Origin of the sequence: Mesorhizobium sp. M2D.F.Ca.ET.226.01.1.1 (genome assembly GCF_004022705.2) — a bacterium.
Lineage (GTDB): Bacteria > Pseudomonadota > Alphaproteobacteria > Rhizobiales > Rhizobiaceae > Mesorhizobium.
This window is the reverse complement of record NZ_RZOY02000001.1, coordinates 532,967-589,246: the sequence shown is the minus strand read 5'-3', so window position 1 is coordinate 589,246 and position 56,280 is coordinate 532,967. Positions and strand designations below refer to the sequence as shown.

The following is a 56,280-nucleotide window of genomic DNA, read 5'->3' as shown; positions in this document are numbered from 1 at the left end:
GCGGTCGAACCGCCGACCAGAACCGGATTGCTTGCGATCATCTGGCCGACGGCAACGGCGCCCTCGGCAAGAACGCCGCGCTCGGGTTCGACGACCTTAGGCCGTTTTGCGGAGCGAGCCATTTCTCTCCCCATCTCTATCCCCCTTCGGCTTCACCGCCGGCATGGCCAGCACGCCCGAAGGCACACCGGAATGCCGCTTCGGCCCGTTCACCGGCAGGCCGATCGTCACCGTGGTGCCCTCGCCCGGCGCGCTCTCGATCGACATCGTGCCGTCGTGCAACGCCACCAAGCCCTTGACCAGCGACAGGCCGAGCCCGGTTCCCTCGAAGCGGCGCGTGTAGTCGTTCTGGATCTGCATGAACGGCTTGCCGAGATTGGCCATATCCTCCTCGGCAATGCCGATGCCGGTGTCGCTGACCCAGAAATGCAGGCGAGAGCCGACACGCTTGGCGCCGATCACCACACTGCCGCCATCGGGCGTGAACTTGACGGCGTTCGACGCCAGGTTGATCAGGATCTGCTGCACCGCGCGGCGGTCGGCATTGATCTCGCCCGCGTCCGGCGCGATCTGCGTGGCAAGAACTATGCTCTTGGCGTCGGCCAGCGGCCGCATCATCGAGCGGCACATGTCGACGGCCTCGACGAAGCGGAACGGCTCCAGCTCGGTCGCGTAGGCGCCCGCCTCGATGCGCGACACATCGAGGATCGAGGTGACGACGGACAGAAGGTGCTGGCCGGACTCCCTGATCAGGCCGACATATTCCTTCTGGCGCGGATCCTTGAAGGCGCCGAACATCTCATGCAGCAGCATGTCGGAAAAACCGATGATGGCGTTGAGCGGCGTGCGCAGCTCGTGGCTTACCACCGCCAGGAAGCGCCCCTTGGCCACCTCGGCGGCAGCAGTGGCTTCCCTCGCTTCCGCAAGCTCCTCGCGCAGCGCCGCGACGGCGTCGTTCTCGCGCAGGATCAGGGTGAAGAGGTCGCGGTCGGCTTCGCCGCGCATCAGCTCGAGGCTGAACGGACGGAAGTTGTCGGCAGCGCCGGAACCCTCGCGCGGCAGGCGGATGCGCAGCTCGAGCCCGCGCTTCGGCGCGTCCTCGCGCATGTCAGCCAAAGCGGTGAGATAGGCGACGCGATCGGAAAGATGGACGCGGTCGAACAAGCCCGTGCCGAGCAGGAGCTCCGGCGCCAATTTCAGGATCGAACGCGCCTTGGCGGACGCATCGACGACTTCGCCCTGGCGCCCGACGCGCAGCACGACGGCATCGATGACGTCTTCGAGACGATCGCCGGCGGGTTCCGCCGGCCGCAAACTGGCGGGGTTGGCGAAGGCGGCGGCGCGTGGCAACAGCGTCAGCGCCCAGGCGAGCGGCAGCAGCCAATGCCAGGTGGCGATTTCGCCAACCGGCAGGACATGGCCAGCAAAGGGCTGCAGCACGATGGCGGCAAGTGCCGCCAGCGCGCTCGACAACGCAGCGCGCCGCGATCCTGAGACCCACCAGGTTTCGACCGGCAAGGCGAGAGCAAGCAGCGCGACCGGCGAGGCCAGACCGCCCGCCGCGGCAATAGCGCCGGCAAGAGCAAGGCCGCCCAACACGACCGCCATGCGGCCGGCCGGAACCATACGGCCGGTGGCCGCGACCAGAAGCGCCGCAAACCAGCACAGGCCGAAAACGGCGAAGATCGCGGCGACAGTGACGGCCGCGCCGAGGCTTGAGGTGACCAGCGTGACCGCGGCGCCGGCAGCGAGGAAGGGCGCAGCGAGCATCACGCCGATGAAGCGGCGCTGGCGCAAGCGTTCGGCCTCACCCGTCACGGTCGGATGAACCATGCGTTCGCAGCCGGCGGCCACCGCGCCAGGCAATTGAACGTATCTGGCTGAAATAGAACTCAACGCACGCGTACCCGGTGGTAAAAAACGCCCTGCCTGGCAGGTGACTCAATCAATGACTTGAAACTCGCATCCAGCGTTTAAGGAATGGATAAGGCTGACGGAGCCGGCGGCCCGCCCCAGGGCAAATATTGTGATGCCGGCGCCGCAAAGCACGCCGAGTTGCCGCCATGGTAAACGGCGGGTTAGCCACGAGGCCTGTGCCAAAACGGGCCAGAACCTGATCCGGCTAATCGCCATAGAATGAAAAAACGTTCAATGACAATAGGATATATGGTTATCATAAAGTTAATGCAGTCGATGAGATTCGACACAAGTCGGCATCAAAACCAATCCTTTCGAATTTGCCTAAAATTTGAGGAAAATTCGCGGCTTCGCTGCAAGCCGTCTTTTGCGTGAGCATGCCATTATGGCGCCCATAAAAGAGGATGCATGATCCGTCACGGATGGATACACGATCCCTCCCGGATGAGAGGCAAGTAAGATGGGCTTTCTGATCAGAATGGCTTTCTGGTTTTCGCTGGTGCTGCTGGCGCTGCCGTTCGGCGTCGGCCCGGGCGAAGACGGCCAGCAGAGCGTCGGACCGATCCAGGCGTTGTTTGCGGCGCGCGAAGCGGTCGGCGACATCGCGGGGCTCTGCGAGCGCAAGCCTGACGTCTGCGAAACCGGCAAATCGGCCATGTACACCATCACCGTTCGCGCCAAGGAAACGGCCAAGATCGCCGCTGCCATGATAGACGACCAGCAGTCCGGGCAGGCAGCCGCGCCCGAGACGAAGGTCGCGGATGGCTCCGTCACGACCACCGGCAGCGTCGCCGAGGACATCGTGCTGCCCGCCAAGGTCAACATTCCGGTGATGCTGACCGTCAAGAACTGAGAGCTTTCCAGCCGTTCGCTCTGTCTTTTTGGCGCAATTCCGGAAGAAGGCTACGGCGAAGCCGCCGAGCCTAACCGCGTCACACTTTCCTGGAATTGGTCTTTCTTTGGTTTCTCGCGCAATTCCGGACGGAAAACCGCTTCGCACTTTTCCTGGAATTGCTCTAACGCCGCGGGCCGGTCCGACCTCTCGACGCCCGCGGCGACTTTCTTTTTCCGTGACGCGGCCGAGCCGGGTCACTATATGCGGACCATGACTACCCCGATCCAGACGATCCGCGACGACTTTTCCCTGCTCGACGAGTGGGAGGACCGCTATCGCTACGTGATCGAGCTCGGCGAAGGCCTGCCGCCTTTTCCTGAGGCGGAGCGCACGGCTGCCAACAAGGTGCCTGGATGCGTGAGCCAGGTTTGGCTCACCACAGAGCAGGGAGCGGGTGCCGATCCGGTGATCAGCTTCCAGGGCGATTCGGACGCCCATATCGTGCGCGGCCTCGTCGCCATCATGCTGGCGCTGTTTTCAGGCCGGCATGCAAGCGAAATCCAGAATACGGATGCCGAAGCGACGCTGAAGGAGCTCGGCCTGGACGAGCATCTGTCGCCGCAGCGCGCCAATGGCCTGCGCTCGATGGTCAAGCGCATCAAGCGCGACGCCGAAGCGGCGCTGAAACAGCCGGCCTAATCCGAGAGCCTTGCTGAAAGCAAAACGGCGCCCCACAGGGCGCCGTCGAACTGCTTGCCTAGTACGTTTCACCATTTCACGGAAACGGTGAAAACGCCCTATCTCCTTGTTTTACGCAATTCCGGACGGAAGACCGCTCACACTTTTCCTGGAATTGCTCTAGCTGAAGTCGATCAGCGGCCCTTGCGCTTGCGGCCCAGACCCATCTTCTTGGCGAGTTGCGAGCGGGCGGCCGCGTAATTGGGCGCGACCATCGGGTAGTTGGCGTCCAGGCCCCACTTCTCGCGGTATTCTTCCGGCGTGAGATTGTAGTGGGTCATCAGGTGACGCTTCAGCGACTTGAACTTCTTTCCGTCCTCGAGACAGACGATATAGTCGTCATGGACGGAGCGCTTCGGGTTGACGGCCGGCTTCTGCTTCTCGGCCGACGGCTGCTCCGGCGAGCCGCCGACCCGGCCCAGCGCGGCATGGACGTCGGCGATAAGGTTCGGCAGTTCCCCAACGGGCACCGGGTTGTTGCTGACATAAGCGGCGACGACATCGGCGGTCAGCTCGATCAGCGCATCACCGTTTTTGGAAGGTGTTTCGACGATTTCCATAGTTCTAAGGCCCCAACGAGAGTTGTTTCTAAAACTGCGCCCTTTTTCTAGGATCGGGCATCGCGCGAATTCCATGCAGGAAAGCCTGTGATTCGCGTCGCGTTATCTTAATGGCGCTGCATCGCAAGTAAGTCAATTCGCCTATTCACTTATATTCGCCGATATTCATCAAATATTGCCGATTCAGCTTCAAAAATTCGTGCGCCGTGTAACTTCGCGAGATTTTTCTGGCCAGACCAGCATGCCATGACGTGACGTCATGCATGTGTTAGACATCCGATCGCCGGCCGACACGGTGTCCAATTCTTGGCCAATGCTTGGAGGCCTGTTCCACCAGCGCGATGAATCCTGCGGCACAACGCAGCGCCAGGACACCGCCTCGCTGGCCGACCCGGCAAGGCGGATGACGGATCCCTCAGTAGGGCGCGATGTACTTGCCGTAGACCCAGCCGGTGACGAAATGGCCATTCCGCGCCGGGTCGTGCCAAACCTCGCACCAGCGATAACGGATCGCCCGGCGCTGCTTCCGGCTCGGTTGCCCGGCGATATCGAGCAGGTTTACGCCACCGGTGCAGCGGCCGGTCATCTGCAGCACGGTGCCGTTCGAATAGGCGGCCTCTTTCTGCGATGCGTTGGAAGGATATTTTCGCGCATTGAGCGTATCGCCGAACGGCACCCCGGCCACTTGCCAGGCGGCAAAGACGGTTGCATGAGACTGGCTGGAAAAAGCCGGAACCGACGCGGCGACGGCAACTGCCATGGCCATAAGAACACAGGATTTCATCTTTCCCCCTTCAGCCTGGCTTTTGAAGACCAACCTGGACCGCGCCCCTTGAACCGCCGCTAAGCGGTGTGTTCATTCGGTATTCAAGCAGATTCCGCAGCGAGACATAATGACCAGAGCCTCCACCTTGACTTCCGCCTTCCCGACCGCCAACCCGCCGACGCCTGAGAAACGTCCGGTGTCCGACACCCATCACGGCATTACCCGCAGCGACGACTATGCCTGGATGCGGGCCGACAACTGGCAGGCCGTGTTCCGAGACCCTTCCCTGCTCGACGGCCGGATCCGTGCCCATCTCGAGGCTGAAAACGCCTATCAGGCCGCGCTGATGGCCGGCACGGCCGACTTGCGCGGCAAGCTCTTTGCCGAAATGAAGGGCCGTATCAAGGAAGACGACTCGAGCGTGCCGATGAAGGACGGGCCCTACGCCTATGGCTCGTCCTTCCGGCTGGGCGGCCAGCAGCCGCGCTATTTCCGCACGCCGCGCGACGGCGGCGCCGACGAAATCCTGCTCGACGGCGACGCGGAGGCCGACGGCAAGGCCTATTTCCGGCTGGGCGGCGTCGACCATTCGGCCGACCACAGGAAGCTGCTCTGGGCCTTCGACGACAAGGGCTCGGAATTCTTCACGCTGCGCGTGCGCGATCTTGCGAGCGGCCTGGAGCTTGCCGACCAGATCCCGGACACGGGCGGCGGCGGGGTGTGGAACGCCGGCGATGACGGCTTTTTCTACACCCGTCTCGACGACAATCATCGCCCGTCGAAAGTGTTCTTCCACGCGCTCGGCGACAAGCAGGAGAATGACCGGCTGATCTATGAGGAGACCGATCCGGGCTTCTTCATGGATGTGAGCGGCACGCGCGCCAATGACTGGATCATGATCGGCATCAACGACCATGAGACATCGGAGTATCGGCTTCTGCCGGCCAGCGATCCTTCCGCGGAGCCCAAGCTGGTGGCGGTGCGCGAGACCGGGCTGCAATATGACCTGGAAGAAGGCGGCGACGTCTTCTTCATCCTGACCAATGCCGATGGCGCCAAGGATTTCAAGATCATGACCGCGCCGGTCGGCAATCCGGTGCGCGCCAACTGGCAGGAACTGGTGCCGCACGAGCCTGGACGGCTGATCCTCTCGGTGCTCGGTTTCAAGCATCACATGGTCAGGCTCGAGCGCAAGGAGGGGCTGCCGCGCATCGTGGTGCGCGAGCGCGCCAGCGGCGAGGAGCATTTCATTTCCTTCGACGAGGAGGCTTTCTCGCTCGGCCTCTCCGGCTCTTACGAATACGACACCGAAGTGATGCGCTTCACTTACTCGTCGATGACGACGCCAGCGCAGGTGTTCGACTACAACATGCGCACTCGCGAGCGCGCGTTGCTGAAAACGCAGGAAGTGCCATCCGGCCACGATCCGGACAATTATGTCACGCGCCGCCTGATGGCGCCCGCCGCCGATGGCGAACTGGTGCCGATCTCGCTGCTGTACCACCGCGACACGCCACTGGACGGCTCGGCGCCTTGCCTGCTCTACGGCTACGGCTCCTACGGCATCACGGTGCCTTCGGCCTTCAACACGAACTGCCTGTCGCTGGTCGATCGCGGCTTCGTCTATGCCATCGCGCATGTGCGCGGCGGCAAGGATAAGGGCTATGGCTGGTACGATGACGGCAAGCGGGCGAAGAAGATGAACACCTTCACCGATTTCATCGCCTGCGCGCGCCATCTCGTGGCCGAGCGCTACACAAAGCACGACCGCATCGTCGCGCAAGGCGGCTCGGCCGGCGGCATGCTGATGGGAGCAATCGCCAACATGGCGCCCGAAAGCTTCGGCGGCATCGTCGCCGAGGTGCCGTTCGTCGACGTGCTCACCACCATGCTCGACGCCAGCCTGCCGCTGACGCCGCCGGAATGGCCCGAATGGGGCAACCCGATCGCGTCGGCCGACGACTATGCAACGATCGCGGCCTATTCGCCCTACGACAATGTCGCGGCGCTCGACTACCCGCCCATCCTGGCGCTGGCGGGCCTGACCGATCCGCGCGTCACCTATTGGGAGCCGGCGAAATGGGTGGCGCGGCTGCGCGAACGCAAAACGGGCGACAATCCCGTGCTGTTCAAGATCAACATGGATTCCGGCCATGCCGGTGCGTCGGGTCGCTTCTCGCGGCTGGAGGAGATCGCCTACATTTACGCCTATGCCCTGAAAGTGACCGGCAAGACTTGATTTTCCACTCGCAATTACCAAGCCTGCGCGTTACGCAATGCTCTGTTCTTGGACGTGGTCCTTGGACCGCGCCGGCTGTTCATTCACAAGGTTCGTCATGCTGCTCGTCGACGTCTATCTCGACAAATCACCCATACAGGGCATCGGCGTCTTCGCCAAACACCGCATTCCAAAGGGCACGCTGATCTGGAAGCTCGACCCAAGGTTCGACCGACGCATTCCCGTCGACACCTATGAGGGCGAAAGCGGCCCGGTGAAATCCTATCTCGACCGCTATTCCTATCCGGACCGGCGCGACCCCAATTACATCGTCTTCGAGGCGGATGACGCGCGCTACATGAACCATGCGGACGAGCCGAACTGCGACGTCTCCTCGCCCGAGGAAACCTACGCGCTTCGCGATATCAAGCCCGGCGAGGAACTGACCTGCGACTACAACCACTTTTTCGAGAACGGCTTCGACTTCCTGGGCGACCGCCACCCATAAAATATGGTGGCCGCCAGTGTGAGCCGGGCTAGCTCGCCGGCTTGCGCGCCGGATAGCCGTTCGGATGCGGCGGGACGGCCTTGAGATAGGCGGCAATCGCTGCGCGGTCGTCCGCGCTCAGCTGCGCCATGTTTTTCTGGACCTCGACCATGGCGCCGCCGACGGAATCGAAATCGGGCGTGAAGCCGGTTTCGAGGTAGTTGGCGATGTCGGCTTCCGACCAGCTCTTGATGCTCTTCCCATCGGGGGTGATGTTGGGCACGACGCCCGCGCCTTCGGCGGCCACGGCGCCCGCCAGCCACTCGCCCTTTTTGGCGCCGCCGGCGAAATCGCGCGGCGTGTGGCATTCGCCGCAATGGCCTGGCCCCTCGGCCAGATAGCGGCCGGCCAGAACCTTGCCCGGCGTGCCGTCGGGCAAGGCGATCACCGGCTCAGGGCTGAGATAGAGGCGCTTCCACAGGCCGATGCCGCGGCGAATGTTGAAGGGGAAGGAAAGCTTGTGATCCGGCGCCTTGCCGGCAACCGCCGGCAGCGTCTTCATGAAGGCGTAGAGGTCGGCGATGTCGGCCGGCTTCATGCGCGCGTAGGACGCATAGGGAAAGGCCGGATAGAAATGCTCGCCGGACGGCGAAACGCCCTTCAGCATCGCATTGGCGAAATCCTCCTCGCTCCAGGCGCCGATGCCATCCCTCTGGTCCTGCGAGATGTTGGGCGGAACGAAGGTGCCGAACGGCGTCTTCAGCTCGAGGCCACCGGTCAGTTGCAGGCGACCATCGCCCTGCGATCCCGGCTTGGCGTGGCAGGAGGTGCAGCCCCCGGCATAGAAAATGCGCTTGCCCTTGGCGGCGTCGCCAGGGCCGAGCTGCGCGACGGTCACAGCGTCCAGCCTGACCGGCGCCGAGAGGACCCAGCCGGCGGCAGCCGCGGCGCCGCCAAGCACGATAACGGCGCCGACGAGTTTCTTCAGCCAGGCCATTATCAGGCGATCAGCCCTTCTTGACCCTGTAGCTCTGATGGCAGGCACCGCAATCGCCGCCAAGCGTGTTGAGCTGCGCCTTCAAACCGTCGACATCACCCGGCGGCGAGGCGACCGCTTCCTTGGTATTGGCCAGGAACTTGTCCTCGGCGGCCTTGAAGCCGGCCATGTCTTCCCAGATCTTGGGCGCGGCCGTGGTATCGCCCTTGTCGCTGCCGGCCGGGAACAGCTTCTCGGTATCGAACTTCTCGGCATTGGCCTGCAAGGCCTTCAGGGTCGTCAGCACGGCAGCCGCGTCGAAATCCTCCTCGCCCTTCACCACCTTGGACAACTGGCCGGCGAGCTTGCCGCGCTCCTTCATCAGCGCCTGGCGCTCCTGGATCGGATCGGCAAAGGCGACCGAACCGGCAAAGGCGAGCATAGAGATGGCAAGGACAAGCTTTCTCATTCAATTTGGCTCCGTGGATGATGAGGGGACTGAACGTTAACGGGCGTCACAGACAGATTATTCCCCTTCGCCGTGACGATTTTGCTGACTGCCTTGGTTTCTTCCCGCCCGGAAAAGAAAAGCCCCGGCTTGCCGGGGCTTTTCAGTAAGATCGATCAGCCTTTAGCCTTCTCGTACATCTCCAGGACGTGGTCCCAGTTGATCAGGCTGTCGACGAAGGCTTCGAGATATTTCGGCCGCGCGTTGCGGTAGTCGATGTAATAGGAATGCTCCCAGACGTCGACGCCGAGGATCGGCGAGCCGCCATGCACCAGCGGGTTCTCGCCGTTCGGGGTCTTGGAGATTTCGAGCTTGCCGTTCTTGACCGAAACCCAGGCCCAGCCGGAGCCGAACTGGGTGGTGCCGGCGGCGATGAAATCCGCCCTGAACTTGTCATAGCCGCCGAGATCGCTGTCAACGGCCTTCTGCAGGGCGCCCGGCAGCTTGTTGCCGCCACCGCCCTTCTTCATCCACTTCCAGAAATGGATATGGTTGTAGTGCTGGGCCGCGTTGTTGAAGAGCCCGGCATTCTTGCCGAAAGACTGCTTCACGACCTCTTCGACCGACAGGTCGCCCATCCCGGCCTCGGCGGCGAGCTTGTTGCCGTTGTCGACATAGGCCTTATGGTGCTTGTCGTGGTGATACTCCAGCGTCTCCTTCGACATGTAAGGCTGAAGCGCCTCGTAGTCGTAAGGCAAGGCGGGCAACTCAAAAGCCATGGATGGTACTCCCTCGAGGAAAAAATCCGGTGAAACCACCGAACTAGATAGGTCTGGAATGGGTTGGGGCAACTCCAGAATGAAGCGCCGAGCGACTTTAGAGCAATTCGCGGAAAAGTGTGAAAGGGTTTTCCGTCCGGAATTGCCCCAAACAAGAGAAAGAGTGGATCGCCGTTTCGTGAAACGCTGAAACTCCAGCGGCTCATGCGGCGGACGTCGAATGCGCCCATTCCCAATAGAGCTCGCGCGCCTTCTTGGCCACGGGTCCGGGTTGCAGGTCGCGGCTTTCGATGCGCGTGACCGGCACGACCTTGGAATGGTTGCCGGTCGAGAAGATTTCGTCCGCCTCGAGAAAATCGCGAACCGACAGCGTCTTCTCGATGGTCCTGAAGCCATAGTCGCCGAGCAGGTTGATGGTGCGCGAGCGGGTAATGCCGGACAGGAACGTGCCGTTCGCGGCCGGCGTCATCACATGGCCGTCCTTGACCAGGAAGATGTTGGACGTGCCGGTCTCGGCGACATTGCCCAGCATGTCGAGCACCAGCGCATTGTCGAAGCCGCGGTTCTTGGCCTCCAGGATGGCGCGGCCATTGTTGGGGTAGAGGCAGCCGGCCTTGGCGTTGGTCGGCATGGTCTCGATGGTCGGGCGCCGGAACGGCGAGACGCCGATCGAGAAACCCGACGGCGGGATCATCGGCGATTCGTACAGGCAGAGGCAGAAGCGGGTCGAATCCGGATCGGCCGGCACGCCCATATAGCCGCCATGCTCGGCCCAATACATCGGCCTGACATAGACTGCCGTCTTGCCGTCAAATTTCTTCAGGCCGTCCCAGGTCAGGCCGACGATCTCTTCCGTGGTCATCGACGGCTTCAGGCCAAGCGCCGTCGCCGATGCGTTGACGCGGGCGGAGTGAAGCTCAAGGTCGGGCGCGACGCCTTCGAACCAGCGGCAGCCGTCGAAGACGCTGGTGCCGAGCCACATGGCATGGCTGCGCGGACCCAGTATCGCGACATTGCCCTCGTACCAGTCGCCGTCCACATAGGTCCAAGTCGCGGTTTGCGCCGCTGCCGCCAGTGTCATGTTCGCCGTCCAAACGAGTAATTTCAGACGGCCATAGGACGATGCTTTGACGGCCGGCGTCAACCGACATGGGCAAAAATCGTTGAGGCCAGCGGGACTTAAGTGCAATCAGCGCTTGCGCGACGCTCCTCCGCGCCGCAAAACTTAAGCCATGCATCATGCGGCCTATGTCTTCGACGCCTATGGCACGTTGTTCGACGTGCACGCCGCCGTGCGCCGCCATGCCGGCGAGATCGGCCCGGACGGCCAGCTGCTGTCGGAAATCTGGCGCGCCAAGCAGCTCGAATATTCCTGGGTCCGAACGCTGATGGGCTCATACGCCGACTTCTGGCAATTGACCGAGCAGTCGCTGGATTTCGCGCTGCGCAAGGTGCCCTCGGCCGATCCGGCGCTCAAGGCCAAGCTGCTGGAAGCCTATTGGCGGCTCGACTGCTACCCGGAAGTGCCCGCCGTGCTGAAAGCACTGAAAGGGTCGGGCGCGAAGCTCGCGATCCTTTCCAACGGGTCGCCGGAAATGCTCAACGCCGCGGTCAAATCCGCGGCACTCGACCAGATCCTCGACGACGTTTTTTCGGTCGATGCGGTGCGCAAGTTCAAGACCGACCCGTCGGTCTACGACATGGTAGTCACCAGCTGGCGGCTCTATCCGGGCGCGGTGTCGTTCCAGTCGTCCAACCGTTGGGACGTGGCGGGCGCCACGAAGTTCGGGTTCCGCACGGTCTGGATCAACCGCGCCGACCAGCCGGACGAGTACCGCGACTTTCCCCCGGGGCTGATCCTGCCCTCGCTCGAAGGCCTGCTGGCCGGCGCATGAACGTGATGTTGCTGCAGCGCAACAGCTGCAGGGCGATCACAGCTTCGCCTTTTTCTGTCCACCCTCAGGCCAGAATTGGAACCGCCTATCGCCGCTGACTGTTATGGATGGCGCCGGCGACGGACCCTCGCTTTCATGCTTTCTTGCGAATTAAGACCTAGAAAAGGCAACCATGTCAGACGCTTCCCTCCGCATCAGCCGTCGCGGCTTCCTCAATTTGACGGCCCTTGGCGCCGCTTCGGCCGCCGTTTCCGCCTGCACCACCACCAGCGATCAAGGCCCGGCCCCCATCCAGACGCCGCCGCCTCAGGCCCCTGTCGAGCCGCCGCTCGGCGATTACGAGACGATGTATGGCGCGATGTCCGACAATGGCTTCGACCTGCCGGCGATTCCGGTGAACAAGATCGATCACAAATTCCTACGCCAGATTGTTCCCGATCCGACCGGGCAGCGGCCGGGCACCATCGTCGTGGATACAACCAACCATTTCCTCTATCTGGTGCGCGAGGGCGGCCAGGCGATCCGCTACGGCGTCGGTCTCGGCCGCGCCGGCTTCGAATGGTCGGGCGACGCGGTCGTGCAGTGGAAGCAGAAGTGGCCGAAATGGACGCCACCGGACGAAATGGTCGCGCGCCAGCCGGAACTGACGCAATTCAGCGCCAAGAATGGCGGCATGCCGGGCGGCCTGAAGAACCCGCTGGGCGCGCGTGCGCTCTATCTCTTCCAGGGCAACCAAGACACGCTCTATCGCCTGCATGGCTCGCCCGAATGGTGGTCGATCGGCAAGTCGGTGTCGTCGGGCTGCGTGCGCCTGATCAACCAGGACATCATCGACCTCTACGACCGCGTGCCCACCAAGACCCCGGTCGTCGTGACGGCCAATGTCGGCGCGCCGGAAGAGGACATGCCGGAGCGCAAGGCGATCCCGATCGACAATGGCGTGCCGACGGGCTCGATCCTGCTCGGTCCGGTGAAGCGGCTGAGCAACGAGATTTTCTGACGACGCGGATCGGTTAGCGGTGCTCGGTCAAAATCGTGGCCAGCACCGCAACGCCGCGCCGCAAAGCATCCGCGTCGAGCCCGGCATAGCCAAGAATGAAGCCGGCCGTTTTCGGTCGAGGCCCGCCCGGATCGTAAAGCGGCGAGACCGGATAGAGGCCGATCCCCGCAGCGCGCGCGGCCGCGATGAGCGTCGGCTCGCGCGCGGCGGCAATGCCATTCATCCAGGCAACGACATGAAGTCCCGTTTCGGCGCCTGCGATTGTGACCCTGTGGCCAAGGTGGTCGGTCAAGGCTTGCAGCAGGATGCCCCTGCGCTCGGCGCTCTTCCTGCGAATGCTGCGCACGTGGCGCTCATAGGCGCCGCTCGCCAGCAGGTCGGCCAGCACGTCCTGTTCCAGCATCGGCGCGTGCCGGTCGGTCAGGCGCTTTGCCTCGCTGAATGCCCGGCGCAGGCCGGCGGGGACGACGAGGTAGCCGAGCCGCAAGGTCGGCGAGAGCGTCTTGGACAGCGTGCCGACATAAATGACGCTGTCCGCGTCGAGCGCCTGCAGCGGCGGGATGGGACTGATGTCGTGCCGGTATTCGCCGTCATAGTCGTCCTCCACGACGTAGGCGCCCACGCCGGTGGCCCAAGCCAGCAGCGACCGCCGCCGCGTTGCTGAAAGCACGCCGCCGAGCGGAAACTGATGCGAAGGCGTCACATAGGCGAGACGGGCCGGCGGCAGCTGATCCGTCCGTAGCCCATCCGTGTCCACGGAAACGGGCAAGGCGATGCCGCCCACCGCCACGAAGGCGTGGCGTGCCAGCAGATAGCCCGGGTTCTCGATCACGAAGGGGTCGCCCGGGTCGAGCAGCAGCCGCGCGCAGAGGTCCAGCCCCTGCTGCGAGCCATTGACGATGACGATCTGGTCCGGCGCGCAACTGATGCCGCGCGCCCTCCACAGATAAGCCTGAAGCGCGTTGCGCAGGACGGAAGACCCCTGAGGATCGCCATAGCGCAGCCGTGCGGGGCGCCGCAGGATGGCCTTGTTCGACGCCCGCCGCCAGGCCAGCACCGGGAAATCTGCTCCGGACAGGTCGCCATAGCGGAAATCCGCAATCCTGGCCGGCTGCGCCAACGCCGTCGGAGGCAGGGTCAGCAACCGCTGTGCGAAGGCGGAGAGGTTGCGCGGCGAAATGGTCGCGACAGGCGCTTCTCCCGACTTCCTCTCCAACCCCGGGGCAACGACGGCGCGCGTGCCGTGCCGGATGATCAGATAGCCTTCGGCGTCGAGCTGATTGTAGGCGGCCGTGACCGTGGTCCGCGACGCCCCCCACTCGGCCGCAAAAGCCCGCGTCGACGGCAGGCGATCGCCGGGCCGATACGCCCCGCTGTGGATCTGCTCCTTGATCGCCGCGATGATCCGGCGCGCGACGCCGTCCTGTTCCAACTGGACCACCTGAAACTTTCAAAACTGGATATTCCAAGCAAGCCAGACATCCGGCATCTTTCCCTGCAACGCAAGGAGTTTCGCCATGTACACACCGCCCGCTTTTCGCGACGACGATCGTGAGAGCCTCACCGCCACCATCCGAGCCGTGCGCCTGGCAATCCTGGTCACCGCCACGGTAGAAGGACCGCTGGCGACGCCTCTGCCGCTTTTGCTCGACGAGAACGAGGGCGAGCATGGCGTGATCTACGGCCATGTCGCAAAGGCAAACCCGCAATGGCGCGTGCCGCCGCTGGGCGACGGACTGGCGATGTTCATGGGCCCGGATGCCTATGTGACACCGGCCTGGTATCAGACCAAGCAGGAGACCGGGAAGGTGGTGCCGACCTGGAACTATGTCGCCGTCCAAGCGCATGGGCCGATCGAATTCTTTGAGGACGCCGACAGGCTGCTCGAGGTGGTGACCCGCCTCACCAACCTGCATGAAGGCGGGCGCAGCATGCCCTGGGCGGTGTCGGACGCGCCGGCGGATTTCATCCAGTCGCAGTTGAAGGGCATTGTCGGCCTGCGCATGCGCATCACGAAGCTGGAAGGCAAGCGCAAGATGAGCCAGAACCGCAACGCGGCCGATCGCGCAGGCGTGGTCGCCGGCCTGGCGGCCAGCGAGCGGCCATCCGACCGCGAGGTCGCGCCGCTCATTCCCTTGTGACAGTCAACACCATCTCAATGCGAGTGAACCCATCATGCTGGACCTGACCCAGTTCACCTTGTACTTCGCCGCGGCTTTCCTGCTTGCCATCATGCCGGGGCCGGGCATCTTCTATGTCGCCGCTCGCACACTGGCGGGAGGACGCGTGGAAGGCATCGCCTCCAGTTTCGGAACGGGGCTGGGCGGCATGGCCCATGTGCTTGCCGGCAGCCTGGGCGTCTCGGCAATCGTGCTCGCCAGTGCTGAACTGTTCACCGCGCTGAAACTGATCGGCGCCGTCTATCTCGTCTGGCTAGGCTTCCGTACCATGCAGTCTGCCCGCCGCGAGGCGAGGACCTTGCTGGAGGGCGGAACACCGGCGCCGGCCGTCGGCCCGGACCGAGCATTTCGCGAAGGCGTGCTGGTCGAGGCGCTGAACCCGAAGACGGCCGCCTTCTTCCTGGCCTTCATCCCGCAATTCGTGAATCTGGCTGCCGGCCACGTCGCCCTGCAGTTCATGGTCCTCGGCTTCATATCGGTCTCGCTCAACACATTGGCCGATGTCCTGGTCGCCTTTGCGGCGAGCCGCATTCGGCAAGGCGCCGCTGGACGTTCGGGCGTGATACGCCGGCTGCGCGAGGCGTCGGGCGGTGCGATGATCGCGCTTGGGATCGGTCTCGCCATAGCCAAGCGCCCTGCCCTATAAGCGCCGGCCACGGTAAGGCGGCCTGCTGATTGCTCAGCTGCGCAATGCCTCGCCGACCGCTTCGCCGAGACGCTCGACGATCGCATCGATGGCCGCGACATCGCAGATGAAGGGCGGCGCAAGCAGCACGTGGTCACCACTGGCTCCGTCGATCGTGCCGCCCATCGGGTAGACGAGAAGGCCATTCGCCATGGCGGCCTTCTTGACGCGCGCATGCAGCTTGCGCTTCGGATCGAAGGGCTGCTTGGTCGAACGGTTTTCGACCAGCTCCACACCCATGAACAGGCCGCGCCCGCGAATGTCGCCGATATGAGGATGATTGCCGAAGCGCTCGCTGAGCCGGCGCACCAGATGCGCGCCCATGGCTTTCACATTGTCGAGCAACCGGTCGCGGGCAATGACCTCCTGGACAGCGAGCGCGGCGGCACAGGCCATCGGATGGCAGATATAGGTGTGGCCGTGCTGGAAGAGCCCTGAGCCGTTGGCGAAGGCGTCGAAGATTTTCTGGCTTAACAGCACCGCGCCAATCGGCTGATAGCCGCCGCCCAGCCCCTTGGCGATCGTCATCAGGTCGGGTGCGACGCCATCCTGCTCGCAGGCATGCAGCGTGCCGGTGCGGCCCATGCCGCACATCACTTCGTCGAGGATCAGGAGCACGCAATAGCGGTCGCAGATGTCGCGGACACGGCGCAAGTAATCCGCCACCGGCGGCACGGCGCCCGCCGTCGCGCCGACGACCGTTTCGGCAACGAAAGCCATGACCGTCTCAGGTCCGAGCTCGATGATCCTGTCCTCCAGCGCCTGCGCCGCGCGTGCGGCATAATCCTCGTCGCTCTCGCCGGCCTCCTGGAAGCGATAGGCGAAGCATGGGTCGATGTGATGCGTTTCGATCAACAGCGGCCGGAACTGGGCGCGGCGCCATTCGTTGCCGCCGGTCGCCAACGCGCCGAGCGTGTTGCCGTGATAGCTCTGCTTGCGCGCAACGATGTTGCGGCGCTGCGGTTGGCCGATCTCGACAAAATACTGCCGCGCCATCTTGAGCGCCGCCTCAACCGCCTCCGAGCCGCCGGAGACGAAATAGGCGTGGCTGATGCCGGCCGGCGCATCGGCGATCAGCCGGTCGGCCAGCGCTTCAGCGACATCGCTGGTGAAGAAGCTGGTGTGGGCGTAAGCCAGCGTGTCTGCCTGCCGGTGCATGGCGGCGATGACATCGGGATGGCCGTGGCCGAGGCAGGAAACAGCAGCTCCACCGGACGCGTCGATATAGGCGCGCCCGTTGCTGTCGAAGAGTTCGACGCCCTTGCCGCCGCTGGCGACGGGGAGCGTGGAGTTGATCTGGCGATGCAGGATATGGGTCATGATTTCCTCCGGCCGCGCGGCGGCAAGATGTGGATGTCGAGTTGAGAGAGTTGGTCCTCGGTGCGACGGATGGCGGCAAGCGCCTTGTCCCCGCCCTTGCCGGCGATCAGCGCCGCGAGGATCTCGCCGACGACGAAGGCCGGCGCCATGACATGGAAGAAGGACGGGCTTTCCGTCGGCACCAGCACCGACAGCGCGGCGAGGCCGACGAGCGGTGACACGGCGCTATCGGTCAGCGCGATCACCGGCACGCCACCCGCAGCGGCGCGACGGGCAAGATCGACGGTGAGCCTGGTGTAGGGAGCGACGCTGACCACGAACAGGACGTCTTGCGAAGTAGCGAGGCGAACGGCGTCGGTGCCTGCTCCCGATGCGCCGTCCAGCGTTACCGCCTTCTCGCCGAGGAAGGACATGACATAGGAAAAATGCGCGACGACCGGATGGCTGGAGCGCAGTCCGAGGCAGAATATCCGGCGCGCTGCGTGGAGCCGCTCGGCCGCCGCGGCAAGCGTGTCGAGCTGTTCGGGTTCGCCAAGCTTTGCGATCTGGCTGGATAGCGATTTTATCATTTCGAAGGCCAAGGCCCGATCGCCGACCTCGCTTTGCCGCGCCAGTTGCACGCCGGCCTTGCCGGCGAAACCGAGCTCGCCCTGCCGCATGGCGTTGGCGTAAAGCGAGCGCAACGGCTCGTAGCCGTCGAAGCCCAGCCGCTTGGCCAGGCGCACCATCGTCCATGGCTGCAGGCCGGCGCGGCGCGCCTGCTCGCGCATCGACAGCAACGCGACATCCTCGGGATTGTCGAGAAGATAGCGGGCAGCGTCCTGAAGCTGCGAAGGCAAGCTGTCGAAGACCTCGACGATGGCATCGGTGAGCGGCGCGCGGATCATGCCACGACCATAGACGCGAATGGATGATCGTGCAATATATGTTGCACAAATTGTCTACATGCAACAAATGGAGCAATCCATGCTGAACCAAAATCGAGTGGCGATCGCCGTGGCGCCAAATGGCGGCCGGCGCACCAAAGCCGATCACCCCGCCCTGCCGATCACCCCAGATGAGTTGGCTGATGTGGCCGCCGCCTCGCTCGATGCCGGCGCCGCCATGATCCATGTCCATGTCCGCGACCGCGACGGACGCCATTTGCTCGACGCCGAGGTCTACCGGGCCGCCACCGCAGCGATCAGGGCCAGCGTCGGCGACAGGCTTGTTCTCCAGATCACCAGCGAGGCGCTGGGCCTCTATCGGCCCGAAGAGCAGATGCGCGTGGTTCTGGAAACGCAGCCGGAGGCGGTTTCGCTTGCCTTGCGCGAGCTCGTGCCCGACCAAACGCATGAGGCGGCTTTCGCCTCGTTTCTCGAAACGCTGCGCGTGGAAAAAGTCACGCCGCAGATCATCCTCTATACACCTGAGGAGGCGAGCTATCTCGTGGCGCTCACGGGTCGCGGCCTGATCCCCTTCGACAATCTGCCGGTTCTCTACGTGCTCGGCCGCTACACTGTCGGGCAGACATCGCGCCCCGCCGACCTGCTGCCGTTCCTTGCGCCCGGCATCCCCGCCGCGAGGCACTGGATGGTCTGCGCCTTCGGCGGCCAAGAGACGGCATGCGTGACGACCGCCGCATTGCTTGGCGGGCATGCACGTGTCGGTTTCGAGAACAATCTTTTTCTCCCCGATGGGACGCTGGCTTCCGGAAATCAGGACCTTGTCGCGGCCACAAGGCGGGCAATCGAAGCCTGCGGGCTCACGCTCGCCGATGCGGACGCGTTGCGAAGCCCGAATGCCTAACGCGTCAGCATTTTGCAAATTTGCAGTGCATTTTACAATAGAATGCATTTTCAATTTGCGCTACCGGACCGACAGTGCTACGCTTCCGGGGTAATCCAACAAAAAGGGGAACCCAAAAAATGAAGTTCGCACTCGCAAGCCTCACCGCCGCCGCGGCCGTCGCGGCAACGCTCGCCTTCGGTCAGCCGGCCTTCGCCGACGACCTGATCGTGGCGACCGACACCGCCTTCGTTCCGTTTGAGTTCAAGGAAGGCGACAAATATGTCGGCTTCGACATCGACCTGTGGGCGGCAATCGCCAAGGATATCGGCGTGACCTACACGCTACAGCCGATGGACTTCAACGGCATCATCCCGGCGCTGCAGACCAAGCAGGTAGACGTCGGACTGGCCGGCATAACCATCAAGGACGAGCGCAAGAAGGTCATCGACTTCTCAGACGGATATTATGACAGCGGCTTCCTTTTGATGGTGCCGGTCGACAGCACGATCAAAGGTCCGGACGATCTCGTCGGCAAGACGCTGGCCGTGAAGACCGGCACGTCGGCGACCGACTACGCCAAGGAGCATTTCAAGGGTACGGAGCTGCGCCTGTTCCCGAACAGCGACAACGCCTATCTCGAGGTCGCGACCGGCCGCGCCGACGCCGCCATGCATGATACGCCGAACGTGCTCTATTACATCAAGACCAACGGCCAAGGGAAAGTGAAGACGGTCGGCCCGCAGATGATGGCGCAGCAATATGGCATCGCCTTCCCGAAGGGCAGTGAACTCGTCGCCAAGGTCAATGCTTCGATCGCCAAGCTGAAGGGCGACGGCACCTACGAGGCCATCTACAAGAAGTGGTTCGGCACCGAGCCGCCGAAGAGCTGATCCACCGGATTCCGCCTGGATCTTCCCCTTGGACCTTGGGGCGCGCCGGCATGGTCGGCGCGCCCCCCCTGAAGGATGGCTCTCATGGATTTCGACTGGTCCGTCATCTGGCAGGCACTGCCCGAGCTGCTGAAGGGTGCCCGCCTCACCGTCTTGATCGCGCTCGCCGGGCTTGCCGGCGGCCTTGTCATCGGCTTCGCCGCCGGGCTGGCGCGCGCTTATGGCAACATCGTGCTTAACGCCATCGCCATGATCTATGTCGAGATCATTCGCGGCACCCCTATCATCGTGCAGGTGATGTTCATCTATTTCGCGCTGCCAATCCTGGCGGATGTCCGCATCAACCCGCTGGCGGCCGCGATCATGGCGATCATCATCAATGCCGGCGCCTATATCGCGGAGATCGTGCGCGGCGCCTTCCTTTCCGTCCATCGCGGCTTGCGCGAGGCCGGCCTGGCGCTCGGCCTGCCGTTCTGGAAGGTGCTTTTCTACATCATCGGCCCGCTCGCCTTCCGCCGCATGATTCCGGCGCTGGGCAATCAGTTCATCGTCAGCCTGAAGGATACCTCGCTGTTCATCGTCATCGGCGTCGGCGAACTCACCCGGCAAGGCCAGGAAATCATGGCGGCCAACTTCCGCGCCGTTGAGATCTGGTCGGCCGTGGCAATGTTCTACCTGATCATGACCGGCACGCTTACGCTCATCCTCCGGCTGACCGAACAGAGGATGCGCATCCTGTGAGCATCGTGGCCTTCAACAAAGTCACCAAACGCTTCGGCCAGGTCACCATCCTCGACCAGGTGGATCTGTCGATCGAGCCCGGCGAAAAGGTCGTGCTGATCGGCCCGTCCGGCTCCGGCAAGTCGACGCTGCTGCGCTGCATCAACGCGCTGGAGGAAATCAATGGCGGCGACCTCGTCGTCGACGGCATCAGCGTCAAATCCGGCGGCCGCAAGGTCCGCCTGATCCGCCAGGAAGCCGGCATGGTCTTCCAGCAGTTCAACCTGTTTCCGCAGATGACGGCTCTGGAAAACGTCGCCTTCGGACCGCGCCGCGTGCGCGGCGAGACGCGACAGGAGGCACGCAAGCAGGCGCTGGAGATGCTCGCCAAGGTCGGTCTTGCCGAACGCGCGCATCACTATCCTAGCGAGCTTTCCGGTGGCCAGCAGCAGCGTGTCGCCATTGCGCGGGCGCTTGCCGTCAAGCCGAAGCTGATGCTGTTCGACGAGCCGACCTCGGCGCTCGACCCCGAACTGCGCCACGAGGTGCTGCGCGTGATGCAGGCGCTGGCCGAGGAAGGCATGACGATGATCGTCGTCACGCATGAGATGGCCTTTGCCCGCAAGGTCGGAACCAGGCTGATCTTCATGGAAGGCGGCAAGATCGCTGTCGACGGCGAGCCGCGGGAGCTGCTTGCAAACCCGCAAAACCCGCGCTTGAAAGAGTTTCTCCAGCATGTTGCATGATGCCGGCCGCCGGCTTTCCTTCATCGACGTCGCCGGGTCGCCCTATGATGTCGGAGCCGCCCTCGGGCGCTTCGGCAGAGCGGCGCTCAACGACCATTTCCAGACGTCCACCGCATGGCGCGAGCTCAACGCGCGCCGCGCCGATCCGCGCATCGGCACCATGGCGACGATTGTGCGGGAGCGGTTCCCCCGATACTGGGCCGAACTGCAGGGCCTCGCCGCCGGGCTTGAATTGGCTTTCGAGGACGTCTTCCTGTGGAACTGCCGCGGCGACATCTGGGCGATGGCTCCGGACGGCTGCACGACCGTGCAATTGTCAGGGCCCCCGCATGTGATCGGCCACAACGAGGACGGCGACCCCGACTTCGCCGGGCATTGCGCGCTGGCCCATGTGACGTCTGAAGGCGGCAATCAATTTACCGCCTTCGTCTATCCCGGCTCGCTGCCCGGCCACACATTCGCGGCCACGTCCTCGGGGCTGGTGCAAACTGTGAACAACACCAGGCCGCTTGCCGGCGGCGCCGGGGTGCCGCGCATGGTGCTCGCCCGCGCCGTGCTCGACGCAGCGGACCTCGACGCGGCGCTGGCCCTGCTCGAATCGGTGACACGCGCCGGCGCCTTTCATCTCACCCTGGCGCAGGCCGGCGATGCGCGGCTGCTCAGCGTCGAGTTCACCGCGCAGGCGCTGTCGGTCGATCGCGTCGACGCGGCGCGTATCCACTCGAACCACCTTATCCATGCCGACACCGGGCGCATGTCGCAGATCGTCACCGGCTCGTCCGGCGTGCGCCAGCGACGCGGCGAAGCGCTGCTGGATCAGACGCCTCAGTCCGAGCCGCAACGCCGCGCGCTCGCCATCTTGTGGGACGCGGCCGACCCGGAGCTGCCGATCTACCGCACCGACCCGGCCGACAGCGATGTCGAGAACACGCTTGCCAGCGCCATCTTCCGCGTCGGGGCTGACAAGGTCGAGTGGGCTGTCTACGATGCGGCACACGAAGCAGCGCGCTTCGACATGCGGGATAGGCTGGTCCCTGTCGCGGGGTGAACAGGAACGATGCCAGAGGAAGCCGTCGCGGAGCCGCCGCGCACCATCGAGGACCTGAGGGCGCTGGCGCTCTCGGTCGGCCGCGACGAAGCGGGCTTTTCCCTCGGCTCCAAGGCGCATGATGTCTTCGCCAAGCTTGTCGAGGCGCCCGAACAATCGGCGGTCCGCACGATATCGGAGCTCGCCGATCAATTCGGGATCAATCCGTCGACCCTGACGAGGCTGGCGAAGCGTCTCGGCTTCGAGGGTTTCAGCGATTTCCAGGCCGTCTTCCGCAAGGCGATCGCCGACGACCAACAATATTTCTACAGCCGCCAGGCCGGAAGGCTGATGACGACGCCGTCGGCAGGCGGCGCCGAAGTCGAGGTCTTCGGGCAGCTGGCGCGCGAAACGGCAGCGAATGTCGACGGCTTCCTCGGCCAGTTGGACGCCGCCTCGCTGAAGGGCGCGACCGCGCTGCTGGCCAGCGCGCGGCGCGTGCGCGTGCATGGCGTTCGCCAGTTCCATTCGCTGGCGAGCTTCCTCACCTACTGCCTGGGCATGGTGCGCTCGGACGTGGCACTTCTGGACGCGCCGCGCCTCGGCGTCGCCGAAGCGCTGTCGCAGCTCGAGCCGGGTGACGTCGTCATCGTAGCCAGCTGCGCGCCCTATACGCGCAGCGTCGCCGAGGTCGGCCGCATTGCTGCGGCGAACGGCCAGAGCGTGATCGCGATTACCGACTCCCGGTCCTCGCCGCTCGTCCCGCCAGCCGAGCATGCCTTCTTCATCCCGCATGCCAGCAGCTTCTATTCGAACAGCATGGGCGCCTATGTCGTGTTTTGCGAGGCGCTGCTCAACCTCGTCGCCCGCGAGCTGGGCGACAAGGCGCTGAACTCGCTGGCCGGACGCGAGCGGCTGATCGCCGAGATGAACATCGAGGTCGGCTGATCTCCTCAGCCACCCAAATTCCGTCGCGAAGTCAGGTGCAGACCCACTCGCGGATCTTGCACTCCTTCCCCTCCCCGCCGCATCGCGCCGTCGCCTTGTCCTGCGCATCCTTGCGGGTCGTGGCCGATGCCGCGCCCCAGAACGGGGTGGCCGCGCCACGGCTCTTGCCGACCGAGAGCGCCGCACAATGCTCATAGGGAAAGCCGGTGCCGTCGTCATCGTCCCAATGGCGTTGGATGCGGAACACCTCGACCACCCTGCAGCCCTTGCCATCCGCGTTCTCGCAATACTTGAGCGCGATGTCTTCGGCCTCCTGGCGCTTGTCGGCACCCCAGAAGAAGCCGTGCCGGCCGTCATCCGGCGAATAGGCGATGGCGCCCCAGATGCCCTTTTCCTCGCCCGTCTCGGCCGGCGGCGGCGCCACCAGGTCGGCGGCATGGCTGGCGATCGTAAGCCCGGCCAGTGCCGCCGCCAGCAGCGGGAGTGAGAGGCGACGGTTGATCAGCATTTTCGTTCTCCAGCTTGTGGCCATTCTTGAACCCTTGGCGATGCCGGCCTCTATCCGCCCATGCGCGCGACCGAGACGACGATGCAGGTGTTGCCGGTGGGGACCAGCAGCGCCTGGCCGCCATTGTTGGCCAGGTTGAAAAGGCTGGTGTTCGACAGATTGTCCGCCGGAACGCTGCCTTTCGGCAGGGTCTGCGCGACCTCCTGGCAGGATTTTTGGAAAGGAGCCACCCGCACGAGGCTCCCCTCGCAGCTCTGGCCGACAGGCGAAGCAATGACGACGCCGGCGGCTTGCGTCTTGTAGTCCGGCAGATCGTAACTCATCCCGGCGACGGCCTGCACCGCATGGGCATCCGGCGAGGTGCTGTCCCACTGTGTCTGGATCGCATAGGTCGATCCCGCGGTCAGCGCCTGCCCGAGCGCGACGAAGAGGTTGGCGCAGGTGTGGACGCCAGCCTGGCTCGCATGCGTCTGAAACGGAGTTCTGCCGGCCGAAGCATCTCCCGCGACGGGCTTGACATCGGTCGGCTTGGCAGCGACCGGCGCCTGCGATTGCGCCGAGGCGGTGCCCGCGACGAATTCGCCCAGCGCCGGAAAGAACCGGAGCGACGATATGACCGCCGCTGCGACCAGGACGGCGAAAGCGCCGAGCAGCGCGGTGTTTCGCACCAGCCGCCAGGCCGATGAGCGCGCCGGCGGCGGGCTTGCCGGCTGTTCCGGCAGCGGAACAGGCTGAGGGCGGTTCAGGATTCTGTCCTCGATGGATTGGCGGGTCATTTCGCGGATCTCTCTATTTGATGGTCGACAGCGCGGTCTTGAGCCCCTTGAATGGAGCATCGAGGCTGACGGTCGCTCCCGACGGCAGGGAATAGGAAACCTGGACGGTGGTCTCCTTGCCGATCTCCTCGCGAAGGACCGGGCCTACCGGCACATAGCCAACGCAGACCGACGCATCGCAGCCCTGCAGCTGAACGTCGACGGACTGCGTGCGGCCGGCAAGCTTGAGCGAAAGCCTGCTCCCCGCACCAGCCTGGCTGGGGGTCCGCAAGATCATGAAGGGCTTGCCTTTCTCGTCGGCCGCGAGCGACCAGCTGAAGACCAGGGCCTGGCTCCGGTCGACGAAGGACTGGCTGATGTTGCAGACCTTCTTCCTGGCCTGCAGGTTCTCGTCGCAGATCAGCGTCCAGTTCTCGAACGGGCGCGTGGTCCGTTGGTAGTCGCCGAGTTTTACGCCCGCAGGCACGGCGACGTCCGAAGGCTTTATCCGATAGGCAGGCGGGGCCGCCTCCTGTCCGACCGCGCGCGGGCCGGACAGGAGCAGGCAAGCCATGCACAATGCGACAGCAGAGATCGCTTGCCTTGCCATCTATGGCTCAGTTCAAGGTAAAGCTGAGGCCCGCGCCGACACCCCAGTGCCCGCCAGCCGTGGTGCCGGAGACATTTGCCCGGGCTCTTCCGTCCTCGCTGGTGTAGCCGGCGCCGAAGGCGACAGCCCCCTCGCCGCGCCAATAACCGCCGCCGGCCGCCACGCTCAGCTTGCCCGGACGGTCGTCATAGCGCAGCGACGCGGCCGCCAGGCCGATCGCGGCCGCTTGCCGCGCCTCGCCCTTGGCCTCGCCCATGTCCATGTTGAGCTGGCTGAGCTTGGCGTCGGTGTAGGCATTGGCTTGCTGGAGCGTCGTGGCTGCCACCTGATTGGTGTAGGTCTTGGAGTTGTCGAACGTCGTCGCCAGCCCGGTGTTGAGCTGCTGGACGTTGACCGCATCGGTGTTGGCGACGCCGGCGCCGACATTGTGGATGACAACGGGCGCATTCACGTCGCCGCCGACGAGCGTCAGCGAGTTGGACTTGGTGCTGTCCGGATTCTTGTCATACTGGACGGCGAACTCGTTCAGATTGCCGACGCTTCCCTTCACGGCTTCGACAGCCTGATTGGTCGCGTAAAGCTGGCTGCCGTTGATGGCGTCGGTCGATGCGCCGCTGATCCGGCCCGCCGCTACATTGGTGACGGTGCGCTCCTTGCCGACGTCGCCGACGCTCACCGTGCTCGTCGGAGCGGTTCCGGCGAAAGCGTAGGCGACGCCGTTGATCGTGGTGCCCGTGGTGGCGACCGCGGCCGCCGTCTTCGAGCCGGCGCCGAGCGCGACACTTCCCGGCTCGTTGGCGGTGGCGCCGGCGCCGAGCGCCGTCGACTGGGCGCCATTGGCGGTCGAGTTGGTGCCAAGCGCAATGCTGTCGGCTTGGTTGACGGTCGCCGTCTGGCCGATGGCGATGCCGCCCGGCGCAGTCTGCTGGACGATGGCGCCATTGCCCATGCCGATGCCGTTGTCGCCATTGACGGTCGTGCGCGGACCGATCGCCACCGAATCGGTGCCGACCGCGGCCGAATCCGAAGCAGTCGAATTGGCATGGAAGTACATGGTCGGCGTCACGGCGAAGGAACTCAGCGCGCCCTTCAGCTGGCGTAGCGTGACGGCGTCCTGGTCCTGCGTGCCGTCGGCCACGTTGATGATCTGGCGGTAGGAGGTGGATGTACCCACCGAGACGGCGCCGAGCAGGGTCTGGTCGGTGGTGTTGTAGGGGACGAGGCCGGTGCCGGCGAGGATCGATCCCGAAGCCGGCGCCACCGCGCGGTCGGAAACCGAGCCGGAGCCGAGCGCTACGCCGTCGGTGATGGAGACCGTGGTGCCGCGGCCAAGCGCCAGCGAATTGGCGGCGGACGCCGTCGCCTGGTAGCCGAGCGCGGAAGAACCTACGCCTTGCGCGAAGGCGTCGGTAACGGGAAGCGTCGTGTCGTTAGTGCGCACGTAGCGGATGCCGTCACCGTTGGCGTCGGTATAGGCCGTCGAAGTGTCGCCGGCGATGTTGGTGATCGCGTTGCCAAGAGTGGTGATGTCGGCGGTGTTTGCGGCGATGTCGGTGGTGTTCTGCGTCACCTGCTGGTTGGTTGCGAAGAGCTGCGAGCCATTGACGGCGTCTGTCGACGAACCGCTCAACTGTCCGGCCGCGACGTTCTGGATCTGGCGCTCGGCGCCGACCGAGCCGACCGAGAAGGCACCGGCCGGCGTGGTTCCGGCGAAGGTGTAGGCGACGCCGCCAATCGTCGTGCCGCCGACCGCCGTCGTGGTGCCGGATGCCGAATTCAGGCCGATCGCCACGTCGCCGGCATTGTTGGCCACGGCGTTCGGACCGACCGCAACCGAGTCGGTCCCCAGCGCCTGGGAATCCGACAGCGTCGAATTGGCGTGGAAATACTTGATGCCGCCGCCGGTGTTGATGTTGGTGACCGTGCTGGCGAGACTGTCGACGGCCTGATTGGTCGCGAAGAGCTGGGAACCATTGACCGCATCGGTCGAGGACCCGCTGATGCGCCCCGCCGCGAGATTGGTGAGCGTGCGTTCCGCACCGGGCGCGCCGATGCTGACAGTCGAGGTCGGCGTGGTGCCCTGGAAGGCATAGGTCGTGCCGTTGATCACGGCGCTGGCCGTGCCGACCGCCGCCGTGGTCACCGAACCGGAACCCAGCGCCACGTCGCCGGAGCTTGCCGCCGCCGTCGCGCCATTGCCCAACGCCACATTGCCGACGAAGCCAGCGGCCCCTGCGGTGGAGCCGTTGCCGAGCGCCACGGAGCCTTGCCCGATCGCCTTGTTGCTGTTGCCGATGGCGACGGCGCCGTTGGCCATATTGGCGGCGGTGGCGCTCGCCGTGCCGTCGCTGTTGGCGATGTTGTTGGCGCCGCCGGTGAAGGCGCCGGTGCCGCTGGCATAGCTCGGATCGCCAATGGCGACCGCGCCGTCACCATAGGCTGTGTTGCCGGCGCCGATCGCGACGGCCTTGCCGCCATCGGCGACCGCGCCCGTGCCCATCGCGACGGAGTCGGCGGAGAGCGCAGCGGACTGCAGACCGACCGCGATGGCGTTGGTTGCGGTCGCCTGGCTCTCGCGTCCCATCGCAAGGGCGTCGTCCGCAGATGCCGTCACGTCCGTGCCGATGCCAATGGCGTTGTCTCCGCTGGCGCTCGTTGCGAAGGTGCTCGAGCCGACATAGACGGAGTTTATCCCGGTCGCCCTCGTGCCTGCGCCGAGAGAGATGGAGTTCAGGGCGCTGCTTTGGGCGCCGCGGCCGAGCGCGGTGCTGTTGAGTCCGGTGGCGCGGGCTTCACGTCCGACGGCGGTGGAATTGTCGGCACTGGCAATGGTGCCGATGCCGAGAGCGGTACTGTCGAGTCCGCCGGCGCTGGAGCTGACGCCGGCAGCGAGAGAATTGTCTCCTGCCGCGGTTGCTCCGGACCCGAACGAGGAGGCGTTCGCGCCGCTGGCAACGGCGACGTTACCAACCGCCGTGCTGGCGGTGCCACTCGCCTTTGAGGTCGTGCCCATGGCGATGGCGTCTTGCGCGCTCGCATTGGCTTGCTTGCCGACCGCCGTGCCGTCTACCCCGCTCGCCGTGGCGCCCAGGCCCAGCGCGCTGGCATTAGCGGCGGTCGCCGACGCGTTGTTGCCGAGCGCGGTGGCGGACACGCCCGTGGCCTGGGCTCCCGAGCCCGCTGCCACCGAGCCCACTCCGCTCGACACTGCCTGGTTGCCCAACGCCAATGCGAAATCGGCCGAGGCGCTGGTGCTGGAGCCGAGCGCAGTCGTGTTCAACCCTGTCGCGCTGGCCGATTTGCCTAGGGCAACGGCACTGTCCTTGTTGGCGACAGATGCCCAGCCTCCGGCGTATGAAAAGTCGCCGCTGGCCAAGGAGCTTGTGCCGACGGCCGTAGAATTCGCTCCCGAAGCAACGGAGAAGGTGCCCAAGGCGTTGGCACCGCCGCCGGTGGCATTGGCCTGGACGCCGAGCGCCACGGAATTGATGCCGCTTGAGATCGTGCCTTGGCCCAGCGCCATCGCGCCGCCTGTGCCCGTGGCACTCGCATTCAGGCCGATCGCCACCGCATATTGCGCCGACGACACGCTTTGGCGTCCCATCGCGATGGCGTCGGCCTGAGATGCCGTCACATCCGTGCCGATGCCGATGGCGCTCTGCGCGAGAGCGCCCGATGTCGCGACGGTGCGCGAGCCGAGATAGACGGAGTTTATCGCGGTCGCCTTCGACTGGAAGCCGATCGCGACGGCATTCTGGTTGCTTGCTACCGTGTTCGTGCCCTGGGCGACGGAATCCAGCCCGCTTGAGGATGACCCAGATCCAATCGCTATTGCCCGCAGTCCGCTCGCGCTGCTGCCCGTATCGATCGCAACGCTATCCGTGCCGGTTGCTGAACCGCCACCCAAGGCAACAGATCCCGCACCAGCCGGCGTGGCGACTAAAAGCGTCAGGCCAGCCACCCCGATGGAGGCCAGGTTCGCACCGCCAAACCCCAGCGCGCCGAGCCCCAGCCCCCTCCGCCGCATGCCGAGCACCCGATGCGCGTTGCGCAGCGCGGCCATCAGGCGGCGGAGCAACGAGCGGCTTTCGATGGCGCCGGAAGGCCAGTTTCCAGTGAAGCGCCCGCGCCCGATAGTACGTCCTTGCCTGAAGTTCATTGCGAGAGGGCCTCCTTTGGCGCGTGGCGCTCGATGACGGCAGGTTCCGCCGACCCTGCCGCCGAAGCGTGTCTGCTCGAAAATGGAATGACGTCAGCGCCGCGCGCGAGCAGCGCGTGGCCCTGCTTCTCACCGATCGCCTCGACGCGATCGAGCGTGTTCTCAAGCCAGGAATCGCCCTCTTCGGGAACGGCCCGGAGCGCTGCCGCGACGCGCTCCTTGGGAATCAGCCGCTCCAGATAGGACTGCATCGCCGCCAGATGGACGGCAGGCTCATCGCCGGCGTGGACGACAGCGGTGAGACCGTAGAGATAGTGCGCAAGCAGGATATCTTGCTTGGCCTGTGGAACGCCATTGCCATAGCGCTTTTCGAGCGTCCTCGAAGCCGACTCCAGCCAATAACCGATCTCCTCGGAAAGGCTTCGGCGAACCGCCGTGTCGTCGCTCATGTCCCCTCAGCCAAATCGGAATCCGGGAAAGCCGGAACTGCCTCAAGAGGTCATGTTTTTGAACTCAGGTATTCCAATAAATTGCTGTTACATCCAAAAATATTCAGCGAGAAATCGGCAGTTAACAGTAAGTTACTCAAGCATTAGCGGGCATTCAACTTGTTGATTGCTAATTTAGAATGGTCTTATTTTTTGGACTTCGAGCGGCGCTGCCCCGTGCGCACCTGCTGAGGTGTCGCATGGCGATACTTCCTCATCATTGTGGTGAAGTGGCTCTGGCTCGAGAAGCCGCTCAAATCGGCAATGTCCGTGATCGACATGCGGCTGTCGGCCAGCAGCTTCTCGGCAAGATCGAGGCGAAGAGCCAGAACATATTGATACGGCGACACGCCGAACGTCTTCGAAAAAGCACGGGCGAAATGGTAAGGGGACAAGTCGCACACCGCCGCCATCTCGGGCAGCGACAGCTTGCGCGAGAAATTCTCCTTCAGGAATTGCTGGATCTGGTGGGTATGCCTTGCCGACAATCCGCCTTTTGCGTTCAGCAACGGAGCCCTGTCGGAAGCGATCTCCGACAATAGGGCTGGTAGATCATCGTCGCGCCGCAACACGGCCTCCTGATGCTCAGCCCCAGCCCGTCTTGGCCCAACCTCAACACGTGTTTTCGGTTCCCCAGGCAAAACAAATCGTGATCAAGCGCATGGTTGGTAAAACGCCATCGGATCTTCCGGCGGCAGCCTTGCAAGAGCCATGATTTGAGGCATCCGGTATTTCACGAAATTGCGGTTCGGCGTTGAAAAACTTCCCTCGCGAAAATTTTAGATGCCGCTGATGCTATGTGCTTGTTCGCAAGTAAGATTTTTTCGTCGTGAGGTAACAAAAGACAGCCTCTCACGGGTCAGGGCGCCATGCGCAATTCGCTTAGGGCGGCGAGCGTCAGACCAACGCGCCGGAATGCGGTTCCCGCCCAGCCCTAGCGCCCGCGCGCCAGGCTGCCCAGGATGCCGCGCACGATGGCGCGGCCGACGGACGAGCCGACCGAGCGCACCACCGATTTGATGGCGGCTTCAGCGACGGTCTGGCGGTTGGAAGACCGCCGGTTGCCGGTTCCCAGAACATCGTCGAAGCCCGGAATGGTCCAGCGCGAGCCGCTACTGTTTTGCTGCTGTGCCTGCGCCTCGGCGTCCTGCGCTTCCTTGGCTTTCTTCTGCAGGATCTCGAAGGCCGATTCGCGATCGACGACCCGGTCGTACTGACCGGCGACAGGGCTCTCGGCGATGATCTTGCGGCGCTCGTCCGGCGTGATCGGCCCGAGCCTAGACGATGGCGGCCGGATCAGCGTGCGTTGGACCATGGCCGGCACGCCCTTGTCCTCCAGCATCGAGACCAGCGCCTCGCCGGTGGCGAGCTGGGTGATCGCCGTGGCGCAGTCGAAATCGGGATTGGGCCGGAAGGTCTCGGCAGCCGTGCGCACCGCCTGCTGTTCGCGCGGCGTATAGGCGCGCAGCGCGTGTTGGACGCGGTTGCCGAGCTGAGCGAGCACCTTTTCCGGGATATCCAGCGGGTTCTGGGTGACGAAATAGACGCCGACACCCTTGGAACGGATCAGCCGCACCACCTGCTCGACGCGGTCGATCAGCACCTTCGGCGCGTCCTCGAACAGAAGATGCGCCTCGTCGAAGAAGAAGACCAGCTTCGGCTTGTCGAGATCGCCGACCTCGGGCAGTTCCTCGAACAGTTCCGACATCAGCCAGAGTAGGAAGGTGGCGTAAAGCCTGGGATTCATCATCAGCTTGTCGGCGGCCAGAACGCTGATCGCGCCGCGGCCGTCGCGGGTGGTGCGCATGACGTCGGCGATGCGCAGCGCCGGCTCGCCGAAGAAGTTCGCTGCACCCTGCTGCTCAAGCACCAGCAGCGTGCGCTGGATGGCGCCGACGGAGGGTTTGGTGACGTTGCCGTAGCGGGCGCTGAGCTCGTCGGCGCGCTCGGCGATGTTGGCCAGCAGCGCCTGCAGGTCCTTCAGATCAAGCAGCAGCAGGCCTTCCTCGTCGGCGATACGGAAGGCGATGTTCATGATACCTTCCTGCGCTTCGGTGAGGTTCATCAGCCGCGAGAGCAGCAGCGGCCCCATCTCGGAAATGGTGGCGCGGATCGGGTGGCCCTGCTCGCCGAACAGGTCCCAGAAGATCACCGGGAATTCCTGGAACTGGTAGGGATCGAGCTTCACCTCGCCGGCGCGCTTGACCAGGAAATCCTTGGCCTCACCCATCATGGATATGCCGGAAAGATCGCCCTTGATATCGGCGCAGAAGACCGGCACGCCGGCATTCGAGAAGCCCTCGGCCAGTATCTGCAGGCTGACTGTCTTGCCAGTGCCCGTTGCCCCCGTGACAAGGCCGTGGCGGTTGCCGTAGCGCAGCAACAGCTCTTCGGCGCGCTGATAGGAATCGTCGGGCTTGCGGCTGGCGCCGATGAAGATGCTGGTCTCGTCAGCCATATGTCCGATCTCCGCAATCTGTTCCGCTCAAAGGCCTCACGGAGGTATAGTAACGCAAGCCGCAGGCGGCAATGGCCAGCATCGCGTTTGGAGCAGGCGCCGAGTTTGGCCTTTCCCACTTGCGGATTTTGCGCATGTTTGGCAATCGGTTAGCTGGCCGCCAGGGAAGCCGGCCGCATGACGCATTGTGATCTCGGGTTCCCGACCCTAGATTGGTTGTACCGGCTGATGCGGCCGAGAAGGGAGGAGAGCGATGGGCGCCGGCGCCTTGACCCAGGATGTCGACCTTCCGAACGCGGACGCCAAGCGTTGGCGGGCGCTGGCGGAGAAGGCGCTTGCCGGCGGTTCCTTCGAGGAAAAGCTCGTCTCCCACACCGATGACGGCATCTGCATCGCGCCACTCAGCCAGCGTTCGACGACCGCCGAGCCGCAGCCGCGTACAAATCCGACTGCGCCCTGGATCGTCAGCCAGCGCGTCGACGATCCGGACATCGCCCGGGCAAGCGCGCAAGCCCTTGAAGACATCGCCCAGGGGGCTACCGGCCTGTCGCTGGTGTTCGAGGGCGCGCCGAATGCCTTCGGCTACGGCCTGCCGCGCACCGCGGAAGCGTTGGAAAGGGCGCTCGACGGCGTGCCGCTCAATCGCGTGCAGGTGCGTATCGACGCGCATCCCTGGAGCCGTGCCGTGGCCGACTGGCTGCTCGCTTTCCTAAGCCGCCGCCGCTCCGATCCGACCAAGCTCAACCTTTCCTTCGGCATCGACCCGGCGGCTATTTTCGCCGGTACCGGGCGGCTGCGTACCTCGATCGAGGCGCTGCAGGAATCGATGCCGCAGTCGCTGGCGCATTTCTTCTCGATGGGCGTGCCGGGTGTGCTGCTGGAGGCCGACGGCCGCGTCTTCCACAATGCCGGCGCCACCGAAGCGCAGGAACTCGGCACGATGACGGCCTCGGCCGTGTCCTATCTCAGGATGTTCGAGAAGGCGCGCCAGCCGCTGGTCTATGCGGCGCCGTATATCGGTTTCGCGCTCAGCGTCGATCAGGACCAGTTCCTGTCGATGGCCAAGGTGCGGGCATTGCGCAAGCTGTGGGCACGCATCCAGGAGGCCTGCTCGATCCCGGCCTCGACAGCCAGCATCCATGCCGAGACTTCCTATCGCATGATGACGATGGCGGATCCGGAGACCAACATCTTGCGCACCGCGATCGCAGCCTTCGCGGCGGCCACCGGCGGCGCCGATTCGATCTCGGTCCTGCCGCACACGATCGCGCATGGACTGCCTGCCGGCTTTGCCCGCCGCGTCGCCCGCAACGCGCAGTTGATCATGGCCGAGGAGAGCCATGTCGGCCATGTCGCCGATCCGGCCAGCGGCTCGGGCGCGGTCGAGGCGCTGACCAACGATCTCTGCACTGCTGCCTGGGAAGAATTCCAGCGCATCGAGGCCGAGGGCGGCGTGCTCGCCAGCCTGCAGCAGGGCTACATCCAGAACCGCGTGCAGACGGCCGCCGCAAAGCGCAACGCCGCTTATCGGTCGGGCGAACGCGGCATTGTCGGCACGACGCTTTACCGCGTCGGCACGGAGCGCCCTGTCGAGACGCTGCCGCAAGAGCGGCGGCCGGCGCTGACGGAAGGGGTGGCGACCTGCGAGCCGCTGTTTCCGCTGCGCATCGATCAGTCGATCGGAGCCGGATTATGATCCCGGATTTCAGCAAGATCGGCTGGTCGGCGCCGCGTCGCGCGCCGGTCGAGCTCAAGGGCCAGCGGATGACGGCGGAAGGCATCGCCGTCAAACATCTCTATACGCAAGGCGACCTCAGGGGGCTCGCCAATCTCGACACCTATCCGGGCCTGCCGCCCTTCGTGCGCGGCCCCTACCCCACCATGTATGTCCAGCAGCCCTGGACGATCCGGCAATATGCCGGCTTCTCCACGGCGGAAGAGTCCAACGCCTTCTACCGGCGCAACCTCGCGGCCGGCCAGAAAGGGCTATCGGTCGCTTTCGACCTCGCCACGCATCGCGGCTATGACAGCGACCATCCGCGCGTCGCCGGCGATGTCGGCATGGCCGGCGTGGCGATCGATTCCATCCTCGACATGCGCCAGCTTTTCGACGGCATTCCGCTCAACGAGATGACGGTGTCGATGACGATGAACGGCGCGGTGCTGCCGATCATGGCTCTCTTCATCGTCGCGGCGGAGGAACAGGGCGTCGCGCAGAAGGATCTGGCCGGGACCATTCAGAACGACATTCTGAAGGAGTTCATGGTCCGCAACACCTACATCTATCCGCCGAAGCCTTCGATGCGGATCGTGTCGGACATCTTTGCCTACACCTCCAAGCATATGCCGAAGTTCAACTCGATCTCGATCTCCGGCTACCACATGCAGGAGGCCGGCGCGACGGCCGACCTGGAGCTGGCCTACACCATTGCCGACGGCATCGAGTATGCGCGCGCCGGTGTCGCCGCCGGGCTCGACATCGACCGCTTCGGGCCACGACTGTCCTTCTTCTGGGCGATCGGCATGAACTTCTTCATGGAGGTCGCCAAGCTGCGCGCAGCGCGCCTGCTGTGGTCGAGCCTGATGCAGAAGAATTTCGCGCCGAAGGACGAGCGCTCGCTGTCGCTGCGCACCCACTGCCAGACGTCCGGATGGTCGCTGACGGCGCAGGATCCCTACAACAACATCACCCGCACGATGGTTGAGGCGATGGCGGCGACGCAGGGGCACACGCAGTCGCTGCACACTAATTCCTTCGATGAGGCGATGGCGCTGCCGACCGACCATTCGGCGCGGATCGCGCGCAACACGCAGCTCATCCTGCAGAAGGAATCCGGCACCACGCGCATGATCGATCCGTGGGGTGGCTCGGCCTATGTCGAACGGCTCACGCATGACCTGGCGGCGCGCGCGCTTGCCCATATCGAGGAGGTCGAAAGCCTCGGCGGCATGGCGGCGGCGATCGAGAAAGGCATCCCGAAGCTGCGCATTGAGGGAGCCGCCGCACGCACGCAGGCGCGCATCGATTCCGGCGAGCAAATTCTGGTCGGCGTCAACGCGCATCGGCCGCAGATGGACATCGAAGTCGACGTGCTGAAGATCGACAATGCCGAGGTGAAAGCCCGGCAATTGGCGAAGCTGCAGCGGCTCAAAGGCACGCGCGATGTCAAAGCACTTGAGGACGCGCTGGCGGCACTGACCCGTGCCGCCGAGGGCGACGAGAACCTGCTCGAATTCGCGATCCGCGCTGCGCGCGCCAACGCCACGGTCGGCGAGATTTCTCTCGCGCTGGAAAAAGTCTTCGGCCGCCACACGGCTGCGGTGCAGACGATCTCCGGCGTCTACCGGGACGCGCTCGGCGACAACCCTGCGCTCGACCCGCTGCAGGAGAAGATCAAAGCGTTCGAGAAGAAATCCGGCGGCAAGCCGCGCATCCTGGTCGCCAAGATGGGCCAGGACGGCCACGACCGCGGTCAGAAGGTGATCGCCAGCGCCTTTGCCGATCTGGGCTTCGACGTCACCGTCGGGCCGATGTTCCAGACGCCGGACGAGATCGCGAAGCTCGCCGTTCAGCACGACGTCGACATCATCGGCGCGTCCTCTTTGGCCGCCGGGCACCTGACGCTGATCCCCGAACTCAAGGCAGCGCTGAAAAAGCTTGGCCACGGCGACATGCTGATCGTCGCAGGCGGCGTCATCCCACCGCAGGATTATGACGCGGTGCTGGCGGCGGGCGCGGCGGAGATTTTTCCGCCGGGGACCGTCATACCCGAAGCGGCGAACCGGCTGATGGATCGGTTGCTGGCGGCTCAGTGAGGGCTTGCTGATTTGGCTGAAAGGTTGTTCTATGGAAATAGATACAACCATGGCGCGATAATATTCACGACAATCATCCACGGGCTTAAGGACGGATCTGGGGCCTTGCTGCTGCCACGCGAATTGCTTGACAGCTTGGACCTTCGGTTGGGGATGAGTTCCAGATCACCGAAACCGACGACGGCCTCATTCCAAGGCCGGTCCGCCACGACAATCATGAGCGGCAAATGAACGCCGCTCGGGTTGTCATGGACAAATACGAGGCTGAACTGCGAAGGCTTGCAAAGTAGGCCGACCGCTAATTCTCAGCCTTGTCGGAGAGCTTGACGATTTCCCATTCCTTGCCGTTTACGGCAGCCACATCGCCGACCTTCTTGCCGAACAGCGCGACAGCCATCGGCGAAACATGGGAAATGCTGCCCTTCGAGGGATCGGCCTCGTCCTCGCCGACGATGCGCCAATGCACCTTCTTGCCGTCGTCGCCTTCCAGCGTGACGCCCATGCCGAAGCGGACCACGTCGCTGCCCGGCTCCGGCACCGAAAGCTCGGCGCTCTCGCGCCGCGCGGTCCAGTAGCGCAGGTCGCGTGAAACCACGGCGATGCGCTCGCGGTCGCCCTTACGTTCCGCCTTGGCCAGGACGTCGCGCAGGTCGGCGAGATTGTCCTCGATCATGGCCAGGCCGCGCTCCGTCACCAAATTGCGATGGGAGCTCACTGGACGTTCGCCGACGCCGGCAATGGCGTTTTCGCTGTCTTCTTCTCGGGTAAAAGCTCTGCTCATGCGAATGAACTTAGGCTTGGCGAGGCGACTGCACAAGCGGTTTGCCGATGAGTTCACCCTGGCACGATTCCTGCGAAGGACAAGGCGAAACGCCAGGACCTGTGCCGATGTTGAACAGACGAACGCTGCTTGCCCGGACCGCCGGCTTCGCCGTCGCCGGCCTCTTCGCCGGCAAGGCAGCGGCGAAATCGCTGCCGGGTATCGAGATGGCCGCCATGCGCGGCTCGATCAATGCCACCGAGATCGGCGTGCAGCCGGGTGCGATCGACGACCAGAGCAAGGTTTTCGCCAAGATGCTGGCCGAGGCCAGCGACCGCGACCAGCCGGTGTTCCTACCGCCCGGGACCTATCTCGTCTCAAACCTCAAGCTGCCGGCCCGCGTGCGCCTGTCGGGCGTGCCGGGCGCGACGCGCATCGTCTATGGCGGCAACGGCCATCTGATGATGGCCGAACAGGCAGAGCATATCGAGCTCACCGGCCTCGTCTTCGACGGCAGCAATCGGTGGCTGGCCGACTACACACAAGGCCTGCTCGACCTGCGCCGCGTCGCCCATCTCGTCGTCGACAATTGCCAGGTGACCGGCAGCGGTAAGAACGGGCTGGCGCTCGAACATGCCGTCGGCCGCGTCGGCCGCTCCGACATTTCCGGTGCGGCGGATGCCGGTATCTATTCGGTCGAGGCCGGCGGGCTGGAGATTTCCGGCAATACCGTTTCCGATTGCGCCAATGGCGGCATCCTCGTGCATCGCTGGCAGGCAGCGGAGGACGGCACCATCGTCAGCGGCAACCGGGTCCAGCGGATCGGCGCACGCAGCGGCGGTACCGGCCAGAACGGCAACGGCATCAACGCCTTCCGCGCCGGCAACGTTATCATCTCGGGCAATGTCGTTTCCGACTGCGCCTTCACCGCGATCCGCGCCAACAGCGCGAGCAATCTGCAGATCACCGGCAACAGCTGCTCGCGCTCGGGCGAGACCGGGATCTATTCGGAGTTCTCTTTCGAAGGCGCGATCCTCAGCAACAATCTGGTCGACGGCGCCGCCAACGGCATCTCGATCGTCAACTTCAACGAGGGCGGCCGCATGGCGGTCTGCTCGAACAACATCGTGCGCAATCTCACGACGGTTGGCCCCTACACCGCCGACCCGCCCGGCTTCGGCGTCGGCATCAGCGCCGAGGCCGACACCACGGTTTCAGGCAGTGTGGTCGAGAATGCCCCGCTCTACGGTATGCAGCTCGGCTGGGGGCCGTATCTGCGCAATGTCGTAGCGAGCGGCAATATCATCCGTAAGGCGGGCACCGGCATCGTCGTTTCGGTCGTCGAAGGGTCCGGCACCGCCGTCATCTCGGATAATGTCATCGACGGCGCTCGCAACGGCGCCATCGTCGGTCAGCGCTGGGCCGATCCCGTGACCGGGGATCTGTCTCAGTCGACGGACACCGGCTACGCGCACCTCACCGTCGAGCGCAACAAGGTGAGCTAGGCCGAAGCCACGATAATATGCGCCTGGATCTTGGCGGCGACCGCGCCACCGCCATGTCTGTCGGCGATCGCGGATTCGGCGTAGTCGGTCGCGGATGCCAAGCTGCCGGCCTCCCTGGCCTCTATCTCGTTGCGAAGCAGCGTCCCCTGACAATAGGCGACCGCCGGAACGCGCGGCGAGGATGCGCGGCTCTGCTCGGCTATGGTATCGATCGAGACGTCGGAAAATCCCGCGGCGCGCAGGTCGCCGCGGATCAGGTCCTTGTCGTGATAGCCATGCGGCGTGCGCGCCAGGAAACGCGGCGGATCGTGCGGAAAAATCTGGGCGAGAGCGTTCGTCACGTCATCAGCGAATATGTTCTCCTCGATGCGATCCCAAACGCTGAACAGGAAATGTCCGCCGGGCTTCAGGACGCGCTTTGCCTCTCGGTAGGCAGCGACGCGATCGGGAAAGAACATGGCGCCGAACTGACAGCAGACGAGGTCGAAGGCCGCATTGTCGAACGGCAGCTTCAGCGCATCTGCCTGGCGCCATGTGATACGGCTGTCCGGGCCTTGGCGCGATGCCGCGTAGTCGAGCATCGGCTGGTTGAGGTCGGTTACGGTGTAGGTGGCATCGCGAGAAAGTTTCGGCGCAAGGGCGCGGGTAACGGCCCCGGTGCCCGCGGCGGTTTCCAAAACCGCGAGAGGTGAGAATGACGCTGCCCGCCGCGCGGTCTCCGCGGCATAGGCCTCGAAAATCAGCGGCACCATGAGGCGATCGTAATTCTTCGGGATCGACCCGGCGAAAACCTTGTCCGCTTCCAGCATGGTCAGCACCCACGGTCCCTTTGATGGGAGGAAGCTAGCACAAAATTTTTTGTATTGGGTTCACCCGCGCGGCAGATGCGCGTCGGAAAGTCCGCGCGCTAGTTGAGCGCCGGCGTCGGCCGCAGCAAGCCGACCTTGGCGCCGATGCGGCTTTCGACTGCGGGATGGGCGAGTTCGGTGAGCCTTGTCGCTACCACCTCATCGCTGCGCAGCAGCTTTGCCAGTACGGCGGCGATCATCACCTCGGCCCCTCTGGCGGCGCCGTCGTCGCATTTCAAGGCGATGCCAAGGCCGAGTTCCGGCAATGCCGCGCAATAGACGCCTTCGGCGCCGGTCTTGACGAAGATGCGGCCGGGTGCCGCCTGCATCAGCGCGACATCGGCCTTGCCGGTACCGGCGACCAGGAATGGCTCGGCCATGCAGGCCGAAAGCAGCCGCTTCGCCGCCTTGGCGCGCTCGGGTGAAAAGCCCCTACCCGTCGCCATGCGGGCAAAGCCCTGTGCAAGACCTTTCAGCGGCACGGCATAGGTCGGGATCGAGCAGCCGTCGATGGCGCTGTTGTCGGTGTTATGGGCAGCGCCGGTGACGGATTGCATGGCGTCGCGCACCATCTCCTGCTGCGCATGTCCCTCCTTGACGTAGCCCTGATGGGCGATGCCGGAGTGCACGCATGTGCAGAGGAAGCCGGCATGCTTGCCGGAGCAGTTGTTGTGTAACGCGCTCGGCACTTCGCCGGCGCGGGCGAGCGCAATGGTCGCTTCATGGTTGGGCCAATGGGCGCCGCATTCGAGCGCCGTCTTGTCGAGACCGGCCTTGGCGAGCATCGCCCGCGCCAGCTCGACATGGGCGGGTTCGCCAGAATGCGAGGCGCAGGCCAGCGCCAGTTCGCGGTCGCCGAAGCCATAGGCGTCGGCAGCCCCGGATTCGACCAGCGGCAGCGCCTGGATCGCCTTCACCGCGGAGCGCGGGAAAACCGGACGGTCCGTGTCGCCGATCTCCCAGACGGCCTTGCCGTCGGCGTCGAAGACCGAAACCGCGCCGCGATGCGTGCTTTCGACCACGGAACCGCGGGTGACTTCGACCAGAACCGGATTTGCCATGTTGCCTCCCGCATGCGCGCCCTGCGGCGCTTTTAATGCGGGCCGCTTCTACCTGATGCGGTCGAGAATGGAAACGTAATTGGCGACGGCAGCACCACCCATGTTGAAGATGCCGCCGAGCTTCGCGCCCGGCACCTGGATGCCGCCCGCCTCGCCGGTCAACTGCATGGCCGTGAGCACATGCATGGAGACCCCGGTGGCACCGATCGGATGGCCCTTGGCCTTCAGGCCGCCCGACGGATTGACCGGAAGGCGGCCGTCCTTCGCCGTCGTGCCATCCAGCGCTAGCTTGGCGCCCTCGCCGGGCTTGGCCAGACCCATGGCCTCGTATTCGATCAGCTCGGCGATGGTGAAGCAGTCATGCGTCTCGACGAAGGAAAGGTCGTCAAGCGTCACGCCTGCCTTCTTCAGCGCCTGCTCCCAGGCGCGCTCGCAGCCTTCGAACGCAAGGATGTCGCGCTTCGACATCGGCAGGAAATCCTGGACATGCTCATTGGCGCGGAAGGTAACGGCACGGCGCATCCTCAGCGCTGTCGCAGTGTCGGTAAGCACAAGAGCGGCCGCGCCATCCGAGACCAGCGAGCAATCGGTGCGCTTCAGTGGACCGGCGACGAAGGGGTTCTTCTCGCTTTCCTGGCGGCAGAATTCATAGCCGAAATCCTTGCGCATCTGGGCGTAGGGATTGTCGACGCCGTTTTTGTGGTTCTTGGCGGCGATCATGGCCAGCGCGTCCGACTGATCGCCATAGCGCTGGAAATAGGCCTGCGCGATCTTGCCGAAGACACCGGCAAAGCCCGCCGGCGTATCGCCATCTTCCGGCAGGTAGGACGCCTTGAGCAGGTTCTTGCCGATCTCGGGGCCGGGCGTGGTCGTCATCTGCTCGGCGCCGACAACCAGCACGATGCGGGCCGCGTTTGCGTCGATGGCGCGGATGCCTTGGCGAACCGCGGCAGAACCGGTGGCGCAGGCGTTCTCGACGCGCGTCGCCGGCTTGAAGCGCAGCCGGTCGTCGGCCTGCAGCACAAGGCTCGCGGTGAAATCCTGCGGCGAGAAGCCGGCGTTGAAATGGCCAAGCACGATCTCGTCGACATCGTCCGGGCCGATGCCGGCATGGTCCAGCGCTTCGACGGCAACCTTGGTGATCAGGCCCTCGAGCGTCTCGCCTTCAAGCTTGCCGAAACGCGAATGCGCCCAGCCTACGATGCATGCGGTCATGACAGCCTCCGTTTTCCGCCAGGCTAGCACGATCCCTGCGCGGCATGTGACTAATATTGTTCAACAATGAACCGTTTTCCAGTCTTTCGCGATGGGCCAGGGCCACACGATCGCTTGATCCGGACGTCGTTTTTTATTGATTGATCCGTCAATAAAAAATAATCTTGGCTCGAACCGGATCCCAACATGCCCAAAATCGGAATGGAGCCAGTGCGCCGCAAGGCGCTGATCGATGCGACGATCTCCGCGATCGGCGAGCGCGGATCGCTGGACGTGACGATGTCGGAGATCGCCGGACGCGCCGGCGTGTCGTCAGCGCTGGCGCATCACTATTTCGGCGCCAAGGACGAGCTTTTGTTCGCGACGATGCGGCACATCCTGACGGAGCTCAACATCGACACCAGGCGCGCGCTTCATACCGCCGGCACAGCGCGCCAACGCGTCTCAGCCGTTGTCGCCGTCAGTTTCTCCGACGACCAGTTCCAGGCTCAGATCATCGCCGCCTGGCTCGCCTTCTATGTCGAGGCGCAGAAATCGACCGAGCTGCGGCGGCTGCTGCGCATCTATGCGCGACGGCTGCATTCGAATCTGATGAGCGGGCTGACCGGCATTCTGCCGCGGACAGAGGCCGACCGTGTGGCGGAAGCGACCGCGGCGCTGATCGACGGGCTCTACATCCGCCGCGCGCTGAAGGACGGCGTGCCGGACGCACAGACAGCGATCGCGCTCGTCGAGGACTATCTCGAAACCAAGCTCAACGGACGGAGCCTGCCTTGACCTCCCGGCGACCCAATTTCCTGATCGTCATGGTCGATCAGCTCAACGGCACGTTCTTCGCCGACGGCCCGGCCGACTTTCTGCACGTGCCGCATCTGAAGGCGCTGGCCGCCCGCTCGGCGCGCTTCGCCAACAACTATACCGCCTCGCCGCTCTGCGCGCCTGGCCGTGCCTCGTTCATGAGCGGCCAGTTGCCCTCGCGAACGGGTGTCTACGACAACGCCGCCGAGTTCACGTCCTCGATCCCGACTTTTGCTCATCACCTGCGGTCCGCCGGCTACTACACCTGCCTGTCGGGCAAGATGCATTTTGTCGGACCGGACCAGCTGCACGGCTTCGAGGAACGGCTGACCACCGACATCTACCCGGCCGATTTCGGCTGGACGCCGGACTACCGCAAGCCGGGCGATCGCATCGACTGGTGGTACCACAATCTGGGTTCGGTGACCGGCGCCGGCGTCGCCGAGACCACCAATCAGATGGAATATGACGACGAGGTCACCTTCCTCGCCTCACAGAAACTCTACCAGCTTTCGCGCGAACAGGACGATCCGGCCCGCCGGCCCTGGTGCCTGACCGTTTCGCTGTCGCATCCGCACGACCCCTATGTCGCGCGCAAGCAGTACTGGGATCTCTACGAGAACTGCCAGGCGCTCGATCCCGAAACGCCGTTCATTGCGCATGACGAGCAGGACACGCATTCACAGCGGCTCTACCATGCCAGCGATTATCAATCCTTTGAGATCACGCCCGAGCAGGTGCGCCGTTCGCGGCGCGGCTATTTCGCCAACATCTCCTATGTCGACGACAAGTTCGGCGAGCTCCTGGATGTTCTCAAGCGCACCCGCATGCTCGACGATACCATCATCCTGTTCTGCTCGGATCACGGCGATATGCTGGGCGAGCGTGGCCTGTGGTTCAAGATGAGCTTCTTCGAAAGCTCGGCGCGCGTGCCGCTGATGATCGCCGGCAAGGGCGTGCCCGCCGGCGTCGTCGAGGCGCCGGTCTCCAACCTCGACGTCACGCCGACGCTCTGCGATCTCGCCGGCATCGACATCGCACAAATAGCGCCGTGGACGGACGGCCAGTCGCTGCTGCCGCTGCTCGACGGCAAGGCGCGCACGGCGCCGGTGTTGATCGAGTATGCGGCCGAAGGGTCATACGCACCGCTGGTCGCTATCCGCGACGGCAAGTACAAATTCATCCATTGCGAACTCGACGCGCCGCAACTGTTCGATCTCGGAGCCGATCCGCTCGAGCGCGACAACCTGGCCGCGGATCCGGCGAACGCTGCCCTGGTGGCGGCGTTCATGGAAAAGGTCCGCGCCCGCTGGGACATGGCCGGTTTCGACGCCGCCGTGCGCGAAAGCCAAGCGCGCCGCTGGGTCGTCTACCCGGCGCTGCGCAACGGCGCCTACTATCCCTGGGATTTCCAGCCGCTGCAGAAGGCGTCGGAGCGCTACATGCGCAATCACATGAATCTCGACAATCTCGAAGAGAGCAAACGGTATCCGAGAGGCGAATGATGGCAGACATTCTCGTCCCGACGCTCGATCATCTGAAGCACGCCTATGCCGTCACCGCGACGGCCACGCAGGTGACGCCGCTGCTGGAGTCGGCCGCGCTTGCCCGGGAGACGGGTGCTGCGCGCATCTTCGTCAAGCCGGAGTCGCTGCAATGGGCGGGCTCCTTCAAGGTGCGCGGTGCCTATTGGCGGCTGAGCCGGCTTTCGCCGGATGAAGCGAGAAGGGGTGTCGTCGCCTATTCCTCCGGAAATTTCGCGCAGGGGCTGGCGGCGGCCGGCCAGGCGCTGGGCATCCCCGTCACCATCGTTATGCCGGTCGATGCGCCCGCCGCCAAGCGCGACGCGACGGCCGGTTACGGCGCGCGGGTGGTGCTGACCGATCATGGCGACCGCGCCCGCGAGGAGGTTGCCGCGGCCAGGGCGCGCGAGATCGCCGAAACCGAGCACCTCACGCTTCTCCATCCCTTCGACGATCCCGAGATCGTCGCCGGCCAGGCGGGTGCGGGATTGGAGGCGCTCGAGCAGTTGGCAGCGAAGAAGGCGCACGCCGACCTGGTGTTCTGTTCGGTCGGCGGCGGCGGGCTGGTCGGCGGTGTCTCGCTCGCCTTCCACTATCTGTCGCCGGAGACCGAGATCATCGCCGTCGAGCCGGAAGGTTTCAACGGCATGGGCTCGTCGCTCGCGCATGGCGCGATCGAGACGATGCCGATCGGGCCGAAATCGATCTGCGACGGGCTGATGGCGCGCAAGCCCGGCGACGCGCCCTTCGCGGCGGTGAGCACCGCCGGCGTGCGCGGCGTCACCGTCGACGACGCCTCGGTGCGGCGCGCGATGAAGATCGCCTTCGAGCGGATGAAGCTGGTGCTGGAGCCTTCTGGCGCGGCGTCGCTGGCGGCACTGCTCGGCGGCAAGGTGGATGTAAAGGACAAGACCGTCCTAGTTGTGGCTACCGGCGGCAATGTCTCGCTCGCCGATTTTATGGCGCATATGAACAATGCTTGAAGCGGATTTCGTCATCATCGGCTCCGGCTCCGCCGGCTCGGCCATGGCCTACCGGCTGTCGGAGGAGGGCAAGCATTCGGTGATCGTCATCGAGTTCGGCGGCACCGATATGGGCCCGCTGATCCAGATGCCTTCGGCGCTGTCTATCCCGCTCAATATGAGCCTCTACGACTGGGGTTTTGCCAGCGAGCCGGAACCGCATCTGGGCGGCCGCGTGCTCGCCACGCCGCGCGGCAAGGTGATCGGCGGCTCGTCCTCGATCAACGGCATGGTCTATGTGCGCGGACACGCCCATGACTTCGACCACTGGGCCGAACAGGGCGCGGCCGGCTGGGGTTTCGCCGACGTGCTCCCCTATTTCAAGCGCATGGAGGACTCCGACGGCGGCGAGGATGGCTGGCGGGGTCATGGCGGACCATTGCATGTCCAGCGCGGCACGCGGAAAAATCCGCTCTACAGCGCCTTCATGGAGGCCGGCCGCCAAGCCGGCTTCGAGCTCACCGACGACTATAACGGCTCGAAGCAGGAAGGTTTCGGGCCGATGGAGCAGACCATTCTGGGCGGCCGCCGCTGGTCGGCCGCGAATGCGTATCTGAAGCCGGCTCTCAGACGAAAGAATGTCAACCTGCTCAAGGGTTTCGCCCGGCGCGTGGTGATTGAGAATCAACGCGCCGTCGGTGTCGAGATCGAAGCTAACAAAAAGATTCAGGTCGTTAAGGCGCGGCGTGAGGTGATCGTCGCGGCGTCATCGATCAATTCGCCGAAGATCCTGATGCTGTCCGGCATCGGCCCGGGCGCGCATCTCCAGGAAAACGGCATCCCGGTGGTCGCCGACCGTCCAGGCGTCGGCGCCAACCTGCAGGACCATCTGGAGCTTTATATCCAGCAGGAAGCGACCAAGCCGATCACGCTGAATTCGGTGCTCAACCCGTTCTCCAAGGCGATGATCGGGGCGCAATGGCTGTTCTTCAAGACCGGTCTCGGCGCCACCAACCATTTCGAGGCGGCCGCCTTTGTGCGCTCTGCTGCCGGCGTCGACTATCCCGATATCCAGTACCACTTCATCCCGGCTGCGGTGCGCTATGACGGCAAGGCGGCGGCGAAGTCGCATGGCTTCCAGGCGCATGTCGGGCCGATGCGCTCGAAGTCGCGCGGCTCCGTGACGCTGCGCTCGCCCGACGCCCGCGCCAAGCCGGTGATCCGCTTCAACTACATGTCGCATCCGGACGACTGGAGCGAGTTCCGCCACTGCATCCGGCTGACGCGCGAGATCTTTGGCCAGAAGGCGTTCGACGGTTTTCGGGGCAAGGAGATTTCGCCAGGCAGCCATGTGCAGACCGACGACGAGCTCGACGCCTTCATCCGAGACCATGCCGAGAGCGCCTATCACCCCTGCGGCACTTGCAGGATGGGCCGCGCCGACGATTTGACAGCCGTCGTCGATCCCGAATGCCGGGTGATCGGCGTCGAGGGACTGCGCGTCGCCGACTCCTCGATCTTCCCGCGGGTGACAAACGGCAACCTCAATGCGCCGTCGATCATGACCGGCGAGAAGGCCTCCGACCACATTCTCGGCCGCACGCCGCTGGCGCCATCCAACCAGGAACCGTGGATCAATCCGCGCTGGCAGGTGGCGGACCGATAGGGCATTGTCGAGGCGGGCGCCCTCCCCGCCCAGCGACAAATGAACGGAGAAAAGCCATGCGCGCCCAGCCGACGGCATCGCATTATGTCAATGGCCGCTACATCGAGGACGAAGGCGGCGCGCCTTTGCCGGTGATCTATCCGGCGACGGGCGAGACCATCGCCACGCTGCATTCGGCGACGCTTAACGTGCTGGAGCTGGCGATCGAGGCCGCGCGGGCGGCGCAGCCAGCCTGGGCGCGCATGAAGCCGGTCGAGCGCGGTCGCATCCTGCGCCGCGCCGCCGATATCTTGCGAGCACGCAATGCCGACCTGGCGCGAATCGAGACGCTCGATACCGGCAAGGCGATCCAGGAGACGCTGGTGGCGGACGCGCCCTCGGCAGCGGATTGCCTGGAATATTTTGCCGGCGCGGTCGCCGCCTTCAATGGCGAGATGATCGATCTCGGCGGACCGTTTGCCTACACAAGGCGCGAGCCGCTCGGCGTGTGCGTCGGCATCGGCGCCTGGAACTATCCAATCCAGATCGCCGGCTGGAAGTCGGCGCCGGCTTTGGCCATGGGCAATGCCATGGTGTTCAAGCCGTCGGAAAACACGCCGCTCTCGGCGCTGGCCCTGGCCGAGATCTACTCAGAGGCCGGCCTGCCCGACGGGCTGTTCAACGTCGTGCAGGGCTATGGCGATGTCGGGGCCGGCCTCGTCGGTCATGATGTCGTGGCCAAGGTCTCGGTCACCGGCTCGGTGCCGACCGGCCGCAAGGTGCTGTCGCTTGCCGGCTCGAAGATGAAGCACGCGACGATGGAGCTCGGCGGCAAGTCGCCGCTGATCGTCTTCGACGACGCCGATCTCGAGAACGCCATCGGCGGCGCGATGCTCGGCAATTTTTACTCCACCGGACAAATCTGCTCCAACGGCACGCGCGTCTTCGTGCAGAAAGGACTGCATGACCGCTTCGTCGAGCGGCTGGTCGAACGCACCAAGAAGATCCGCATCGGCGATCCGCTCGATCCCGAAACGCAGATGGGACCGCTGGTCAACAGGGCGCAGCAGGACAAGGTCGTCTCCTATATCGCCGCCGGCAAGCAGGACGGCGCGAACCTCGCCTGGGGCGGCAACGTGCCATCGCTGCAGGGTTTCGACGGCGGCTTCTTCGTCGAGCCGACGGTGTTCACCAATGTCACCGATACGATGCGCATCGCGCGCGAGGAGATTTTCGGGCCGGTGATGAGCATCTTGAAATTCGACAGCGAGGACGAGGTGATCGAGCGCGCCAACGACACCGAATTCGGCCTGGCGGCGGGCGTGTTCACGCGCGACCTGCCGCGCGCGCACCGCGTCATCGCCGAGCTGCAGGCCGGGACCTGCTGGATCAACGCCTACAATTTGACGCCTGTGGAAATGCCCTTCGGTGGCGTCAAGCAGTCCGGCATCGGCCGCGAGAATTCGCTTGCCGCGCTGGCGCATTATTCGCAATTGAAGGCGGTTTATGTCGAGACTGGGGACGTGGCAGCACCTTACTGAGAGTTCCCCCCCGTCCCGTCCAGATACTGCGTCAGCCCACAAACCAGATGATAGAAGATGCTGGCCGGCACCTCGGTCGCCAGTGAACGGCCGCGCTCGTCGATGCGGTCGATCCATAGGCCGAGCGGCGCCGGGTCGATATGCCAGCGGAACAGCCGACCGACGCGCGCTTCGATCTCGGGCTTGAGGTCCGGCCCGCCCGAGCCGTCGAGCGCGATCGCCGCCTTCACTGCCTCGGCCTGCGGCCAACTGCGTGAGACGGTTTCGAGCGGCAGGCCTTGGCGCGAGACGGCGCCGTAGGCGAGCCCGGTGGCGCGGTTGAGGCCGTTGGCGATGGCCGAGGCATAGAGCTTGCGGGCAAAGGCCGTGAGCTCATTCTGGCCGCTGCGGGCCGCGAAATCGACAAGCAGCGCGGCCCATTCGAAATGATGACCGGGCTCGGTCCAGCTGCCCTTCCCGTTCGCCGCCGGCTTCCAGCCTTGGTCGAAATATTCGCCAAGCGTCCAGCTTTCGGCATCGAAGAAATGGCTGCGAAAAAGGTCGATGATGCGGGCCGCGCGGCGCAGATAGGCGCGCTCGCCGGTTGCCTGATGCCAGGCCAGAAAAGCCTCCAGAAAATGCATGTGCGGATTGGAGCGCCGCTCGTCCGCACCGTCGGAGGTTTCCAGAAAGCCGGTCATGCGGCTGTCTTCCAGATGCGCGTCAAGGAAGGCGAACGTCTCCTCGCCCAACCGCAACGCGTCGGGGTGACCTGAGATATGAGCATGCGCCAGGGCCAGAAGCACGCAGGAATGGTCGTAAGCATCCTCGACCGGATCGGCGACCGAGCCATCTATGTTGAGCGTGCGCACCCAACCGCCGCGTTCGGTGCGGCCTTTGCCTGCCATGAAGTCGATGCCGTGCGCGATCAGCCGGTCGGCCGGGCCATCCCAGCCGCGCTCCTTGGCGACGGCGAAGGCATAGACCTGGCGCGCCTGCGTGCGCATGCGCTTGGGTTTCATCAGCGGCGTGGCGTCGAAGCCGAGCGCCTCGTGGAAGCCGCCATGGCGCTCATCGACGCCGACCGTCGACCATAGCGGCAGCGTCTCCTCGAACAGCCAGTGGCGCACGCGCCGCCGCCAGGCGCCGCTCTCGATGACGCGGTCATGCGCCGGCGTGAACCTCGTCTCCAGCCGGCCGGATTTCTCCAGCTGCTCGACGATCTTCTTGACGTGCTGGCTATGGCTGACCGGCGCGACGAAAGTGGCGTCGGCGGTGGAGACGATGGCCACGTCCTTCATGCCGATCGCCGACAGCAGGCGACCTTCGCTGCGGATATAGGAGTTCTCGCAATCGATGGCGACGACGTCCCCGACGATGACATTGCCCTGCCCGTCGGAGGGGCCGACATCGAGCAGCGACTGCCAGGAGCCGAGATCGTTCCAGCGGAAGCCGGCGGGCACCATGGCGATGTCTTTCGCGCGTTCCATGATGGCGTAATCGATCGAGGTCGAGGGTATCGCCGCGTAAAGCTCCAGCGGCATATAGAGGCCGGAGAGATCGCTGGTCGCCGCCTTGTAGGCGGCTTCGGTCGCCTGCCAGATGTCGGGCTGGAAAGCTGCGAAGGCATCGCGCATGGCGCCGGCGCGAAACAGGAAGATACCGGTGTTCCAGTAGAAACTGCCGGCATCGAGATAGGTCTGCGCGGTGGCGATATCTGGCTTCTCGACGAAGCGCGAGACATCGAACACCCCGTCCTTGTCGGCCCCGACCTCGATATAGCCATAGCCGGTCTCGGGCTGTGTCGGCTTCAAGCCGAACACCACGAGCCGGCCGGCATTTGCCGCGGCCGCGCCCGTCTCGATGCTTTGCCAGAACTGGCGCGGCGTCGATATCTCATGATCGGACGGCACCACCAGCACCAGTTCGTCGCCGAACTCGGAAAGCGTGCGCAGGCTGGCCAGCGCCACGGCGGCCGCCGTGTTGCGCCCCGTCGGCTCGAACAACGGACCGCCGCCACCGAGATCGAGACCGGCAAGATCGGCATGGACGCGCTCGGCGTGACGCTCCGAGGCGATCAGGAAGATCGGTGTTTCGCCTTCGGGCCGTGCCGCCAGCCGGCGCAAGGTTTTCGCCAGCATCGAGCCGTCGCCGGAGAAATCGTGGAACTGCTTGGGATTGTCCTCGCGCGACAGCGGCCACAGCCGCGAGCCGACACCGCCGCTCATGACGAAACTGACGATGCGCTGGCTCATTCAGGTCTCGCTCTGGAGTTGGTCGATCAATAGCACACCCGCCTCCAGGTGGTATTTACCCGATTCGGAAACCGATCCGAGCAAAGCCGTTGGACCAAGGGCGGCATTTTCGCGGCGAACTGAGAGGCCTTCTCGCAAAAGCGAACAAATGCGACAGAAGTGCAACCATTGCCGCTTGCAGTATCGGAAAGTGGCGGCTATAAGCCCGCGGTCTGGTCGCGGAGTGTAGCGCAGTCTGGTAGCGCACCTCGTTCGGGACGAGGGGGTCGCAGGTTCAAATCCTGCCACTCCGACCAGAAAAAACAAAGGGTTAGCGACTTGGCATTTTCGCTACCCTGAAGACGCCCCCACAGAAAAATCAAAGAACATCTGGACCGCTCGGCGCGACTGGCTCACACATATCCGGAAATGGAGTGTGGCCTCATTTCAAACGATCCCTTCGCCCCGCTGCGCCTACGCTTCCTCGCCCGGTGCGCCGATCAGCTCGCACAGCTGAAGACCATCGCTGGCGGTCGGGATTCCCTGGCCGGCAGTTCCAGCGAGCCGTTGATTCGGATCGCCCACTCTCTCGCCGGTGCAGCTGGAACGTTCGGATTTGGGGATATCAGCGCGCGGGCGTCGGCGCTGGAGACGCTGCTGGTCGAGCAGGCGGATGGAGGAACAGTCCGCGCGGCGCTCGATGCGCTTATCACGGAGATCGAGCGCACGCTGACGTGACGCGGGGCTCACTTCTTGGCGCCGCCGAGGCCGGTCCTCGTCATCTCGCCCCAGCCCTGGTTGCCGCGCAGGAATTGCCACCAGCCTTTGACGCGCCAGAAATTGTTGAGCTGGCGGTAGCCGAAATTCTCGACAACGGCCGCCGCCGTCAGCACGGCCAGATCCCTGGCGCGAGGAAAACGCTGCAGCTCGGCCTCTTCCAGAATCAGCGAGCAGACGCTGACGCAGACGCCATAGGTGAAGATCAGCGAGGTGAAGGCCAGGAGATATTCGGCCGACAGGATGCCGAGCAGCCAGAAGGCTGGGATCAGGATATAACCCAGCACCTCCGCCACCGGCCCAAGCACGTCGACGATCAGGATGTGGCCGAAGCCGAGGAAGCCGACGCGGCCATAGCGCGGGTTGAACAGCATGGAACGATAGCGGAAGAAACACTCGAGCGCGCCGCGCTGCCAGCGCGAGCGCTGCCTTGCAAGCACGCTCAGCGTTTCCGGCGCCTCGGTCCAGCACACCGGTTCGGGAATGAACTGGATGCGGTATTTGCGCCTGGTATCGCGCATGTGGCGGTGCAGCTTGATGACGAGGTCGAGGTCCTCGCCCATCGAACCCTTGGTGAAACCGCCTACGGCCACCACTTCCGCGCGGCGGAACATGCCGAAGGCGCCGGACACCAGCATCAGCGTGTTGATGCTGCTCCAGGCAAGCCGGGCCATGAGGAAGGCCCTGAGATATTCGACCACCTGGAACAGCGGCAGCAGCCGGCGCGGCAGATGGATCTCGCGCACCCTGCCCGCTTCGATCTTCGAGCCGTTGGCGATGCGGATCGTGCCACCGACGGCGATGGTGCGCTCGGGGTCGTCAATGAAGGGCTGGGCGGCGCGCATCAGCGCATCGGGCTCGAGGATCGAGTCGCCGTCGATGACGCAGAAGAGCGGCGCGCGGCAGACATTGATGCCGGCGTTCTGGGCATCGGCCTTGCCGCCATTTTCCTTGTCGACCACGAACAGCCGTTCGGTCATCGGCGATGAATAGAGGCCGCGGATCGGCATATGCACCAGCGCCTCCTCATAGGGCCGGTGGAACTTCGTCAGCCTGAAAGCCTCGATGAGCCGTTGCAGGGTATCGTCCTTCGAACCGTCATTGATGACGACCACCTCGAAGTTCGGATATTCGAGCGCCAGCATCGAATGCACGCTCTCGACCACATTCAATGCCTCGTTATAGGCTGGAACCAAGAGCGCGATCGGCGGCGCGACGTCGCCATAGCGATGCCACAGCAGCGCCGAGCGCGCGACCGGCGGGCGCTTGGAAAGCGCATAGCCAGCGAAGACCAGCTGCAGCAGATAGATCGTCGTCTGCGCCAGCCCCGCCCCGATGATGAACCAGGACAGGATGGTGGCGGCGAGGACGATCTCGTGGCTCCAATCGGCGATCATGCGGCTGGCCCCTCGGCAAGAACAAGCGAGGCAGTCCGCTGGCTGCGCGAAACCTCGCTACCAGCCATCTCACGCAGCAGCCGCTCGCCCGGCTGGCCCAGCGCGCGAAGCGCGTTGGCGGCGGCATAGCGCACGGTCCAGAACTCATCGTCCATCAGCAGGGACAGAGGTGCGGCGAGCTCGGACAGGCCGAGGCGACCCGCGGCATCGGCGGCAGCGGTGCGCACATCCCAGTCGGCGTTCGTCATCGCGACAGCGAGGATGGCCGGTGCCGCGCCGTGCCCCGTGAGGCCGAGCGCACGCAGTGCCGCGGCGGCAACCTCCGGCGAATCGTTGCGAGCCAGGCCGGCGAAGAAATCGGCAAAGCCGAAGCCGCCAGTGCGCGCCAGCGCGTCGATCGCGGCCGCTCTGACGAAGGGCACGGCGTCCGCACGCGATGCATGGACCGCAAGCTCGTTGAAGCGCGACCGCGGAAAGCGCCTGAACAAATCGATCAGGCGCCGCGAGCGTTGCCCCGCCACGCCGATCTTGTCCAGCGCGGTGCCGAGCAGCGGCAAGCTGCCGAGATCGCAGAGCGCGATTGCCGCTGCGATCCTGACATCGCGCGAGTGATCGTGGTCAAGCGCTGAAAGCAGGCTTGCCGTTGCATCCTCCGAACCAAGCGCTGCCAGCATCTCGGCCGCATGGATGCGTTCGGCCACATTGCCCCGTTCCAGCAGCCTGCCGACGAGAGCCGGCAAGCCGCATTCATGGAAGGCGACAAGCACCTCGTTACGCTCCTCGCCGCGCAGCAGCGAAACGAACTCGAAGCCGGCATTGATCGCGACGCTCGCCGGCACACCAAGCATCACCGCCTTCAAGGCTTCCCGGTCACGGTTTTCCGTGAAGGCGATCAGCGCGGTCAGAAGCTGACGCCGCTGGTCGGCCTCCACCTTGTCGCGGCGCTCCTGCAAAACCCGCCGGGCTATAAGGAACAGCATGATCAGCAGGGAGAGAGCACTGAGCAGTATGGAGAGATTCCAGATCATCCACATGGTCAGAACCGTGCCGTCAGGCCGAGCCCGAATATGCTTCGGTCGAATGTGGGGCGTTGCTCATGCGCGATGCTGGCGCGCAAGGTCAGCGGATCGCTGACGTCCCAGGAAACACCGCCAAAGACGGTGCGCGTCGGCACCAGCGCGCCGTCATCGATCTCGGGGGCGTCGGCATAGCCGCCGAACACGGTGAAGTGCGGCGTGACCGCGAGGTCGGCGCGCAGCACGTAGCCATCCGCGCGCGTGCCGCTATTGTCCTGGGCATGCACCCAGCGGGCGGAAAGCCCCAGGCGGCCATCGAATACATAGCCCTGTATCCAGGGCGAGATGCTGGTGATGCCGGCATCCGCGAAATTGTCGTAGCGAGCATCGATGTTGAGCGAGAGCGGGCCGAACTCCCGTGACGGCGCCACCACCTGCCAGGCAGCGCCGGCGCCGATCGAATAGCGCGCCAGGAAGTCGGCATCAGGCGTCACCGCTGCCAGGGCGTAAGCCGAAAAGGCCGGCGTGAAGGCTTGATCGACCCGGCCCTCGATCTGAACGTCGGTGTGGCCGAAGCGGGTCGCCACCCGCGTGCGCCCCGAAACGGTCGTGTCGGGCGACAGCCGATAGGCAAGGCCGGCCGAACTGTCGGTCCAGTCGCCGAGCCCGTTGGTGAGATCGCTCACCTCGGTACCGAGGTCGAGCCGCCATTTGCGCGGCGGCGGCACGGCCAACCTCTGCTCGATGTCGGGAGAGCCGGGTTCGATGGCAAGCGCCTGGTTGTAAGCCTGCCGCGCGGCCTCGTCGTCGCCCTGAGCGCGGCGCACATCGCCGATTCCCACCAGCGCCTCGGCATTGCGCGGATCGGACGCAAGCACGCGCTGGAATGATTGCCCGGCCCGCGTCTGATCGCCTTCGAGAAGCGCGATCCGTCCGTCGAGGTCGAGCGCTTCGGCATTGTCCGGCGCCGTCACCAGCACGTCGTCGACAGCCAAACGGGCGCGCGGCGCGTCGCCCTGCCAGACCGCCAGCCGGACCTTGCCGAGCCGCGCATCGAGCAGCCCAGGCTTTATGGCAAGCGCCCGGTCGAACAACTGCCCGGCCTCATCGAAGCGCTGGCTGGAGCCCACGACAAGGCCGAGCGCGACCAGGATGTCGGTATCTTTTGGCGAAAGCTGCAGGGCGCGGCGATAGACGGTCTCGGCTTCAGGCAGGTTCCCCGCGATGCGCAGGCGCCTGCCCTGCTCCAACAGGCCAGCGACGGGATCGGGCCGGCGTTGCAGCTTCTTCACCGGCGCACGAGCCGAACCAGACTGCGTCGCCTTGCTGCTGGCGGCCTGTTTGGCTTTGACGCCGTTGGCCTGCTTAGCCTTGCGGATGTTCCTGACAAGCGATGCGGCGTCGGTATTGCCGGGATCGGCTTGCGCAATCGTTTCGGCGAGCGGGAGTGCCGCGTCCAGATTGCCGGAGCGGAACTCGACCTCGGCCATGCCGAAACTGGCATCGCGATAGGTCGGGGCAATCGCAAGCGCCCTGGAAAAGGCATCGCGCGCTGCCGTCAGATCGTTGCGGCCGAGCTCGGCAAAGCCAAGCTGAACCAGGGCGTCGGCATTGTCGGGCTTGAGCGCCAGCGCGCGCTTGAGAAGGTCGGCCGCCTCGTCGAAGCGCTGGGCTTGCCTGGCCTTGACGGCGGATGCGTAGAGCTCGTCAACGGTCTGCGCCAACGCAGCAGCTGGGGCTGCGGCGATCGCGAGGAACATGCATGCGGCAAGGGCTGCGCGCTGGCCGCGCCGCATCAGCGCTTCCCACTCTTGCGGGCAATCAGACGCGCGAGGCGGGCCAAAAGCTCCTCGGGGATGAACGGCTTGACCAGATAGTCGTCGGCCCCCTTTTCCAGGGCCGAGACGATATCCTTCTCGGCCTTGCGCGCAGTCAGCATGACGACGGGGGTTTCCGAGAGCGCCGGGTCGCCCTTGACGCGAGCCAGCACCTCGATGCCGTCCACCTTGGGCATCATCGCGTCGAGCACGATGATGTCGGGCCGATCCTGTGCCTTCGAGAGCGCCTCGGCCCCGTCCATGGCCTTGTCGACCTCATACCCTTTCGCCCTCAGCCTGAATTCCATCAGCTCGAGCAACAAGGGATCGTCATCGCAGATCAGAACTCTTGCCTTCGCTCCGTCCACCAATCCTGCTCCGGTTATGCCTCGTTGCCCCCCGGAGAAATCAACCTATGAACCGACATCCGCCAAAGCGGTTCATTCAGACAAGACCCGCGCGAACATGCGCGCCGGCCAATGCCGCGCAAGTACAGATAAAAGCGATTCGCGGCAGCCGCATTACGGTACAATCAGTAGATGAATATCGGGGCGTGGTATAGGAGGCGTAAACGCCATATTCACCTTGCCGGCAGGCTTCCCACCAACGCTACGGCGCGTCAGGCCGCCAACAGCAGCTTCCTGACTTCGCCGGCAAGCGCCAACGGGTCGAAGGGCTTCGCGATGACGCCGACGGCTCCCATGGCGAGGTAGCGCTCTACCTCATGCGTCTGGGTGCGCGCCGTGATGAACACGACCGGTATCGATGCCGTGAGCGGCGAATCGGCCAGGCGCTTCAACGTTTCCGGCCCATCCATATCCGGCATCATCACATCGAGCAGGATGAGATCAGGCCGCCAATCGGCGGCATCGGTCAGCGCCTCGATGCCCGAAGCGCTGGACCGCACCTCGAATTCCGGGTCGAGCTCCAGCGACATCTGGGCGATTTCGCGGATGTCGTCCTCGTCATCCACATAGAGGATCCTCGCCGGCATCAACATCACTCCCCTGCTTGCGTGGCCGCTCCCGCGCCGCCGCGGGACGAAGCCAGCATCCTTCTGACCATCCTTGCGACATCGATCTCCGATGCCCTGGTCTTGGTCATCATCGCCTGCACCCGGTCGCCGAGCTTCTCGTCCAGCTCCGCCGCCGAGAACACGATCACTCCTGTCTCCTGCGGCAGGTCGATGAGCAGATCCAGCCCCGATCCGTCGGGAAGCGCGATGTCCAGGATGACCAGATCGAAGCGACGCCTCGCGACCGCCCGCCGGGCGTCCTGCAGCGTTTTCGCCGAGGTGATCGATACGCCCGGACCCAGCCCCGCCGACATCACGGCCAGCACACCCTCGTCGTCCTCGACGTGCAGGATCCTCGGCGTCGGCTCGACCTTGCCGGCGACGATCTTGGTGAGCGCGGCGTGAAGCCGCTGCGAATCCACCGGCTTCTCCAGCCAGTCGACGATGCCGACGGCGGTGCCGTTCAGCGAACGCCTGGCCTCGTCGGC

The 56,280-nt window shown here is 64.6% G+C and carries 52 protein-coding genes and 1 tRNA gene (2 of these 53 only partly in view); 24 read left to right on the top strand and 29 right to left on the bottom strand.

Features of this window, described 5'->3' with window-relative positions; translation table 11 throughout:
• Window positions 1-122, bottom strand: the start of a protein-coding gene (locus tag EN869_RS02755; protein WP_127228593.1) for a peptidoglycan-binding protein. 658 nt of this gene lie to the left of the window's left edge; the window shows 122 of its 780 coding nt (coding positions 1-122); its start codon is at window positions 120-122; its stop codon lies beyond the left edge, outside the window.
• On the bottom strand, window positions 97-1,833 hold the full coding sequence (locus tag EN869_RS02750; protein WP_127228594.1) for a PAS domain-containing sensor histidine kinase: 1,737 nt from the start codon (window positions 1,831-1,833) through the stop codon (window positions 97-99). The genes EN869_RS02755 and EN869_RS02750 overlap by 26 nt, the downstream gene beginning before the upstream one ends.
• A gap of 544 nt (window positions 1,834-2,377) precedes the next feature.
• Between EN869_RS02750 and EN869_RS02745 the strand changes: the two genes are divergently transcribed.
• Together EN869_RS02745 and EN869_RS02740 are read left to right on the top strand one after the other, a co-directional pair.
• Window positions 2,378-2,770, top strand: coding sequence for a DUF5330 domain-containing protein (locus EN869_RS02745; RefSeq protein ID WP_127228595.1), 393 nt, complete (start codon window positions 2,378-2,380; stop codon window positions 2,768-2,770).
• 252 nt (window positions 2,771-3,022) lie between these two features.
• The gene (locus tag EN869_RS02740) at window positions 3,023-3,451 is read left to right on the top strand and encodes a SufE family protein (RefSeq protein WP_127228700.1); all 429 of its coding nucleotides are present in this window, start codon (window positions 3,023-3,025) and stop codon (window positions 3,449-3,451) included.
• 173 nt (window positions 3,452-3,624) lie between these two features.
• On the opposite strand, the gene EN869_RS02735 is transcribed toward EN869_RS02740, so the two are convergent.
• Complete coding sequence (locus EN869_RS02735; protein ID WP_027164827.1) at window positions 3,625-4,050, bottom strand: MucR family transcriptional regulator; 426 nt, start codon at window positions 4,048-4,050, stop codon at window positions 3,625-3,627.
• A gap of 415 nt (window positions 4,051-4,465) precedes the next feature.
• Entirely contained in the window at window positions 4,466-4,816 is a 351-nt protein-coding gene (locus EN869_RS02730; RefSeq protein WP_245512363.1) for an SH3 domain-containing protein, read from the bottom strand.
• Window positions 4,817-4,943: 127 nt separating this feature from the next.
• Between EN869_RS02730 and EN869_RS02725 the strand changes: the two genes are divergently transcribed.
• Window positions 4,944-7,055: a S9 family peptidase gene (locus tag EN869_RS02725; RefSeq protein ID WP_127228597.1), complete on the top strand. Its 2,112-nt coding sequence runs from the start codon at window positions 4,944-4,946 to the stop codon at window positions 7,053-7,055.
• Window positions 7,056-7,152: 97 nt separating this feature from the next.
• Window positions 7,153-7,542, top strand: coding sequence for an SET domain-containing protein-lysine N-methyltransferase (locus EN869_RS02720; RefSeq protein WP_127228598.1), 390 nt, complete (start codon window positions 7,153-7,155; stop codon window positions 7,540-7,542).
• A 28-nt stretch (window positions 7,543-7,570) separates the two neighbouring features.
• Here the strand turns inward: EN869_RS02720 and EN869_RS02715 are convergent, their stop codons facing one another.
• The 4 genes from EN869_RS02715 to EN869_RS02700 all read right to left on the bottom strand — a co-directional run bounded on the left by EN869_RS02715 (window position 7,571) and on the right by EN869_RS02700 (window position 10,805).
• Window positions 7,571-8,518 (bottom strand): cytochrome c, encoded by a 948-nt coding sequence (locus EN869_RS02715; RefSeq protein WP_127228599.1) that lies wholly within the window; start codon window positions 8,516-8,518, stop codon window positions 7,571-7,573.
• Between the two features lie 10 nt (window positions 8,519-8,528).
• Window positions 8,529-8,966, bottom strand: a complete 438-nt coding sequence (locus EN869_RS02710; protein ID WP_127228600.1) for a cytochrome c — start codon at window positions 8,964-8,966, stop codon at window positions 8,529-8,531.
• A 155-nt stretch (window positions 8,967-9,121) separates the two neighbouring features.
• Entirely contained in the window at window positions 9,122-9,724 is a 603-nt protein-coding gene (locus EN869_RS02705) for a superoxide dismutase (RefSeq protein WP_127228601.1), read from the bottom strand.
• A gap of 202 nt (window positions 9,725-9,926) precedes the next feature.
• Window positions 9,927-10,805 (bottom strand): branched-chain amino acid aminotransferase, encoded by an 879-nt coding sequence (locus tag EN869_RS02700; protein WP_127228602.1) that lies wholly within the window; start codon window positions 10,803-10,805, stop codon window positions 9,927-9,929.
• Between the two features lie 151 nt (window positions 10,806-10,956).
• On the opposite strand from EN869_RS02700, the gene EN869_RS02695 reads away from it, so the two are divergent.
• On the top strand, window positions 10,957-11,619 hold the full coding sequence (locus tag EN869_RS02695; protein WP_127228603.1) for a haloacid dehalogenase type II: 663 nt from the start codon (window positions 10,957-10,959) through the stop codon (window positions 11,617-11,619).
• 172 nt (window positions 11,620-11,791) lie between these two features.
• On the top strand, window positions 11,792-12,619 hold the full coding sequence (locus tag EN869_RS02690) for a L,D-transpeptidase (RefSeq protein ID WP_127228604.1): 828 nt from the start codon (window positions 11,792-11,794) through the stop codon (window positions 12,617-12,619).
• Between the two features lie 13 nt (window positions 12,620-12,632).
• Here EN869_RS02690 and EN869_RS02685 read toward each other — a convergent pair whose 3' ends face one another.
• Window positions 12,633-14,051, bottom strand: coding sequence for a PLP-dependent aminotransferase family protein (locus EN869_RS02685; protein WP_210213853.1), 1,419 nt, complete (start codon window positions 14,049-14,051; stop codon window positions 12,633-12,635).
• An 85-nt stretch (window positions 14,052-14,136) separates the two neighbouring features.
• Between EN869_RS02685 and EN869_RS02680 the strand changes: the two genes are divergently transcribed.
• Both EN869_RS02680 and EN869_RS02675 read left to right on the top strand, forming a co-directional pair.
• The gene (locus tag EN869_RS02680; RefSeq protein ID WP_127228606.1) at window positions 14,137-14,760 is read left to right on the top strand and encodes an FMN-binding negative transcriptional regulator; all 624 of its coding nucleotides are present in this window, start codon (window positions 14,137-14,139) and stop codon (window positions 14,758-14,760) included.
• A 34-nt stretch (window positions 14,761-14,794) separates the two neighbouring features.
• Window positions 14,795-15,445, top strand: coding sequence for a LysE family translocator (locus EN869_RS02675; RefSeq protein WP_127228607.1), 651 nt, complete (start codon window positions 14,795-14,797; stop codon window positions 15,443-15,445).
• Window positions 15,446-15,478: 33 nt separating this feature from the next.
• Here EN869_RS02675 and EN869_RS02670 read toward each other — a convergent pair whose 3' ends face one another.
• Both EN869_RS02670 and EN869_RS02665 read right to left on the bottom strand, forming a co-directional pair.
• Entirely contained in the window at window positions 15,479-16,804 is a 1,326-nt protein-coding gene (locus EN869_RS02670; RefSeq protein WP_127228608.1) for an aspartate aminotransferase family protein, read from the bottom strand.
• Window positions 16,801-17,691, bottom strand: a complete 891-nt coding sequence (locus tag EN869_RS02665; RefSeq protein ID WP_127395058.1) for a MurR/RpiR family transcriptional regulator — start codon at window positions 17,689-17,691, stop codon at window positions 16,801-16,803. The genes EN869_RS02670 and EN869_RS02665 overlap by 4 nt, the downstream gene beginning before the upstream one ends.
• 79 nt (window positions 17,692-17,770) lie before the next feature.
• On the opposite strand from EN869_RS02665, the gene EN869_RS02660 reads away from it, so the two are divergent.
• The 6 genes from EN869_RS02660 (at window position 17,771) to EN869_RS02635 (ending at window position 22,905) form a co-directional block, all read left to right on the top strand.
• Window positions 17,771-18,592, top strand: a complete 822-nt coding sequence (locus EN869_RS02660) for a 3-keto-5-aminohexanoate cleavage protein (RefSeq protein WP_127228610.1) — start codon at window positions 17,771-17,773, stop codon at window positions 18,590-18,592.
• Window positions 18,593-18,711: 119 nt separating this feature from the next.
• Window positions 18,712-19,464: a glutamine ABC transporter substrate-binding protein GlnH gene (glnH, locus tag EN869_RS02655; RefSeq protein ID WP_127228611.1), complete on the top strand. Its 753-nt coding sequence runs from the start codon at window positions 18,712-18,714 to the stop codon at window positions 19,462-19,464.
• Between the two features lie 84 nt (window positions 19,465-19,548).
• The gene (gene glnP, locus EN869_RS02650; protein WP_127228612.1) at window positions 19,549-20,205 is read left to right on the top strand and encodes a glutamine ABC transporter permease GlnP; all 657 of its coding nucleotides are present in this window, start codon (window positions 19,549-19,551) and stop codon (window positions 20,203-20,205) included.
• The gene (gene glnQ, locus EN869_RS02645) at window positions 20,202-20,930 is read left to right on the top strand and encodes a glutamine ABC transporter ATP-binding protein GlnQ (RefSeq protein WP_126061996.1); all 729 of its coding nucleotides are present in this window, start codon (window positions 20,202-20,204) and stop codon (window positions 20,928-20,930) included. Before glnP ends, glnQ begins: the two co-directional genes overlap by 4 nt.
• Window positions 20,920-21,978 (top strand): C45 family peptidase, encoded by a 1,059-nt coding sequence (locus EN869_RS02640; protein ID WP_127228613.1) that lies wholly within the window; start codon window positions 20,920-20,922, stop codon window positions 21,976-21,978. Before glnQ ends, EN869_RS02640 begins: the two co-directional genes overlap by 11 nt.
• A 9-nt stretch (window positions 21,979-21,987) precedes the next feature.
• Window positions 21,988-22,905, top strand: coding sequence for a MurR/RpiR family transcriptional regulator (locus tag EN869_RS02635; RefSeq protein ID WP_127228614.1), 918 nt, complete (start codon window positions 21,988-21,990; stop codon window positions 22,903-22,905).
• A 31-nt stretch (window positions 22,906-22,936) separates the two neighbouring features.
• Here the strand turns inward: EN869_RS02635 and EN869_RS02630 are convergent, their stop codons facing one another.
• The 7 genes from EN869_RS02630 to EN869_RS02600 form a co-directional block, all read right to left on the bottom strand.
• The gene (locus EN869_RS02630; RefSeq protein WP_127228615.1) at window positions 22,937-23,413 is read right to left on the bottom strand and encodes a DUF4189 domain-containing protein; all 477 of its coding nucleotides are present in this window, start codon (window positions 23,411-23,413) and stop codon (window positions 22,937-22,939) included.
• A gap of 50 nt (window positions 23,414-23,463) precedes the next feature.
• Window positions 23,464-24,189: a hypothetical protein gene (locus tag EN869_RS02625; protein WP_127228616.1), complete on the bottom strand. Its 726-nt coding sequence runs from the start codon at window positions 24,187-24,189 to the stop codon at window positions 23,464-23,466.
• A gap of 13 nt (window positions 24,190-24,202) precedes the next feature.
• Entirely contained in the window at window positions 24,203-24,742 is a 540-nt protein-coding gene (locus tag EN869_RS02620; RefSeq protein WP_245489531.1) for an invasion associated locus B family protein, read from the bottom strand.
• A gap of 43 nt (window positions 24,743-24,785) precedes the next feature.
• Window positions 24,786-28,937, bottom strand: coding sequence for a YadA-like family protein (locus tag EN869_RS02615; RefSeq protein ID WP_127228618.1), 4,152 nt, complete (start codon window positions 28,935-28,937; stop codon window positions 24,786-24,788).
• Window positions 28,934-29,386 (bottom strand): hypothetical protein, encoded by a 453-nt coding sequence (locus tag EN869_RS02610; RefSeq protein ID WP_127228619.1) that lies wholly within the window; start codon window positions 29,384-29,386, stop codon window positions 28,934-28,936. The genes EN869_RS02615 and EN869_RS02610 overlap by 4 nt, the downstream gene beginning before the upstream one ends.
• Window positions 29,387-29,571: 185 nt before the next feature.
• Window positions 29,572-29,994: an AraC family transcriptional regulator gene (locus EN869_RS02605; RefSeq protein WP_245489532.1), complete on the bottom strand. Its 423-nt coding sequence runs from the start codon at window positions 29,992-29,994 to the stop codon at window positions 29,572-29,574.
• A gap of 365 nt (window positions 29,995-30,359) precedes the next feature.
• Window positions 30,360-31,883, bottom strand: a complete 1,524-nt coding sequence (locus EN869_RS02600; RefSeq protein WP_127228621.1) for a helicase HerA-like C-terminal domain-containing protein — start codon at window positions 31,881-31,883, stop codon at window positions 30,360-30,362.
• A 253-nt stretch (window positions 31,884-32,136) separates the two neighbouring features.
• Between EN869_RS02600 and EN869_RS02595 the strand changes: the two genes are divergently transcribed.
• Both EN869_RS02595 and scpA read left to right on the top strand, forming a co-directional pair.
• Complete coding sequence (locus EN869_RS02595; protein ID WP_127228622.1) at window positions 32,137-33,579, top strand: methylmalonyl-CoA mutase subunit beta; 1,443 nt, start codon at window positions 32,137-32,139, stop codon at window positions 33,577-33,579.
• Window positions 33,576-35,699 carry a methylmalonyl-CoA mutase gene (scpA, locus tag EN869_RS02590; protein WP_127228623.1) on the top strand — a complete coding sequence of 708 codons (2,124 nt, stop codon included), beginning with the start codon at window positions 33,576-33,578 and terminating at the stop codon, window positions 35,697-35,699. The genes EN869_RS02595 and scpA overlap by 4 nt, the downstream gene beginning before the upstream one ends.
• Window positions 35,700-35,997: 298 nt before the next feature.
• Here scpA and greA read toward each other — a convergent pair whose 3' ends face one another.
• A complete protein-coding gene (greA, locus tag EN869_RS02585) occupies window positions 35,998-36,480 on the bottom strand; it encodes a transcription elongation factor GreA (protein ID WP_127228624.1) in 483 nt (160 codons plus the stop codon).
• 107 nt (window positions 36,481-36,587) lie between these two features.
• Here greA and EN869_RS02580 point away from each other — a divergent pair, with 107 nt between their 5' ends.
• Entirely contained in the window at window positions 36,588-37,964 is a 1,377-nt protein-coding gene (locus EN869_RS02580) for a TIGR03808 family TAT-translocated repetitive protein (RefSeq protein WP_127228625.1), read from the top strand.
• Here the strand turns inward: EN869_RS02580 and EN869_RS02575 are convergent.
• The 3 genes from EN869_RS02575 to EN869_RS02565 all read right to left on the bottom strand — a co-directional run bounded on the left by EN869_RS02575 (window position 37,961) and on the right by EN869_RS02565 (window position 41,088).
• Window positions 37,961-38,773 carry a methyltransferase domain-containing protein gene (locus EN869_RS02575; RefSeq protein WP_127228626.1) on the bottom strand — a complete coding sequence of 271 codons (813 nt, stop codon included), beginning with the start codon at window positions 38,771-38,773 and terminating at the stop codon, window positions 37,961-37,963. The two genes, EN869_RS02580 and EN869_RS02575, sit on opposite strands and share 4 nt — an antisense overlap.
• Window positions 38,774-38,871: 98 nt before the next feature.
• Entirely contained in the window at window positions 38,872-39,873 is a 1,002-nt protein-coding gene (locus EN869_RS02570) for an asparaginase (RefSeq protein WP_127228627.1), read from the bottom strand.
• Between the two features lie 48 nt (window positions 39,874-39,921).
• A complete protein-coding gene (locus EN869_RS02565) occupies window positions 39,922-41,088 on the bottom strand; it encodes an acetyl-CoA acetyltransferase (RefSeq protein WP_127228628.1) in 1,167 nt (388 codons plus the stop codon).
• Window positions 41,089-41,274: 186 nt separating this feature from the next.
• Between EN869_RS02565 and betI the strand changes: the two genes are divergently transcribed.
• The 5 genes from betI to betB are packed head-to-tail and all read left to right on the top strand — an operon-like array spanning window position 41,275 to window position 47,557.
• Window positions 41,275-41,865 (top strand): transcriptional regulator BetI, encoded by a 591-nt coding sequence (gene betI / locus EN869_RS02560; RefSeq protein ID WP_127228629.1) that lies wholly within the window; start codon window positions 41,275-41,277, stop codon window positions 41,863-41,865.
• A complete protein-coding gene (betC, locus tag EN869_RS02555; protein WP_127228630.1) occupies window positions 41,862-43,391 on the top strand; it encodes a choline-sulfatase in 1,530 nt (509 codons plus the stop codon). Before betI ends, betC begins: the two co-directional genes overlap by 4 nt.
• Window positions 43,388-44,392 carry a threonine/serine dehydratase gene (locus tag EN869_RS02550; RefSeq protein WP_167506987.1) on the top strand — a complete coding sequence of 335 codons (1,005 nt, stop codon included), beginning with the start codon at window positions 43,388-43,390 and terminating at the stop codon, window positions 44,390-44,392. The genes betC and EN869_RS02550 overlap by 4 nt, the downstream gene beginning before the upstream one ends.
• Window positions 44,385-46,037, top strand: coding sequence for a choline dehydrogenase (gene betA / locus EN869_RS02545; protein WP_127228631.1), 1,653 nt, complete (start codon window positions 44,385-44,387; stop codon window positions 46,035-46,037). Before EN869_RS02550 ends, betA begins: the two co-directional genes overlap by 8 nt.
• 56 nt (window positions 46,038-46,093) lie before the next feature.
• Window positions 46,094-47,557: a betaine-aldehyde dehydrogenase gene (betB, locus tag EN869_RS02540; protein WP_127228632.1), complete on the top strand. Its 1,464-nt coding sequence runs from the start codon at window positions 46,094-46,096 to the stop codon at window positions 47,555-47,557.
• Here the strand turns inward: betB and EN869_RS02535 are convergent.
• Window positions 47,551-49,791: a mannose-1-phosphate guanylyltransferase/mannose-6-phosphate isomerase gene (locus tag EN869_RS02535; protein WP_127228633.1), complete on the bottom strand. Its 2,241-nt coding sequence runs from the start codon at window positions 49,789-49,791 to the stop codon at window positions 47,551-47,553. The two genes, betB and EN869_RS02535, sit on opposite strands and share 7 nt — an antisense overlap.
• A gap of 219 nt (window positions 49,792-50,010) precedes the next feature.
• Between EN869_RS02535 and EN869_RS02530 the strand changes: the two genes are divergently transcribed.
• Window positions 50,011-50,087: transfer RNA gene (locus EN869_RS02530), tRNA-Pro, on the top strand.
• Between the two features lie 112 nt (window positions 50,088-50,199).
• Window positions 50,200-50,508 (top strand): Hpt domain-containing protein, encoded by a 309-nt coding sequence (locus tag EN869_RS02525; protein ID WP_127228634.1) that lies wholly within the window; start codon window positions 50,200-50,202, stop codon window positions 50,506-50,508.
• A gap of 8 nt (window positions 50,509-50,516) precedes the next feature.
• On the opposite strand, the gene EN869_RS02520 is transcribed toward EN869_RS02525, so the two are convergent.
• From EN869_RS02520 to EN869_RS02495, 6 genes are all read right to left on the bottom strand, one after another.
• Window positions 50,517-51,944 (bottom strand): glycosyltransferase, encoded by a 1,428-nt coding sequence (locus tag EN869_RS02520; protein ID WP_167498701.1) that lies wholly within the window; start codon window positions 51,942-51,944, stop codon window positions 50,517-50,519.
• The gene (locus tag EN869_RS02515) at window positions 51,941-52,972 is read right to left on the bottom strand and encodes a HEAT repeat domain-containing protein (protein WP_245512362.1); all 1,032 of its coding nucleotides are present in this window, start codon (window positions 52,970-52,972) and stop codon (window positions 51,941-51,943) included. Before EN869_RS02515 ends, EN869_RS02520 begins: the two co-directional genes overlap by 4 nt.
• Window positions 52,973-52,980: 8 nt before the next feature.
• Entirely contained in the window at window positions 52,981-54,756 is a 1,776-nt protein-coding gene (locus EN869_RS02510; protein ID WP_127228636.1) for a YaiO family outer membrane beta-barrel protein, read from the bottom strand.
• A complete protein-coding gene (locus EN869_RS02505) occupies window positions 54,756-55,145 on the bottom strand; it encodes a response regulator transcription factor (protein ID WP_127228637.1) in 390 nt (129 codons plus the stop codon). The genes EN869_RS02510 and EN869_RS02505 overlap by 1 nt, the downstream gene beginning before the upstream one ends.
• 251 nt (window positions 55,146-55,396) lie before the next feature.
• Window positions 55,397-55,771 (bottom strand): response regulator, encoded by a 375-nt coding sequence (locus tag EN869_RS02500; RefSeq protein WP_127228638.1) that lies wholly within the window; start codon window positions 55,769-55,771, stop codon window positions 55,397-55,399.
• Between the two features lie 5 nt (window positions 55,772-55,776).
• A protein-coding gene (locus tag EN869_RS02495; protein WP_127228639.1) for an ATP-binding protein crosses the window boundary here: on the bottom strand, window positions 55,777-56,280 show its end. The gene runs 1,938 nt beyond the window's last position; only the last 504 of its 2,442 coding nucleotides appear in the window; its start codon lies beyond the right edge, outside the window; its stop codon occupies window positions 55,777-55,779.

Bases quoted from the DNA above. Each gene is read 5' to 3' on its own strand.
- EN869_RS02510 (WP_127228636.1), bottom strand. From the start codon at position 54,756: ATGCGGCGCGGCCAGCGCGCAGCCCTTGCCGCATGCATGTTCCTCGCG.
- EN869_RS02740 (WP_127228700.1), top strand. From the start codon at position 3,023: ATGACTACCCCGATCCAGACGATCCGCGACGACTTTTCCCTGCTCGAC.
- EN869_RS02565 (WP_127228628.1), bottom strand. From the start codon at position 41,088: ATGACCGCATGCATCGTAGGCTGGGCGCATTCGCGTTTCGGCAAGCTT.
- EN869_RS02515 (WP_245512362.1), bottom strand. From the start codon at position 52,972: ATGATCTGGAATCTCTCCATACTGCTCAGTGCTCTCTCCCTGCTGATC.
- EN869_RS02705 (WP_127228601.1), bottom strand. From the start codon at position 9,724: ATGGCTTTTGAGTTGCCCGCCTTGCCTTACGACTACGAGGCGCTTCAG.
- EN869_RS02690 (WP_127228604.1), top strand. From the start codon at position 11,792: ATGTCAGACGCTTCCCTCCGCATCAGCCGTCGCGGCTTCCTCAATTTG.
- EN869_RS02615 (WP_127228618.1), bottom strand. From the start codon at position 28,937: ATGAACTTCAGGCAAGGACGTACTATCGGGCGCGGGCGCTTCACTGGA.
- EN869_RS02535 (WP_127228633.1), bottom strand. From the start codon at position 49,791: ATGAGCCAGCGCATCGTCAGTTTCGTCATGAGCGGCGGTGTCGGCTCG.
- EN869_RS02675 (WP_127228607.1), top strand. From the start codon at position 14,795: ATGCTGGACCTGACCCAGTTCACCTTGTACTTCGCCGCGGCTTTCCTG.
- scpA (WP_127228623.1), top strand. From the start codon at position 33,576: ATGATCCCGGATTTCAGCAAGATCGGCTGGTCGGCGCCGCGTCGCGCG.
- glnH (WP_127228611.1), top strand. From the start codon at position 18,712: ATGAAGTTCGCACTCGCAAGCCTCACCGCCGCCGCGGCCGTCGCGGCA.
- betI (WP_127228629.1), top strand. From the start codon at position 41,275: ATGCCCAAAATCGGAATGGAGCCAGTGCGCCGCAAGGCGCTGATCGAT.
- EN869_RS02620 (WP_245489531.1), bottom strand. From the start codon at position 24,742: ATGGCTTGCCTGCTCCTGTCCGGCCCGCGCGCGGTCGGACAGGAGGCG.
- EN869_RS02610 (WP_127228619.1), bottom strand. From the start codon at position 29,386: ATGAGCGACGACACGGCGGTTCGCCGAAGCCTTTCCGAGGAGATCGGT.
- EN869_RS02720 (WP_127228598.1), top strand. From the start codon at position 7,153: ATGCTGCTCGTCGACGTCTATCTCGACAAATCACCCATACAGGGCATC.
- glnP (WP_127228612.1), top strand. From the start codon at position 19,549: ATGGATTTCGACTGGTCCGTCATCTGGCAGGCACTGCCCGAGCTGCTG.
- EN869_RS02695 (WP_127228603.1), top strand. From the start codon at position 10,957: ATGCATCATGCGGCCTATGTCTTCGACGCCTATGGCACGTTGTTCGAC.
- EN869_RS02525 (WP_127228634.1), top strand. From the start codon at position 50,200: ATGGAGTGTGGCCTCATTTCAAACGATCCCTTCGCCCCGCTGCGCCTA.
- EN869_RS02725 (WP_127228597.1), top strand. From the start codon at position 4,944: ATGACCAGAGCCTCCACCTTGACTTCCGCCTTCCCGACCGCCAACCCG.
- EN869_RS02580 (WP_127228625.1), top strand. From the start codon at position 36,588: ATGTTGAACAGACGAACGCTGCTTGCCCGGACCGCCGGCTTCGCCGTC.
- EN869_RS02640 (WP_127228613.1), top strand. From the start codon at position 20,920: ATGTTGCATGATGCCGGCCGCCGGCTTTCCTTCATCGACGTCGCCGGG.
- EN869_RS02635 (WP_127228614.1), top strand. From the start codon at position 21,988: ATGCCAGAGGAAGCCGTCGCGGAGCCGCCGCGCACCATCGAGGACCTG.
- EN869_RS02750 (WP_127228594.1), bottom strand. From the start codon at position 1,833: ATGGTTCATCCGACCGTGACGGGTGAGGCCGAACGCTTGCGCCAGCGC.
- EN869_RS02575 (WP_127228626.1), bottom strand. From the start codon at position 38,773: ATGCTGGAAGCGGACAAGGTTTTCGCCGGGTCGATCCCGAAGAATTAC.
- EN869_RS02520 (WP_167498701.1), bottom strand. From the start codon at position 51,944: ATGATCGCCGATTGGAGCCACGAGATCGTCCTCGCCGCCACCATCCTG.
- EN869_RS02600 (WP_127228621.1), bottom strand. From the start codon at position 31,883: ATGGCTGACGAGACCAGCATCTTCATCGGCGCCAGCCGCAAGCCCGAC.
- EN869_RS02660 (WP_127228610.1), top strand. From the start codon at position 17,771: ATGCTGAACCAAAATCGAGTGGCGATCGCCGTGGCGCCAAATGGCGGC.
- EN869_RS02680 (WP_127228606.1), top strand. From the start codon at position 14,137: ATGTACACACCGCCCGCTTTTCGCGACGACGATCGTGAGAGCCTCACC.
- EN869_RS02710 (WP_127228600.1), bottom strand. From the start codon at position 8,966: ATGAGAAAGCTTGTCCTTGCCATCTCTATGCTCGCCTTTGCCGGTTCG.
- EN869_RS02570 (WP_127228627.1), bottom strand. From the start codon at position 39,873: ATGGCAAATCCGGTTCTGGTCGAAGTCACCCGCGGTTCCGTGGTCGAA.
- EN869_RS02625 (WP_127228616.1), bottom strand. From the start codon at position 24,189: ATGACCCGCCAATCCATCGAGGACAGAATCCTGAACCGCCCTCAGCCT.
- EN869_RS02665 (WP_127395058.1), bottom strand. From the start codon at position 17,691: ATGATCCGCGCGCCGCTCACCGATGCCATCGTCGAGGTCTTCGACAGC.
- EN869_RS02730 (WP_245512363.1), bottom strand. From the start codon at position 4,816: ATGGCCATGGCAGTTGCCGTCGCCGCGTCGGTTCCGGCTTTTTCCAGC.
- EN869_RS02715 (WP_127228599.1), bottom strand. From the start codon at position 8,518: ATGGCCTGGCTGAAGAAACTCGTCGGCGCCGTTATCGTGCTTGGCGGC.
- greA (WP_127228624.1), bottom strand. From the start codon at position 36,480: ATGAGCAGAGCTTTTACCCGAGAAGAAGACAGCGAAAACGCCATTGCC.
- EN869_RS02630 (WP_127228615.1), bottom strand. From the start codon at position 23,413: ATGCTGATCAACCGTCGCCTCTCACTCCCGCTGCTGGCGGCGGCACTG.
- EN869_RS02745 (WP_127228595.1), top strand. From the start codon at position 2,378: ATGGGCTTTCTGATCAGAATGGCTTTCTGGTTTTCGCTGGTGCTGCTG.
- betB (WP_127228632.1), top strand. From the start codon at position 46,094: ATGCGCGCCCAGCCGACGGCATCGCATTATGTCAATGGCCGCTACATC.
- EN869_RS02595 (WP_127228622.1), top strand. From the start codon at position 32,137: ATGGGCGCCGGCGCCTTGACCCAGGATGTCGACCTTCCGAACGCGGAC.
- EN869_RS02735 (WP_027164827.1), bottom strand. From the start codon at position 4,050: ATGGAAATCGTCGAAACACCTTCCAAAAACGGTGATGCGCTGATCGAG.
- EN869_RS02700 (WP_127228602.1), bottom strand. From the start codon at position 10,805: ATGACACTGGCGGCAGCGGCGCAAACCGCGACTTGGACCTATGTGGAC.
- betA (WP_127228631.1), top strand. From the start codon at position 44,385: ATGCTTGAAGCGGATTTCGTCATCATCGGCTCCGGCTCCGCCGGCTCG.
- EN869_RS02670 (WP_127228608.1), bottom strand. From the start codon at position 16,804: ATGACCCATATCCTGCATCGCCAGATCAACTCCACGCTCCCCGTCGCC.
- EN869_RS02550 (WP_167506987.1), top strand. From the start codon at position 43,388: ATGATGGCAGACATTCTCGTCCCGACGCTCGATCATCTGAAGCACGCC.
- EN869_RS02500 (WP_127228638.1), bottom strand. From the start codon at position 55,771: ATGCCGGCGAGGATCCTCTATGTGGATGACGAGGACGACATCCGCGAA.